Origin of the sequence: Anaerotignum sp. (genome assembly GCF_051877975.1) — a bacterium.
GTDB lineage: Bacteria > Bacillota > Clostridia > Lachnospirales > Anaerotignaceae > Anaerotignum_A.
In genome coordinates, this window is the sequence record NZ_JBJEJK010000025.1 from 1 (window position 1) to 57,671 (window position 57,671).

General features: G+C 47.4%; 54 protein-coding genes (1 of these 54 running past the window's edge). 39 read left to right on the top strand and 15 right to left on the bottom strand.

Annotated features, from left to right (window positions below; genetic code table 11):
- Nucleotides 1-181 precede the first annotated feature (181 nt).
- The 9 genes from ACI39P_RS04240 to add all read left to right on the top strand — a co-directional run bounded on the left by ACI39P_RS04240 (nt 182) and on the right by add (nt 11,765).
- Nucleotides 182-865: a polyphosphate polymerase domain-containing protein gene (locus ACI39P_RS04240; protein WP_439719455.1), complete on the top strand. Its 684-nt coding sequence runs from the start codon at nt 182-184 to the stop codon at nt 863-865.
- 18 nt (nt 866-883) lie between these two features.
- Entirely contained in the window at nt 884-1,558 is a 675-nt protein-coding gene (locus ACI39P_RS04245; RefSeq protein ID WP_439719456.1) for a DUF4956 domain-containing protein, read from the top strand.
- Nucleotides 1,559-1,575: 17 nt separating this feature from the next.
- On the top strand, nt 1,576-3,423 hold the full coding sequence (locus ACI39P_RS04250) for a CotH kinase family protein (protein ID WP_439719457.1): 1,848 nt from the start codon (nt 1,576-1,578) through the stop codon (nt 3,421-3,423).
- A gap of 55 nt (nt 3,424-3,478) precedes the next feature.
- Nucleotides 3,479-3,916, top strand: coding sequence for a zinc ribbon domain-containing protein (locus ACI39P_RS04255; protein WP_439719458.1), 438 nt, complete (start codon nt 3,479-3,481; stop codon nt 3,914-3,916).
- A gap of 125 nt (nt 3,917-4,041) precedes the next feature.
- Complete coding sequence (recD2, locus tag ACI39P_RS04260; protein ID WP_439719459.1) at nt 4,042-6,291, top strand: SF1B family DNA helicase RecD2; 2,250 nt, start codon at nt 4,042-4,044, stop codon at nt 6,289-6,291.
- Nucleotides 6,288-7,025, top strand: coding sequence for a double zinc ribbon domain-containing protein (locus ACI39P_RS04265; RefSeq protein ID WP_439719460.1), 738 nt, complete (start codon nt 6,288-6,290; stop codon nt 7,023-7,025). Before recD2 ends, ACI39P_RS04265 begins: the two co-directional genes overlap by 4 nt.
- Before the next feature lie 578 nt (nt 7,026-7,603).
- Nucleotides 7,604-8,758: a YkvI family membrane protein gene (locus ACI39P_RS04270; RefSeq protein WP_439719461.1), complete on the top strand. Its 1,155-nt coding sequence runs from the start codon at nt 7,604-7,606 to the stop codon at nt 8,756-8,758.
- Nucleotides 8,759-9,049: 291 nt separating this feature from the next.
- Nucleotides 9,050-10,534 (top strand): DUF1846 domain-containing protein, encoded by a 1,485-nt coding sequence (locus ACI39P_RS04275; protein ID WP_439719462.1) that lies wholly within the window; start codon nt 9,050-9,052, stop codon nt 10,532-10,534.
- A 214-nt stretch (nt 10,535-10,748) separates the two neighbouring features.
- The gene (add, locus tag ACI39P_RS04280) at nt 10,749-11,765 is read left to right on the top strand and encodes an adenosine deaminase (RefSeq protein ID WP_439719463.1); all 1,017 of its coding nucleotides are present in this window, start codon (nt 10,749-10,751) and stop codon (nt 11,763-11,765) included.
- Between the two features lie 38 nt (nt 11,766-11,803).
- Here add and ACI39P_RS04285 read toward each other — a convergent pair whose 3' ends face one another.
- On the bottom strand, nt 11,804-12,388 hold the full coding sequence (locus ACI39P_RS04285) for a manganese efflux pump (protein ID WP_439719464.1): 585 nt from the start codon (nt 12,386-12,388) through the stop codon (nt 11,804-11,806).
- A gap of 108 nt (nt 12,389-12,496) precedes the next feature.
- Here ACI39P_RS04285 and ACI39P_RS04290 point away from each other — a divergent pair, with 108 nt between their 5' ends.
- The 4 genes from ACI39P_RS04290 (at nt 12,497) to ACI39P_RS04305 (ending at nt 18,764) form a co-directional block, all read left to right on the top strand.
- Complete coding sequence (locus ACI39P_RS04290) at nt 12,497-15,139, top strand: calcium-translocating P-type ATPase, PMCA-type (RefSeq protein WP_439719465.1); 2,643 nt, start codon at nt 12,497-12,499, stop codon at nt 15,137-15,139.
- Nucleotides 15,140-15,244: 105 nt separating this feature from the next.
- Entirely contained in the window at nt 15,245-16,150 is a 906-nt protein-coding gene (locus ACI39P_RS04295) for a LysR substrate-binding domain-containing protein (protein WP_439719466.1), read from the top strand.
- Between the two features lie 75 nt (nt 16,151-16,225).
- Nucleotides 16,226-16,555 (top strand): metalloregulator ArsR/SmtB family transcription factor, encoded by a 330-nt coding sequence (locus ACI39P_RS04300; protein ID WP_439719518.1) that lies wholly within the window; start codon nt 16,226-16,228, stop codon nt 16,553-16,555.
- Nucleotides 16,556-16,649: 94 nt separating this feature from the next.
- A complete protein-coding gene (locus ACI39P_RS04305) occupies nt 16,650-18,764 on the top strand; it encodes a heavy metal translocating P-type ATPase (protein ID WP_439719467.1) in 2,115 nt (704 codons plus the stop codon).
- Between the two features lie 180 nt (nt 18,765-18,944).
- Here ACI39P_RS04305 and ACI39P_RS04310 read toward each other — a convergent pair whose 3' ends face one another.
- The 3 genes from ACI39P_RS04310 to ACI39P_RS04320 are packed head-to-tail and all read right to left on the bottom strand — an operon-like array spanning nt 18,945 to nt 20,724.
- Nucleotides 18,945-19,130 carry a DUF951 domain-containing protein gene (locus tag ACI39P_RS04310; RefSeq protein ID WP_439719468.1) on the bottom strand — a complete coding sequence of 62 codons (186 nt, stop codon included), beginning with the start codon at nt 19,128-19,130 and terminating at the stop codon, nt 18,945-18,947.
- Between the two features lie 4 nt (nt 19,131-19,134).
- Nucleotides 19,135-20,013, bottom strand: a complete 879-nt coding sequence (locus ACI39P_RS04315; RefSeq protein WP_439719469.1) for a mechanosensitive ion channel domain-containing protein — start codon at nt 20,011-20,013, stop codon at nt 19,135-19,137.
- A 6-nt stretch (nt 20,014-20,019) separates the two neighbouring features.
- Entirely contained in the window at nt 20,020-20,724 is a 705-nt protein-coding gene (locus tag ACI39P_RS04320; RefSeq protein WP_439719470.1) for a gamma-glutamyl-gamma-aminobutyrate hydrolase family protein, read from the bottom strand.
- A 221-nt stretch (nt 20,725-20,945) separates the two neighbouring features.
- Here ACI39P_RS04320 and ACI39P_RS04325 point away from each other — a divergent pair, with 221 nt between their 5' ends.
- Nucleotides 20,946-21,644, top strand: a complete 699-nt coding sequence (locus tag ACI39P_RS04325) for a 5'-methylthioadenosine/adenosylhomocysteine nucleosidase (RefSeq protein WP_439719471.1) — start codon at nt 20,946-20,948, stop codon at nt 21,642-21,644.
- 159 nt (nt 21,645-21,803) lie between these two features.
- Nucleotides 21,804-22,259, top strand: coding sequence for a hypothetical protein (locus tag ACI39P_RS04330; protein WP_439719472.1), 456 nt, complete (start codon nt 21,804-21,806; stop codon nt 22,257-22,259).
- Between the two features lie 254 nt (nt 22,260-22,513).
- On the opposite strand, the gene ACI39P_RS04335 is transcribed toward ACI39P_RS04330, so the two are convergent.
- Nucleotides 22,514-22,927 carry a YbgC/FadM family acyl-CoA thioesterase gene (locus tag ACI39P_RS04335; protein ID WP_439719473.1) on the bottom strand — a complete coding sequence of 138 codons (414 nt, stop codon included), beginning with the start codon at nt 22,925-22,927 and terminating at the stop codon, nt 22,514-22,516.
- Between the two features lie 91 nt (nt 22,928-23,018).
- On the opposite strand from ACI39P_RS04335, the gene ACI39P_RS04340 reads away from it, so the two are divergent.
- The 7 genes from ACI39P_RS04340 (at nt 23,019) to ACI39P_RS04370 (ending at nt 29,170) form a co-directional block, all read left to right on the top strand.
- Nucleotides 23,019-23,645: a hypothetical protein gene (locus ACI39P_RS04340; RefSeq protein WP_439719474.1), complete on the top strand. Its 627-nt coding sequence runs from the start codon at nt 23,019-23,021 to the stop codon at nt 23,643-23,645.
- 19 nt (nt 23,646-23,664) lie between these two features.
- On the top strand, nt 23,665-24,456 hold the full coding sequence (locus ACI39P_RS04345) for a Cof-type HAD-IIB family hydrolase (protein WP_439719475.1): 792 nt from the start codon (nt 23,665-23,667) through the stop codon (nt 24,454-24,456).
- Between the two features lie 21 nt (nt 24,457-24,477).
- Entirely contained in the window at nt 24,478-25,776 is a 1,299-nt protein-coding gene (mtaB, locus tag ACI39P_RS04350) for a tRNA (N(6)-L-threonylcarbamoyladenosine(37)-C(2))-methylthiotransferase MtaB (protein ID WP_439719476.1), read from the top strand.
- A 169-nt stretch (nt 25,777-25,945) separates the two neighbouring features.
- On the top strand, nt 25,946-26,206 hold the full coding sequence (locus tag ACI39P_RS04355) for an IreB family regulatory phosphoprotein (RefSeq protein WP_439719477.1): 261 nt from the start codon (nt 25,946-25,948) through the stop codon (nt 26,204-26,206).
- Between the two features lie 15 nt (nt 26,207-26,221).
- On the top strand, nt 26,222-26,647 hold the full coding sequence (ruvX, locus tag ACI39P_RS04360) for a Holliday junction resolvase RuvX (RefSeq protein ID WP_439719478.1): 426 nt from the start codon (nt 26,222-26,224) through the stop codon (nt 26,645-26,647).
- A 24-nt stretch (nt 26,648-26,671) separates the two neighbouring features.
- Nucleotides 26,672-26,974, top strand: coding sequence for a DUF1292 domain-containing protein (locus ACI39P_RS04365; protein ID WP_439719479.1), 303 nt, complete (start codon nt 26,672-26,674; stop codon nt 26,972-26,974).
- Nucleotides 26,975-27,514: 540 nt separating this feature from the next.
- A complete protein-coding gene (locus tag ACI39P_RS04370) occupies nt 27,515-29,170 on the top strand; it encodes an RNase J family beta-CASP ribonuclease (RefSeq protein ID WP_439719519.1) in 1,656 nt (551 codons plus the stop codon).
- 93 nt (nt 29,171-29,263) lie between these two features.
- On the opposite strand, the gene ACI39P_RS04375 is transcribed toward ACI39P_RS04370, so the two are convergent.
- On the bottom strand, nt 29,264-30,043 hold the full coding sequence (locus tag ACI39P_RS04375; RefSeq protein ID WP_439719480.1) for a PhzF family phenazine biosynthesis isomerase: 780 nt from the start codon (nt 30,041-30,043) through the stop codon (nt 29,264-29,266).
- A 209-nt stretch (nt 30,044-30,252) separates the two neighbouring features.
- Here ACI39P_RS04375 and ACI39P_RS04380 point away from each other — a divergent pair, with 209 nt between their 5' ends.
- From ACI39P_RS04380 to spoVT, 9 genes are all read left to right on the top strand, one after another.
- Nucleotides 30,253-31,410 (top strand): ribonuclease HII, encoded by a 1,158-nt coding sequence (locus ACI39P_RS04380; RefSeq protein ID WP_439719481.1) that lies wholly within the window; start codon nt 30,253-30,255, stop codon nt 31,408-31,410.
- Complete coding sequence (gene pgeF / locus ACI39P_RS04385; RefSeq protein ID WP_439719482.1) at nt 31,400-32,206, top strand: peptidoglycan editing factor PgeF; 807 nt, start codon at nt 31,400-31,402, stop codon at nt 32,204-32,206. The genes ACI39P_RS04380 and pgeF overlap by 11 nt, the downstream gene beginning before the upstream one ends.
- Nucleotides 32,207-32,218: 12 nt before the next feature.
- Entirely contained in the window at nt 32,219-32,473 is a 255-nt protein-coding gene (locus ACI39P_RS04390) for an SHOCT domain-containing protein (protein WP_439719483.1), read from the top strand.
- A 149-nt stretch (nt 32,474-32,622) separates the two neighbouring features.
- Entirely contained in the window at nt 32,623-33,948 is a 1,326-nt protein-coding gene (gene der / locus ACI39P_RS04395) for a ribosome biogenesis GTPase Der (RefSeq protein WP_439719484.1), read from the top strand.
- A gap of 1 nt (nt 33,949) precedes the next feature.
- Complete coding sequence (plsY, locus tag ACI39P_RS04400; protein ID WP_439719485.1) at nt 33,950-34,558, top strand: glycerol-3-phosphate 1-O-acyltransferase PlsY; 609 nt, start codon at nt 33,950-33,952, stop codon at nt 34,556-34,558.
- Nucleotides 34,559-34,575: 17 nt separating this feature from the next.
- Nucleotides 34,576-35,565: an NAD(P)H-dependent glycerol-3-phosphate dehydrogenase gene (locus ACI39P_RS04405; protein ID WP_439719486.1), complete on the top strand. Its 990-nt coding sequence runs from the start codon at nt 34,576-34,578 to the stop codon at nt 35,563-35,565.
- Between the two features lie 35 nt (nt 35,566-35,600).
- The gene (locus tag ACI39P_RS04410; protein WP_439719487.1) at nt 35,601-35,747 is read left to right on the top strand and encodes a hypothetical protein; all 147 of its coding nucleotides are present in this window, start codon (nt 35,601-35,603) and stop codon (nt 35,745-35,747) included.
- Between the two features lie 275 nt (nt 35,748-36,022).
- The gene (locus ACI39P_RS04415; RefSeq protein WP_439719488.1) at nt 36,023-36,904 is read left to right on the top strand and encodes a DegV family protein; all 882 of its coding nucleotides are present in this window, start codon (nt 36,023-36,025) and stop codon (nt 36,902-36,904) included.
- A 179-nt stretch (nt 36,905-37,083) separates the two neighbouring features.
- Nucleotides 37,084-37,629, top strand: coding sequence for a stage V sporulation protein T (gene spoVT / locus ACI39P_RS04420; protein WP_439719489.1), 546 nt, complete (start codon nt 37,084-37,086; stop codon nt 37,627-37,629).
- Nucleotides 37,630-37,665: 36 nt separating this feature from the next.
- Here spoVT and ACI39P_RS04425 read toward each other — a convergent pair whose 3' ends face one another.
- Entirely contained in the window at nt 37,666-38,559 is an 894-nt protein-coding gene (locus ACI39P_RS04425; RefSeq protein WP_439719490.1) for a CPBP family glutamic-type intramembrane protease, read from the bottom strand.
- Between the two features lie 67 nt (nt 38,560-38,626).
- Nucleotides 38,627-39,886: an AI-2E family transporter gene (locus ACI39P_RS04430; RefSeq protein ID WP_439719491.1), complete on the bottom strand. Its 1,260-nt coding sequence runs from the start codon at nt 39,884-39,886 to the stop codon at nt 38,627-38,629.
- A 281-nt stretch (nt 39,887-40,167) separates the two neighbouring features.
- Here ACI39P_RS04430 and ACI39P_RS04435 point away from each other — a divergent pair, with 281 nt between their 5' ends.
- From ACI39P_RS04435 to ACI39P_RS04450, 4 genes are all read left to right on the top strand, one after another.
- A complete protein-coding gene (locus tag ACI39P_RS04435) occupies nt 40,168-42,171 on the top strand; it encodes a DHH family phosphoesterase (RefSeq protein WP_439719492.1) in 2,004 nt (667 codons plus the stop codon).
- Nucleotides 42,168-42,614 (top strand): 50S ribosomal protein L9, encoded by a 447-nt coding sequence (rplI, locus tag ACI39P_RS04440; RefSeq protein ID WP_439719493.1) that lies wholly within the window; start codon nt 42,168-42,170, stop codon nt 42,612-42,614. The genes ACI39P_RS04435 and rplI overlap by 4 nt, the downstream gene beginning before the upstream one ends.
- Nucleotides 42,615-42,643: 29 nt before the next feature.
- Nucleotides 42,644-43,993, top strand: coding sequence for a replicative DNA helicase (dnaB, locus tag ACI39P_RS04445; protein WP_439719494.1), 1,350 nt, complete (start codon nt 42,644-42,646; stop codon nt 43,991-43,993).
- 144 nt (nt 43,994-44,137) lie between these two features.
- Nucleotides 44,138-44,815 carry a DUF2812 domain-containing protein gene (locus ACI39P_RS04450; protein ID WP_439719495.1) on the top strand — a complete coding sequence of 226 codons (678 nt, stop codon included), beginning with the start codon at nt 44,138-44,140 and terminating at the stop codon, nt 44,813-44,815.
- 130 nt (nt 44,816-44,945) lie between these two features.
- Here the strand turns inward: ACI39P_RS04450 and mscL are convergent, their stop codons facing one another.
- The 4 genes from mscL to ACI39P_RS04470 form a co-directional block, all read right to left on the bottom strand.
- Complete coding sequence (gene mscL, locus ACI39P_RS04455) at nt 44,946-45,401, bottom strand: large conductance mechanosensitive channel protein MscL (RefSeq protein ID WP_439719496.1); 456 nt, start codon at nt 45,399-45,401, stop codon at nt 44,946-44,948.
- A 146-nt stretch (nt 45,402-45,547) separates the two neighbouring features.
- A complete protein-coding gene (locus tag ACI39P_RS04460; RefSeq protein WP_439719497.1) occupies nt 45,548-47,479 on the bottom strand; it encodes an ABC transporter transmembrane domain-containing protein in 1,932 nt (643 codons plus the stop codon).
- The gene (locus ACI39P_RS04465; RefSeq protein WP_439719498.1) at nt 47,460-49,223 is read right to left on the bottom strand and encodes an ABC transporter transmembrane domain-containing protein; all 1,764 of its coding nucleotides are present in this window, start codon (nt 49,221-49,223) and stop codon (nt 47,460-47,462) included. The genes ACI39P_RS04460 and ACI39P_RS04465 overlap by 20 nt, the downstream gene beginning before the upstream one ends.
- Nucleotides 49,224-49,305: 82 nt before the next feature.
- The gene (locus ACI39P_RS04470; protein WP_439719499.1) at nt 49,306-49,728 is read right to left on the bottom strand and encodes a MarR family transcriptional regulator; all 423 of its coding nucleotides are present in this window, start codon (nt 49,726-49,728) and stop codon (nt 49,306-49,308) included.
- A gap of 426 nt (nt 49,729-50,154) precedes the next feature.
- On the opposite strand from ACI39P_RS04470, the gene mgtE reads away from it, so the two are divergent.
- Nucleotides 50,155-51,510 (top strand): magnesium transporter, encoded by a 1,356-nt coding sequence (gene mgtE, locus ACI39P_RS04475; protein ID WP_439719500.1) that lies wholly within the window; start codon nt 50,155-50,157, stop codon nt 51,508-51,510.
- Between the two features lie 80 nt (nt 51,511-51,590).
- Here mgtE and ACI39P_RS04480 read toward each other — a convergent pair whose 3' ends face one another.
- A complete protein-coding gene (locus ACI39P_RS04480; protein ID WP_439719501.1) occupies nt 51,591-52,121 on the bottom strand; it encodes a biotin transporter BioY in 531 nt (176 codons plus the stop codon).
- Nucleotides 52,122-52,288: 167 nt separating this feature from the next.
- Here ACI39P_RS04480 and ACI39P_RS04485 point away from each other — a divergent pair, with 167 nt between their 5' ends.
- Entirely contained in the window at nt 52,289-52,738 is a 450-nt protein-coding gene (locus tag ACI39P_RS04485; protein ID WP_439719502.1) for a hypothetical protein, read from the top strand.
- A gap of 131 nt (nt 52,739-52,869) precedes the next feature.
- Nucleotides 52,870-54,519 carry a S16 family serine protease gene (locus ACI39P_RS04490; RefSeq protein ID WP_439719503.1) on the top strand — a complete coding sequence of 550 codons (1,650 nt, stop codon included), beginning with the start codon at nt 52,870-52,872 and terminating at the stop codon, nt 54,517-54,519.
- Nucleotides 54,520-54,577: 58 nt separating this feature from the next.
- Here the strand turns inward: ACI39P_RS04490 and ACI39P_RS04495 are convergent, their stop codons facing one another.
- Nucleotides 54,578-54,970 carry a hypothetical protein gene (locus ACI39P_RS04495; RefSeq protein WP_439719504.1) on the bottom strand — a complete coding sequence of 131 codons (393 nt, stop codon included), beginning with the start codon at nt 54,968-54,970 and terminating at the stop codon, nt 54,578-54,580.
- Nucleotides 54,971-55,012: 42 nt separating this feature from the next.
- Entirely contained in the window at nt 55,013-55,519 is a 507-nt protein-coding gene (locus ACI39P_RS04500) for a hypothetical protein (RefSeq protein ID WP_439719505.1), read from the bottom strand.
- Nucleotides 55,520-55,695: 176 nt separating this feature from the next.
- On the opposite strand from ACI39P_RS04500, the gene lon reads away from it, so the two are divergent.
- A protein-coding gene (lon, locus tag ACI39P_RS04505) for an endopeptidase La (RefSeq protein ID WP_439719506.1) crosses the window boundary here: on the top strand, nt 55,696-57,671 show its 5' portion. It continues 364 nt past the right edge of the window; the window shows 1,976 of its 2,340 coding nt (coding positions 1-1,976); its start codon is at nt 55,696-55,698; the stop codon falls past the right edge of the window.

Below are 57,671 nucleotides of genomic sequence, written 5' to 3' on the forward strand. Positions count from 1 at the left end.
CATTATTTCTAATACTGAGATCCCGATTCGTCATCTTAACTTAATGACATTGGCCGAAAGGCTTCTTTTTTAATGCTTAAAAGATTTTAATCTGCTGTTTACACGGTTTTAACAAAAGACTAAATCCTCCCTAATTTCTATCACTTATACTAGCTTCGAAAGAAAGAGAGGTGGCGCTGTTATGGATGAAAAATGGCGGCGGGAGCTGAAATATACTGTGACTGAAGGAGAAAGCATTCTGACTGCAAACAGAATCTCTTCTTTTATGCACAGGGACAGCCATACAGAGGGCAGGAAGGAATATTTCATTCGTTCCCTGTATTTTGACAATCTATACGACAAGGTTTTGAAAGAAAAATTATCAGGCGTGGCGATACGGGAGAAATTCCGTATTCGTTATTATGATTTTGATCCAAATTTCATTCGCCTGGAAAAGAAAAGCAAACGATGCTCCACAGGGCATAAATATCAATGCCGGCTGACGGCGGAGGAAGTGGAAAAGATCATTCGAGGAGAGTATGAATGGATGGCAGAGGACGAGCGGCCATTGGTACGGGAACTATTCCTGAAATGGAAACTGGAACTGTATCGCCCGTCGGTCGTGGTGGATTACCGCAGAGAACCCTTTACCTATGGGCCGGGGAATGTGCGCATCACCTTTGACAGGGATATCCGTTCCTGTAAGGATGTGCGTGCGTTTTTCAAAAAGGATGTGCCTACTATTCCTGTTTTGGCAGATGGGAAATGTATCATGGAAGTGAAATACGATGATTTTCTCCCTGATGTGGTCAGCAGAACGATTTTAACAACGAAAAACAGAGAGCAGGCCTTTTCTAAATTTGCTGCCTGCCGGATCAATGGATAAAGAAAGGATGAATATTTTATGACATTTAACGACATTTTTAAGAGCAGTTTTTTAGAGGGATTCAGCAGCTTTTCTTTGTTGGATACGGTTCTTTCTCTGGGGGCAGCTATTCTCATCGGTCTGTTCATTTTTTATGTCTATCAGAAAACCTACAATGGCGTGCTGTATAGCCGCAGCTTCAATGTTTCCCTTGTTGCTATTTTATTGGTAACTACATTGGTCATCAACGGCGTTACCAGCAATGTAGTATTATCTCTGGGGATGGTTGGGGCTTTGTCCATCGTTCGTTTCCGTACAGCGGTGAAAGATCCTATGGATCTGGTGTTTCTTTTCTGGGCGATTGCGGAAGGCATCCTTTGCGGTGCAAGCCTGCTACCCTTGGCGCTTTTGGGCTGCCCGGTGCTGGGGATTTTCCTGTTGCTCTTCGCCAATCATCAGCAGAAGGATAACCCTTATCTGATCATTATCCGCCTGATGGATGGGAAACAGGAAGGCAGGATTGAAGAATTCTTGCAAAAAGAAGTGAAAAAAATGCAGCTGAAATCCAAAACAGTTAACGGCGGCGCCGGCACAGAATTGATTTACGAGATCCGCCCCCATGACAGTGACAGCGGCTTTGTGAACGTCATCAGCAAAATCGAAGGGGTGGAATCCGCAGTAATGGTAAGCTATGACGGCAATTATGCAGCATAAAGAAAGGAGGAACTCCTTTGGAAAAGCTGAAAGAATACAAAATGATATTTCTTTCGGGGATAGCCGTGCTGGTGTTCCTGGCGGCGTCTTATGTGATCGTAGGAAACGCTGAGCAGAAGGATAGTAAATACACCTATGCAGAACATCTCTTCCAAGATGATATGGTCAATGAGATCAATATCGAGATTGATGAAGTCGATTGGCAGGATATGCTGGAAAATCCGCTGGAGGAGGAATATCACCAGGCAAATGTGACCATCAATGGGGAGACTGTGGGCAATGTTGCTATCCGTACGAAGGGCAACAATACCCTGACTTCTGTATCCAATTCCGATTCTGACCGCTATAGCCTGAAAATCGATTTCGACTATTATGAAGACGGCGGCAATTATTACGGGCTGAAAAAGCTTTGCCTGAATAATAATTATGGGGACAGCAGTAATATGCGGGAATATATTTCCTATGAAATTTTAGAGGGAATGGGAATTCCCACCCCCGGCCATGCCTATAGCCATATCACTATCAATGGGGAAGAATGGGGGTTATTCCTGGCGGTGGAAGCCATTGATGAAGTCTTTCTTGCGACCCATTTTGAAGATGCTGCAGGAGACCTGTATAAACCTGATGGGGCAGGGGCGGATCTGGTATACCGTGGGGATGATATCTCTGTATATACTGGGCTGAATTTGAAAACCAACGAAGAAAGTTCCGACGGCAGTGCTATCCTTGCCTTGCTGAAAGCCTTGGACAGCGGCGAAGGGCTGGAAAATGTGCTGGATGTGGATGAAGTCCTGCGCTATTTGGCAGTGAATGTGGCTTTGGCAAACTACGACAGTTATCTAGGCGGGACAACGCATAATTATTATCTTTATGAGCAAAATGGCGTATTTTCTATTTTACCTTGGGATTATAATTATGCCTTCGGCATCTTTGGCGGCGGCACAGTAGATATCTATCAGCCTGCCAATGCCAGCATGGGCGGGGGCAGAGGCGCAAGAGGCGCGGCGGAAACCGCGGAAGAAAATACAAAGCCTGCGCCAAATGGAGAAATGCCAGCAGTTGGAGAAATGCCCACTGTTGGAGAAATGCCCGCCGCTGAAAATAAAGGGGTGGGCGGTATGAACAGCAGCGCGGAAAAACCTTTGGTGGATACCCTGCTGGAACAGGAAAGCTTCCTCTCCCTGTATGAAAGCTATCTGAAAGAAATCGCAGAAACTTACCTGACGGAGGCATACATGGGGTCCATGGTGACAGAGATTCACGATTTGATTGCGCCCTATGTGGAACAGGATGCCACAGCATTTTATACCTATGCCGAATTTGAACAGGCCTGTTCCGTGGATCCTGCGGATACATATTCTTTGGTTTATTATGCTGTAAATATGGCAGACAGCATTCAAAACCAACTGGCAGGCGGGGAACCTACCTTTGATACAAGCAGCCTGCAAGGCAGCAGGAATGGCGGAAAGGGCGGCGGTATGCCCGATTTTGGCGGTGAAATGCCTGAGCGGGAAACTGTGGCCGAAATGCCGGATTTCGGAAGGATGCCGGAACAGACAGAAGCAGAACAGACAGAAGCAAGGAAAGGCGCAGAGCAGTCTGCGGATACAGCGAAGCCTTCTGAACCAGCGGGACAGCCTGCAGAAACAGAGGAAACAAAGCAGACAGAACGTAATTTTGGCGGAAAGGGCGGAAATGGCCATGAAATGCCTGGGGGTATGGGCGGCGAAAGAGGCGCACAGCAGGTGGATTTGAAGGAATATCTGCCCACCATTGCAGTCTGCGGCGGCGTATTTGGGGTTGGGGCAATGGTTCTTGCCCTGTTCAAGCGGAAAAAAGAATTGAAACCGCCCAAAGGAAACTGACAGTTGCTTGCGGAAACAGACAGCATGGCCTATACTGAAAGCAGGAGGCGATGATATGGAAACGAAGGAAATTTTGTTGGAACTCAGGAAAAAATACAGCCTTTCTCAGCAGGAGATGGCGGAAAAATGTATGGTGACGAGGCAGGCGGTTTCCCGTTGGGAATGCGGCGAGACCATACCCAATACGGAGACATTGAAGCTTCTTTCCAAGGAATTTCATATTTCCATTAATACCCTTCTGGGCGCACCCCAGAATCTGATCTGCCAAAGCTGCGGCATGCCCTTGGCGGATGACAGCCTGATCAGCAAGGAGGCTGACGGTTCTTTTAACGAGAGCTATTGTAAGTGGTGCTATGCCGATGGCGATTTTGTCCACCCATGCACCATGGAGGAAATGATAGAAGAGTGTATTCCACATTTGGGCTGGGAGGATGAAAATGCCGCAAGGGCTTTCATGCAGAACCTGCTGCCCCAGCTGGAACGCTGGAAATAAAAACGACATATGCCGAAACGACCTTTTTATTGTAAAAATTGGGAACTGTTGTTCCCTTTTTTTATTTCCTGTGTTATACTCAAGAGAGAAAAAAGCCTGTAAAGCCTGTGAAAGGAGGGGAGGGCATGGAAGAACTGAAAATCGTTGGGGAAGTGGAGGATATCATCTATCAAAACAAGGATAATGGCTATACGGTCTTTTCTTTGACAACGGAGGAGGACGAGGTGACCTGTGTGGGCATCGTGCCGCAAATCCATAGCGGCGAAACCTTAGAAATCCGCGGCAATTGGACGATGCATCCCCTTTATGGCAGGCAGGTGCAGGTGCAATATTATGAAAAATCCATGCCGACCACCACTGCAGGCATGGAAAAATATCTTGCTTCCGGGCTGATCAAAGGCATTGGGGAAAAAACTGCCAAGCGTATTGTGGAACGGTTCGGGGAAGCGGCTTTCTATGTCATTGAGGAAAAGCCAGACCTGCTGACGGAAATCAAGGGCATCAGCTACGACAAAGCCCAGAAAATTTCTGAGGCTTTCTGTGAACAGCATGAGCTGCGCAGAGCCATGATGTTTTTGCAGGGCTTTGATATTTCTCCTGCCTATGCCATGCGTATTTATAAAAAGTATAAGGCACGCACCTTTGATATCGTGAAAAATAATCCTTATCGTCTGGCGGATGATGTGGCGGGCATCGGCTTTAAAATGGCGGATAAAATGGCGGCCAGTGCTGGCATTGCTGCCGATGACCCCAACCGTGTGAAAGCAGCAGTGAAATATGTTTTGAATCATGCGGCGGCCAATGGGGATTGCTATCTGCCCAAGCAGAAGCTTATTGATCAGTCTGTGGAGCTTTTGAACCTGCATCCCCTTGCGGTGGAAAATGCTATCCGGGAATTGCAGGTGGACAGCCAGATCTGGCAGGAAAAGCTGGATGGGGAGGACTGTGTCTATCTGAACTATTATTTTTATGCGGAGATGTCCGTAGCGAAGCGGTTGTTGGAGCTGGCGGCGGATTATGAGCCGGCGGATATGGAATATATTGCGAAAGAGATTGCCCGGGTGGAAAAGGAAACGGGCGTCATTCTGGCGGAAGAACAGCGGCTTGCGGTGCTGGAAGCCATGAGCAGCGGCGTTCTTATCATCACCGGCGGCCCCGGTACAGGGAAAACCACTACCATCAATACCATCCTGCGCATTTTGAAGCAGGAAGAGCAGGATGTGGTGCTGGCGGCCCCCACAGGCCGGGCGGCAAAGCGGATGACAGAGGCTACCGGCATGGAAGCTCAGACCATCCATCGTTTGCTGGGCATTAATTTCATTGGCGAGGATAACCGCCGGCAGACCTTTGATAAAAACGAGGATGACCCCATCGAAGCGGATGTTATCATCATCGATGAAAGCTCTATGGTGGATATTGCCTTGATGCAGGCCCTTTTGCGGGCGGTAGAAAGCGGTTCCCGTATTATTTTTGTGGGGGACGTGGATCAGCTGCCTTCTGTCGGGGCAGGGAATGTATTAAAGGATATGATCCGCAGCGAACGGCTGAAGGTGGTGCGGCTGCAGCATGTTTTCCGACAGGCCCAGGAAAGTGCCATTATCATGAATGCCCATCGTATCAATCAGGGGGAAGAGCCTGTTTTGAACGAAGAAGGGACGGATTTCTTTTTTATGCGCCGTGCCTATGCGGAGGATGTGGCGGCCACCATTCGGGAACTGGTAACGAAACGCCTGCCGAAATTCACAGGCTGTGATGGCCTGCAGGATATGCAGATTTTAACGCCCATGCGAAAGGGAACCCTTGGCGTGCAGAACCTGAATCAGGTCTTGCAGCAGACCTTGAATCCTCCGGCTTCTGATAAGCGGGAGGTGCAATTCCGCCAGACCACCTTCCGGGAGGGAGATAAGGTCATGCAGATCAAAAATAACTATAATATCGTTTGGCGGATGTTCAACAGCCTTGGCAAGCGGGAGGATGAAGGGCTTGGCGTTTATAATGGGGATGCGGGTATCATCCTTTCCATTGATACGAATGCAGAGCAGATGCGAGTCGCCTTTGATGACGGAAAAATCGTGGAATATGATTTCAGCCAGCTGGAGGAGCTGGAGCTGGCCTATGCCATCACTATCCATAAATCTCAGGGCAGCGAATATCCCGTGGTCATTCTGCCTGTATACAGCGGGCCGCCCATGCTGATGACGAGAAACCTCCTGTATACGGCGGTGACCCGTGCGAAACAGCTGGTGGTCATCGTTGGGCTGCGGGAAACTGTTTCTGCTATGATTCGCAATGATAAAGAGGTGGGCAGGTATACAGGACTTGCTCAGCGCATCCAAAATCTTTATGATTTCATCCACGGAGGTGAAATTGGATGAGAAATCGGATGAAAGAAAAACTGCTGGAATTGATTTTTCCGCCCCGCTGCGCCATTTGCGGGGAAGTCCTTGCGCTGAGGGAACGAAAGGAATTTTTCTGCGAGAAATGCGGGGGCCATATTCCCTTTATTCCGAAGGAAACCTGCCCCCATTGCGGCGGAAAAACAGATACGGCAGGTTTTTGTGATTTCTGTCGAAAGCCCTTCGCTTTTGAGACGGCCTGTGCTGCCTTTCCCTATGAAACAGTGCGTCAGGCTGTCCATCTGTTCAAATATGAAGGCGGAAAGCAGCTGGGGGAAGGGCTGGGTGCATTGATGGCAGAGTATCTGCTGCAATACCATGAGGAATTGCTGGTGAAAACGGATCTCATTTTATCTGTCCCGCTGCATCCCAAAAAGGAAAAACGTCGCGGCTTCAACCAGACCCATATCCTTTGTGAGAAGATTGCCGAAAAAACGGGATTGATGTTTCAAAAGGAGGGTTTGTGCAGAAAGAAAAATACCGTTGCCCAGAGCACGTTGCATACGCCGGAAGAAAGACGGCAAAATTTGAAGGATGCTTTTGCGGCAACGAAAGATTTCACAGATAAGCGTATCCTTTTGGTGGATGATATTTTTACCACAGGTACCACCTGCAATGAATGTGCCAAAGTCCTGTATCGTAGCGGTGCAAGAGAAGTGCATGTATTTTGCCTTTCTGCGGCGGGGCTGCAATTGGAGCAGAAATCGATTTGAAGAAATTTATGGCAGAGGAAATTCCTCTGCCATTTTCTACTTTTGTGAAAATCAACAGTAGATATATTGCATGTTGTATGCATAAAAACTGTATACATAACGATTTTTGTAAGTATATATTCAAAATATTTGAATTATTATTTAATTAAATTTGTATGTATTGGAAAAAATACAATAAAAAATCAAAATTTTTCATTAAAATTGAATAATAAAATGAGATAAAATTTCTGATTTTGAAATGATATGAAGATTATATGGGTATTTTTATTCAAAATCGGCATTGATATCATACAACAAAAGAGAGCTTCCCTGAAAAAATGATAGATTTTTACAGATAGGGTCTTTTTTTATGCAAAAAAATTAGAATGCTGGAGGATTGACTTTATGTCTGAAAACGAGTAAATTTTTACAAAAGTTCTTTTGTATGAAAACAAGTACAAACGCAAAGGAGCTTACAAGCAATTATATTTATACTATGTACTATGTAAAGGCTACGGCGGAAGGGCCGTAGAAAAACAAAAGAATTGCTACATCGTTTCTTTTACGGTGAGCAAACTTTACGAAAGAGGGGAATCTTTATGGAAAAGAAAAAAGGCTTTTTTGAAGGTGGCTTTGGTAAGTATATCCTGCCTGGTATCATCCTTCAGTCCGTAATGATCGGCGGCGGCTATGCCACTGGTCGTGAAATCGTAGAATACGGCGGCAAATATGGCGCACTAGGCTGGCTGTCCGGTCTGGGCACACTGCTGGGCTTCGCTGTCATTGCAGCGCTGTCCTATGAACTGATCCGCCTGACAAAGGCATACGATTTCAAATCTTTCATGCAGACCATCGGCGGTCCTCTGTGGATCGTATTCGATATTGTATATCTGCTGTTCATGGTCGTTATCATCGCCGTTATGGCATCTGCTACCGGTAATATCGTAGAGCAGACCTTAGGCCTCAATTACTGGGTCGGCGTTGTTGCTATCACGATTGTAGTAGCAATCCTGAACTTCTATGGCTCCAGATTGATCGAACGTTTTGAAACATTAGGCACCATCGCTCTGTATGTTGGTTATATCATCTTTGCGGTACTGGTTATCGGTACATTTGGTGATAATATCTCCACTGTATTTGCAAATCACGACACAAGCTATATGGAAGGCACTGTAACAGCAGGCGCAGCTCTTTGGAGTGGTATCCTGTACTGTGGTTATAACTTGGTTGTACTGCCTGCTTCCTTCTTTACAATTGAAAGACAGACCTGCAGAAAGGAATCTGTTGTTTCCGGTATCATCGGCGGTATTCTGGCAACAATCCCTTGGTTCCTGACATATTTCGCAGTAATGTGCTTCTACCCTAACCCCGATGTTCTGGGTGCATCCGTTCCTTGGCTGGCAATGATGCAGGGCACAGCAGGCCCCGTAGTTATCGCTATCTTCGGTGTTGTAATGGGCTGGACACTGATCGAAACTTCCACAGGTATCATTCATGCGGCAATCGAACGTGTAAACAATGGCCTGAAAGAAGCAAACAGACCTGAAATGACAAGCAAACAGCAGGCAATCCTGACAATCATCGTTCTGGTTGGTTCTATGGTTCTGTCTAAGGTTGGTATCATCGACCTGATTGCAACTGTTTACAACGCACTGTCTTATGTATTCTTGGCAATCTATGTACTGCCTCTGTTCACAGTTGGCGTTTACAAGATCTGCAAGCTGCGGAAAGCAGAATTGGCTGCAAAGAAATAAGACCTTTCAAAGCCTGCGAAAGCGGGCATGCCATAAAAACAAAATACACCTAAAAACATCCAGAAAAGAGCAAAGAGGTATCTGTGAAAACGGATACCTTTTTCTCTTTTTTGTACAAAGGAATGAGAAACGGCAAAATGAGAAATACTTTCTGTATCGTTATAGAAGGTATTTGCTATTTTGATGGAGAATGGAGTTTTTTTTGTCAAGTTTTGTTTGTAAATGGGATAAAAAACGAGTATAATCTTATGTTGTATAATTTTTAGAAGCTACATCGGGGAGAGTTACAGTATGTTACGTTTAGGATTTGATAATGAAAAATATCTGCAGATGCAGTCGAAGCGGATCAAAGAACGCATCAGCCAGTTTGGCGGCAAGCTGTATCTGGAATTTGGCGGGAAATTGTTCGATGATTACCATGCATCCCGCGTATTGCCTGGCTTTAAGCCTGACAGTAAAATCAATATGCTGGTACAGCTGAAGGAAGATGCGGAAATTGTCATCGTCATCAGCGCAGGCGATATTGAAAAAAATAAGGTCAGAGGTGATTTGGGCATCACTTATGATGCAGATGTGCTGCGTCTGATCGATGCTTTCCGTGGCTATGGCCTGTATGTCGGCAGCGTGGTGCTGACCCAGTTTAATGGGCAGGCCAGTGCAGTTGCTTATGAAAAGAAACTGGAAAGCCTTGGGATTCGGGTATATAAGCATTACCCCATTGAAGGCTATCCTGCCAATATCCCTCATATTGTCAGCGAAGAGGGCTTTGGCAAGAATGACTATATTGAAACCCAGCGTTCTTTGGTGGTTATTACGGCACCTGGCCCCGGCAGCGGCAAAATGGCTACCTGCCTTTCCCAGCTCTACCATGAAAACAAACGGGGGGTAAAGGCGGGTTATGCAAAATTTGAAACCTTCCCTATTTGGAATATCCCTCTGCGCCACCCGGTCAATCTGGCCTATGAAGCGGCTACTGCAGATCTGAACGATGTGAATATGATCGACCCCTTCCATCTGGAAGCCTATGGGGAGACCACCATCAACTATAATCGTGATGTGGAAGTCTTCCCTGTGCTGAATGCCATGTTTGAACAGATTTACGGCAAATCTCCCTATAAATCCCCTACGGATATGGGCGTCAATATGGTGGGCAACTGTATTTTCGATGATGAAGCCGTTTCCGCTGCAGCAAGAACAGAAATCGTGAGACGGTATTATAAAGCCCTTTGCGACCATAGAAAAGGCGGCCTGACAGATGATGTGATCTATAAACTGGAATTGTTGATGAAACAGGCAGGCATCAGTATCGAGGACAGAATCGTTGCTACAGCCGCAAATAAAAGAGCGGAGGAAACGGGTGACCCTGCGGCAGCCATTGAATTGCCCGATGGTACTATTGTGACCGGGAAAACAAGTGCCCTTTTGGGTGCATCTTCCGCAATGCTTTTGAATGCGTTGAAAACACTGGCAGGCATTGAAAAAAGCGTGAAGCTGATCGCGCCGGAAATTATCGAACCCATTCAGAAACTGAAGACCGGGCATTTGGGCAACCAGAATCCCCGCCTGCATACGGATGAAGTGCTGATTGCCCTGAGCATCTGCGCTGTGAATGATTCCCGGGCGGCATTGGCCCTGAAGCAGCTGGAAAAGCTGAAATGCTGTGAAGTACATTCTACGGTCATTCTGTCTTCCGTCGATGAAAATGTATTCAAAAAACTGGGTGTGAATCTGACCTGTGAACCCAAATACGAAACCAAAAAACTCTTCCACAGATAAAAAATATAAAAAGGAAAGCGTGCCAATCAGAGGAGTCCCGATCAGAAAACAAAATGTTTTCTGATTGCGAGACATCCTTGCAGTGGGGCTTAAGAAATCAATGCAATCCATAAAGGAGGTTTTCTTAAGCCGCCACTACATTTGGTACGCTTTTTTTGACAGAAAAGAAAACTTACGGTATGATTTTCTCAGAAAAAAGAAGGAGGAGATACCTATGAAATATACCTATCCCAAAATCGAACTGCACCTGCATTTAGATGGTTCCATCCGCCCGGAAACTGTTTGGGAACTATATCAGAAGGAGGGCTTGGTGGAGAATGGCATGGATTACGAAACCTTTACCAGAGAGGTCGCTGTGCTGGAGCCTTGTCAGGATGTAAACGACTGCCTGACGAAATTTGACCTGCCCCTGAAGATTATGCAGGATGCGGAATATATTACCCGCATTACAAAGGAATTGGTTTGTGATTTAGCGGAACAGGGCGTTGTTTATGGGGAAATCCGCTTTGCGCCCCAGCTTCATACCCAGAAGGGTCTGACCCAGAGAGAAGCCATTGAAGCAGTGCTGAAAGGCAAAGAAGAGGGGCTAAAGGAGCATCCTGAGATCGGCATTGGTATCATCCTCTGTTGTATGAGCATTGGCTTGGAAACGCTGAATAAAGAAGAAAATCTGGAAACAGTGCGTCTGGCAAAGGAATATCTGGGCAAAGGGGTCAATGCTATCGATTTGGCCGGGGCGGAGGGGATTGTGCCCCTGCGGAATTTCCACTATATTTTTGATCTGGCAAGGGAATTGGAGATTCCTTTTACCTGCCATGGGGGCGACAGCCAGGATTGCGAAACCGTAAGGGATGCCATGGATTTCGGTGCGGTGCGGATCGGCCATGGTCACGCTGTCTATGAATCCCCGGAATTGTGCCAGCGTGCCCTTCAAAAGGGGATTACCTTCGAGATTTGCCCTACCAGCAATATCCGCTGCCGCAGCAGAGAAAGCTACGCAGCCCATCCTGTCAAAAAGCTGCTGGATATGGGCATTCGTGTGACCATCAATACAGATAATATGACCATCTTCAATGTGACACTGGATGAAGAATATGATCATTGCTTGAACGATATGGGCTTCACAGAGGCGGATATCCTGAAAATGCTGGGCTATGCAGCGGAAGCGGCATTCCTGCCGGAGGAGGAAAAGGCAAAGCTGGTGGAAAAAATAAAAACATATCAGAAATAAGCACAGACCAAAAGGACACTCAGGCTTGAGTGTCCTTTTTATCTTCTGAAAAACTGCAGGAGGGCAAGGAAGATGAGAATGCTGCCGGAAAGAAGCGACCACAGGCTTTCCTTCGGCGCCGGGTGCAGCCGCAGTCTTTGCCCGCCCATTGCTCCCAAGGCGAGAAAGACCGTTTGGAACAGAGCGGCAAAAACCGGCAGCAGAACCACATCCATTCCGCCGGCGGCAGCACTTACCCCGATAGCAAAGGAATCCATGGAAAGGAGAAAGCCCAGCAGGAGTGCCTCTTTCGGTTCAATGGAGGAAGAAGCGTCTTTATCGCAAAGGGAAGGAGACTGCAGGGGCGAATCCTCCTTCTTCTTTTTTTGCCCCGTTCCTTGCAGACAAAGCCAGATGCCGAAGAAAAGCAGAAAACCTGTGGAAATTCCCTCTGCCAATGCTGCCGGGAAGCAGGCGGCAAACAGCTGTCCAATCCTTAAGAAAATCTCCATCATGAAAAAGGTTTCCCCTGTCAGGAGCAATAGGGAGGACGGAGAAAAGGTGATGCGCCTGAGCCCATAGGAAAGGCCGATGCCCAGGGCATCTACGCTGAGGGAAAGTGCCAAAAGCAGAGAAAAAACCATGGAGAAACACCTCCTGCTATCCATCCTATGCAGGTGGTCTTTTTTTGCGCTTGTCCGCATAGATTGAAAAAAAGACAAGCAGAAAAACAAAAGATGGAGCGTGAGGATATGGATTGGTGGAGCATGCAGCTTTCGGCAGTGATAAAGACCCTGCGGACGGAGGAAGCGAAGGGGCTTTCGGCAGGGGAGGCAGCCAAGCGGCTGGCAGCAGACGGGAAAAATAAACTGGAGCAGGGGGAAGGCCGGAAAGGCTTTTTACGGCAATTTTTGGCGCAGTTCAATGATTTTATGATATTGCTGCTCATCGGGGCAGCGGTAGTTTCCTTTGTCGTGTCTTATTGGAATGGGGAAGGGGATTTTGTGGATTCCGCCATCATCATTGCTATTGTGGTTTTGAATGCTTTTCTGGGGGTTCTGCAGGAAAGCAAGGCGGAAAAAGCTCTGGAAGCTTTGAAGGAACTTTCTGCTCCCAAGGCAAAGGTTCTGCGGGATGGAGAGGAAAAGGAGATTCCTGCGGAGGAAGTGGTACAGGGGGATATCCTGCTGCTTTCTGCCGGGGATTATATCTGTGCCGATGGCCGGATTCTGGAAAATCACGGCTTGAAAACGGAAGAAAGTGCCATCACCGGGGAATCCCTTGCCATTGAAAAGGAGGCAGGTGTTTTGCCGGAAAAGACCCAGTTGGGGGACAGAAAAAATATGGTGCTTTCCGGCAGCTATGTTTTGGCAGGGGCGGGAACGGCAGTGGTCACAGCCACGGGCATGAATACGGAAATCGGCCATATCGCCTCCCTTTTGGCGGAACAGGAGGAAAGCGAGACCCCATTGCAGAAAAAATTAGGGGAAACAGGAAAGCTGCTGGGCATCGGTGCCTTGGCCATCTGCGGCATCATTTTCGTCATGGGGCTGTTGCGGAAACAGGAACCCTTTCACATGTTTATGACTTCTGTCAGCCTTGCTGTGGCGGCCATTCCGGAAGGATTGCCTGCCATCGTGACCATTGTGCTTGCCATTGGGATGCAGCGGATGTCTAAAAAGAATACTATCATCCGCCGATTGCCTGCGGTGGAGACCTTGGGCGGGGCAGAAGTCATCTGTTCCGATAAAACAGGTACCCTGACCCAGAACCGGATGAAGGTGACCCAGCTTGCCGCTATCGGCAGGGATTTGGAAAAAAATGAGGAAAAACGACGGTTTATCCTGACTTTGTTTACCCTTTGCAACGACGCCAAGCGCAAGGGAACAAAAATTATTGGCGAGCCCACGGAAAAAGCCCTTGCGGAAGCGGCGGAGGAAGGAGGCGTATCTTTGAAAGCCCTTTGGCAGGAAATGCCAAGAATCGGCGGAATTCCCTTTTCTTCGGAACGAAAGCTAATGACAACGGTACACCCCAGCGGTGATAAGTGGATTTCTGTTACAAAAGGGGCACCGGATATCCTGTTTGAAAAATGCACCCGCTGTTTGGATGGGGCAGGACAGGCACCCTTTGATGGCAGAAGAAAGAGCGAAGCCCGCCTGAAAAATGGCGAGATGGCGGCAAATGCCCTGCGGGTGGTGGCGGTGGCCTTCCGGGAATGGGAAGAAGAGCCTCTGTTTTTTACACCGGAGAGCTTGGAACGGGATTTGGTTTTCGCAGGGATGGCAGGAATGATTGACCCGCCCCGGCCGGAAGCGGCAGAAGCCGTCCGCATTTGCAAAGGGGCCGGCATCCGCCCTGTGATGATTACGGGGGATCATGCTTTGACAGCCCAGGCCATTGCAGGGAAATTAGGCATTTATGAAAATGGAGACCGAGTCATTACTGGGCAGGAATTGATGCAGATGGATGATGTCCAGCTGGAACAGGCGGCGGAGCATTGTACCGTTTTTGCCCGGGTTTCCCCGGAACATAAAGTTCGTATCGTGAAGGCTTTCCAGAAGGATGGACGGGTAGTCGCCATGACGGGGGATGGTGTCAATGATGCCCCGGCCCTGAAAGCGGCAGATATCGGCTGTGCCATGGGGAAAAACGGCACAGAAGTGGCAAAAGGCGCGGCGGATATGGTATTGATGGATGATAATTTTGCTACCATTGTAGAAGCGGTGCGGGAAGGCCGCAGCATTTATGATAATATCCGCAAGGCAGTACATTTTCTGCTTTCCAGCAATATCGGCGAAATCATCACCATTTTTGTTGCTATGTGTTTCGGCTGGGCAACGCCCCTTCTGCCCATTCAGCTTCTTTGGGTGAATCTGGTGACGGATTCCTTGCCTGCCATCGCTTTGGGGGTAGACCCTGCCGATGAGGATATTATGGAGCGGCCGCCCCGGCGGGAAGCCTCTTTATTCAGCGACGGCATGGGCAGTCGGATTGCCCTGGAGGGCATGATGATCGGGATGCTGGCCCTTTTGGCCTTTGGCATCGGGCATATTTATTTCGATGGGGAAAAAACTTACATCACCGGGCGGACCATGGCCTTTGCGGTGCTTTCTCTTTCCCAGCTGGTGCATGCGTTTAATATGCGGACGGAGCATTCCCTGTTTCATATTTCCATTGGCAGCAATCCCATGCTTCTGGGAGCCTTTTTCATCGGCTGTATTTTGCAGGCAGGCGTTATCATGGTGGAACCCTTGGCGGCGGTGTTTAAGGTTTGCCCGTTGGATAAGTTGGAATGGCTGATTGTGGCGGCGCTGTCCCTGGTACCTTTGCCTGTGGTGGAGTTGGAAAAATGGAAAGACCGCCGACAGAAAAGAGAGATGGAGAAAAAATAAAAGAATTTTGAAAAAAATTCAGCTATCATTTTTTCTTATCGTTCTTGCGGACTCTCTTTGTTTTCTGTATAATAGAAGAAAACAAAAGAAAAGGATGGCACTTACATGAAAGTTGATGTTTCTTTGGATCTTTATCGTATTTTTTGTGCCGTTGTCCGCACGGGCAATATGTCCGCGGCGGCAAGGGAATTATATATTTCACAGCCTGCGGTCAGCATGTCTATCCGCCAGCTGGAAGACCGTATGGGCAGCCCCCTTTTGGTGCGCACCGCCAAGGGTGTCTATCCCACCGCTGAGGGAAAGCTTCTGTATACTTATCTGGAGCAGGCTTTGGGGCTGATTCAGGCGGCAGAAGAAAAATATTATCAGATGGTCCATATGGAAATGGGCGAGCTGAAGATTGGCGCCAGTGATACGGTCATTGCCAATTTCCTGTTGCATTATCTGGAGCAATATCATAAGCTCTATCCTGATATCAATATCAAGGTCACCAATAAGACTACGTATGAATCTTTGCGTCTTTTGCGCAATGGCAGCGTAGACGTCTGTTTCATCAATCTGCCCATTGCGGAGGATGAAGACCTGGAAGTAACACCTTGTATCGAAATTCATGATGTGCTGGTAGGCGGGGAGAGATATCGTATGTTGGCAGAAATGGGGATGCAGGTGAAGGAACTGCCCCAATACCCCCTGTTGCTGCTGGAAGATCTCAGCAATTCCCGCCGCTATATCGATCGTTATGCGGAAGAAAACGGTGTTGTGCTGAATCCTATTCTGGAATTGGGCAGCAGTGATCTTCTGGTCAGCTTTGCGGAAATCAACCTGGGGCTGACTTATGTTATCAAAGAATTTACCCAGAAGGATCTGGAAAGCAAACGCCTGTATGAAATTCCCGTGGATCCCCCTGTACCCAAGCGTAGTATCGGCATGGTGCGGCTGAAAAATGTAGCTATGCCCCATGCCCTGAAAGGGTTCATCGAATTGATAAATTTTCCCGATAAGGAAGATTGACAGGAACCATACAACATGTTAATATATGAGCAGATATTCAAATGAGAAAGGAAGTACAGCATGCAGAAAGACCTGATGCAGGAAGAATTTGATATGGAAAAAGAGCTGCAAAAGGAGTTTATTCAGGAGCTGGCAGAATTTTTCAAGATATTTGGCGACGGCACCCGTATCTGCATCCTGCAGATTTTGCTGGAAGGCGAGCGGAATGTGGGCGAATTGGCAGAAGCCTTGGAAATGAGCCAATCTGCCGTTTCTCATCAGCTGCGTGTCCTGCGGCAGAACGACCTTGTGAAATATCGCAAGGAAGGCAAGACGGTGTTCTATTCTCTGGATGATGAACATGTCCGCATGGTTCTGGAGCAGGGGATGACGCATATCCGTCACAAACGTGGATATCATGAATAAGAACCTATTAGGCTGTATCTAAAAATTACAGCCTAAATTTTGAGTCAATACATGAATGATTATTCATGTGAACAAATAAAAAGAGGTGAACCAAATGTCTGAAATGAAGGTGTACTTGAAGGGGCTGACTTGTGCCCATTGTGCGGGAAAGATAGAGGATGTTCTTTCCAAACTGGAGGAAACAGAGGAAGTTTCTATTAACCTCGTGCGGCAGGAAATGATGTTGGAACTGAAAAAGGGCGTTTCTCCGGGGAAAATGCGGGAGACCATCGAAAAAACAGTCCATACTTTTGAGCCGGATGTGGAAGTTGCATTTCCAGAAGAAGGGATAAATGCCGCATCTAAGGCAAAAGAAGCATGCGCAGAGGGCTGCAGCTGCGGACAGGAACACCAGCAAGAGGGAGAAGAAGGCTTTGGCAAGAAATTCTTCCTGCGGTTTGGCTTAGGTTTGGTGTTGTTTTTTGGAGCTGTTTTCTGGAAAGAGAGCAGTGCTGGTGTGCCGTTGTTTTTGGCGGCTTATCTGGTGTTTGGCTATGATGTGCTGCTGCGGGCAGGAAAGAACATCATCCGTGGGCAGGTTTTTGATGAAAACTTCCTGATGTCCCTTTCTACCATTGGTGCCCTTGCCATTGGCGAAATGGCGGAAGCCGTTTTCGTTATGTTGTTCTATCAGGTGGGGGAAGCCTTTCAGGATTACGCTGTGGCTCGTTCCAGAAAATCCATTACGGCATTGCTGGATATCCGTCCTGATTTCGCCCGTTTGACAACAGAGGGGGAAACGAAGGAAGTCCCTCCTGAGACGGTACAGATTGGAGATTCTATCCTGGTAAAGGCTGGGGAACGGATCCCTTTGGATGGTATTATCGAAGAAGGCCACGCCATGCTGGATACGGCGGCTTTGACAGGGGAATCCCTCCCCAGAAATGCGGCAGTAGGCGATCGTGTCCTCAGCGGCTGTATCAATATGGATGGTACGCTGCGGATTCGTGTGGAAAAGCCCTTCGGGGAATCCACAGTGATGAAGATTTTGGAAATGGTGCAAAATGCCGCCGGAAAGAAATCTAGAACGGAACGCTTTATCACCCGTTTTGCCAGAATCTATACGCCTGTGGTGGTTTTGCTGGCGGTTTTGGTAGCGGTATTGCCCCCTGTGTTGGGCATGGGTGCGTTTTCCCTCTGGTTTGGGCGGGCATTGGTATTTTTAGTTGTATCCTGCCCCTGTGCATTGGTATTGTCTGTTCCTTTGAGCTATTTTGCCGGCATTGGTGCCGCATCCAAGCGGGGGATCCTGATCAAAGGAGGCGGAGATTTGGATACCCTTTGCCATTTGGAAACGGTAGTTTTCGATAAGACCGGCACCCTGACGAAGGGAAAATTTTCTGTCACAGAAGTGCAGGGGGATGTGCTGCGTTTGGCAGCCATTGGCGAAGCTATGAGCAATCACCCCATCGCACAGGCAATTGCAAATGCCTATGAAGGGGAGCTGCCGGAGGCGGAAAATTACCAGGAACTGGGCGGTTATGGCATTTCCTATGAACTGGAAGGGGAAACTGTCCTTTTGGGCAACAGCCGCCTGATGGAACGGGAACAGATCCCTTATGAAAAAGCCAATGGCGTTGGCACTGTGGTTTATGTGGCCAAAGGCGGAAAGTTTTTCGGGCATATCCTTGTGGCGGATACCCTGAAGGAGAACATTGCGGAATCTTTGGGGGCTTTGCGGAAGCAGGGCGTAAAGAAGATGGTCATGCTGACGGGCGATCGAAAAGAGACTGCGGAAGCCGTGGCAAAAGAACTGCAGCTGGATGGGGTCTACAGCGAATTGCTGCCGGAAAATAAAGTGGAATGGATGGAAAAACTGAAAGGCAGTGACGAAAGCAAGACAGCTTTTGTAGGCGATGGCATCAACGATGCGCCTGTTTTAGCGGGAGCAGATCTGGGCGTTGCCATGGGCGGCATCGGTTCCGATGCGGCTATCGAAGCAGCGGATGTGGTGCTGATGGATGATGATATCGGCAAGCTGGCGGTGGGTATCAAAATTGCCAGAAATACCCGAAAGATTGTCAACCAGAATATTGTCTTTGCGCTGGGCTTCAAAATTATGGTGCTGGTTCTGTCTATTCCTGGCATTGCCACCATGTGGATGGCGGTATTTGCCGATGTAGGCGTATGTGTATTGGCGATTCTGAATTCCATGCGAAAGAAGGATTGATTCTTGGCACGCAGTTCTGATTTCCCTCAACCCTCAATCGCTACGAACTGCATTTGAGGCAGAAAAAATGATAGATTGGCAAAGAAAAACGGCACCTGTATTGGTGCCGTTTTTGTATAAAAGTTTTTGATCTAATTTTTTTCAAAAAGTTGGCAGGATTCAGGGCAGTGCCCTGAGAATTTATTCATCCTTCGGGATGATTTTTTTTACGTTTTTTTCGAATTTCACTCTGGGCAGCATGACCATGTGCCCGCAGCCGCAGCATTTGATACGAAAATCGATGCCTGTTCTTAAAATTTCCCACTGGGAGGAGCCGCAGGGGTGACTTTTTTTCATTTGTACGATATCTCCAACAGAAAAATCCATAGGTTTATGCCTCCTTTACAATATGCACTACCCGCTGAGGGAAAGGAATGTCAATGCCTTCTGCATCCAGCCTGTTCTTGATGCGGCGGCGCAGTTCCGCTTCCACAGCAAGGTTTGTTTTCACTTTACACTTTGCAACGATTTTGATGGTTACTGCGGAATCATCCAGACCGATGACGCCTGCCACTGTGGGGGGTTCCAGCAGATCAGGCATATCTGTGGTTTTTGCCATCTCATCCTTCAGCACTTCCATAGCGTGGTCGATACTTTCTCCGTAGGCGATGCCCACCGTTACAACGGCATTGATGAATTCCCGACACATATTTGTTACTGTGCCTACGGAACCATTGGGGATGATATGCACACAGCCCATAGGATCCCGCAGTTTGGTGGAGCGCAGGGTCACGCTTTCCACGGTGCCGGTGATGCCCTGGATGGTGACAATATCGCCCACGGCATAATGGTCTTCAAAGAGTATAAAGAAGCCCTCCATCATATCTGTGACAACGCTCTGGGCGCCTAAGCCGATGGCAACAGAGCCGGCAGAAGCAACAACCACCAGAGAACTGTCCGGAACGCCCAGTTGTTTCAGGACGGAAAAGATACCGATAAAATAGATCACATATTTCAATACGCTGCTGGTGATGGAATTCAGGGTCTTTGCTTTTCGTTCAGACATGGCAAGGCGTTGCTTGTTTGTCTGGTTCTGAAAGAATTTTTTTGCAATGGCACTGGAAACTTTAATGAGGATCCAGCAAAGCAGAAGTGTGCCGATGATCTGCAAAAGCTTGATGCCTGCGGTTATGAGGCCGTTCCAGGCAACGGGGCTGAACAGCTGGCTGATTCCTTCGCTGATCGCGTTATTGTTGGTGATAGTATCCATGTTCAATTACCTCCTGTTTTGTCTATAGGTGGCTGCGGCTTTTAGAAAAGCAGTGAACAGCAGCCCCATTTCTTCTGTTTTCATGGCTTCGGGATGCCACTGTACGCCAACAGCAAACAGGCAGTTCTTTTCTTCAATAGCTTCGATGAGACCATCGGCACTGCGGGCCGAAACGATGAAGCCTTCCCCCAAAGTGGAACAGGATTGATGATGCAGGGAATTGACCACAGTGCGTTTGTTTTCCCAAAGGTCTGTCAAAAGGGTATCATTTTCCACAAAGATGCTGTGGGTACCGTAGGAACGGGGCGCCTGCTGGATATGCTTCAAAGTGGTGCCGGCCTGCACGCCGATATCCTGATAGATGCCGCCGCCTTTGACGATATTCATCACCTGCATGCCCCGGCAGATGCCCAGCATGGGCAGGTCTTTTTCCAGTGCTTCGTGGCAGATCCGCATTTCATAAACATCCCGCAGGGGGTTGATTTCGCCGCTCTGGTGCAGGGGTTCTTCCCCGAAGAGCAGCGGGTCGATATCGCCGCCGCCGGTCAGCAAAAGCCCATCCAGAAAATCGGGCAGTTCCTGATGGGGCAGCAGCACAATGGGGCAGCCCCCTGCCTTTTCGATGGCCAGCACATAATCCTCGTGGAGGGAGTATTCTTTTTTTTCATAAGAATAGTTCGGCGCAATGCCGATAACAGGTTTTATATTCATGGGTAACACCTCTAAATTTATTTTCTTTATCAGTATACAAAAGTTACTGTTTTTTTGCAACGAAACCGTAAAAACTTAAGGATCCGTTTGAAAAAAGGGGTGACTTGCAGGACATAGAGGGATTGTGTTATAATCAATGTGTATGAGCCGGAAACAAATGGCTGATGGAGGCGGATATTGCAAAATGCTGCCTGAAAAAAGAACAGGAGATGATATCGGGTATGAAGACGATCGGCATCATTGGCGCCATGGCGGAAGAAATTGCGTATTTGAAAGAGAAGATAGAGATCGTAACGACAAAAAGCGTGATTGGCTTACAGTTTTTCGTGGGGAAATATTACGGCAACAGCATTGTGCTGGTCATCAGCGGGATTGGTAAGGTCAATGCCGCAGTTTGCACACAGGTTCTGATCGACCATTTTGGTGTAGATTATATTATCAATACAGGTGTAGCTGGTGCGGTGAACAATGCACTGCATATTGGGGATATTCTGATTTCTACAGATGCGGTACAGCATGATATGGATGTTTCCGCTCTGGGTGACCCCGTTGGTACAATCCCCCGTCTGGCGGAAAGCTATTTTAAGGCTGATGAAATGATGGTACGGCTGGCACAGGAAGCAGCGGCAGAAACAGCCGATGACTATCAGATTATGCTGGGCAGGGTTGCCAGCGGCGATCAGTTCATCGGCACGAAGGAAGGTAAGGAACGTATTCAAAAATATGTGCAGGGTGACTGCGCGGAAATGGAAGGCGCGGCCATTGCCCATGCCTGCTGGCTGAACCGGATTCCCTTTGTGGTTATCCGTGCCATCAGTGACAGCGCCGATGAAGAAGCGAATATGTCCTATGAGCAGTTCGTCCAGCTGGCGGCAAAGCGCAGCAGCAATTTGGTGGAAAAGATGTTGGAAAAGATGTAAAAAATTGCCTAAAAATTCGTGATGAAATTCTCTGTTCCATGTGAGGGATTGCTCTTGTAAAGGCAATTTTCTTACTGTATAATGCAATCAGAATAAAGAATGATTTGCACGCAAAATATTTATTGGCATAAAAGTAGTGGGAAAAAGGAGGCTTTTCAAATGACAGCAAAGACTCATGGGTATATTACAAAGGAAATTGAACTGGAACAGATCTATCAGTTCATTCTGAAATATTTCGACCCGGAAGCAAAGGTAAACCGTTATGAAAACCGTTTTGGCGAAAGCAATGAAATGGCAGTTTACTTCACCTATAAGGGGGAAGAAAGACGTCTGTTCACGATGGTTTATAAGAGCCGTAAATTCTCCAAAAACGGGGAAAAGAACAGAATGGTTTTCCTGGATTTGGACTATTGGGGTCACAGCGTAGAGATCATGCGTTCTATCCTGTCTTATTTCAGCGGCTGGCTGGATGAAAATGACTGTGATAAGGAAGAAGCATATTTCATCGAAGAACAGCCCGAGGGTGTAACACCGAATATCATCAAGATCACAAGAAAAGAGCTGAACAGAAGACTGGGCGGCATGGTGGTTATCATCGACGACGAGGAGGAATAAGCGGCGGAGCCGCTAACTTGAAATCAGGATTTCAAGTTATGAAATAGAAGAGTAAACAGATATGTGCCTGCAAGCAGGCGACATCCTGTTTCCCTGGGCGGAAATGAATTCGATGCACCGCAAAGATGGATGCGGTCGGCGAAGCAGACTTTGCGAAGCAAAGTGCTGAACATCCTGCGGATTCCAGTCGGGAAACTCTTTGTTTCCCGAACCTTTCAGCATAAAAAAGCCATATCCTTTGGATATGGCTTTCTTTATGCCTTTTCTGCCAAATCAGTCAAAAGCTGATGCAGCGCCGGCTGTTCTTTTTGCAGGCGGATGATTTTTCCTTCCCCATTCAGAAAACAATGCTCGGAATAAGCTTCACAGGCCAGTGCGCCGTCTTGTTTTCGCATTTCATATTTCAGCTTCAGCTTTATGCCCTTAAATTCTGCTACAGAAATGGTGATGTCGATAAGATCCGCAAAGGTGGTGCTGGCTTTATATTTGCATTCCACCGCTGTGACAGGGGAGAAGATACCGGCTTCCTCCATTTTATCATAGGGCCAGCCATATTCCGCCAAAAAATCGGTGCGGGCTTCTTCCATCCAGCGGATGTAGTTGGAATGGTGGGTGATGCCCATTTTATCTGTTTCATAATACTGTACTTTATGCTGATAGGGTTTCATAAAAAGGGACTCCTTTCGGAAAAATATCTTGTACTGATGATAGCACAGGCGGAGATATTTTTCAAATTTCCTGAAAGGAAGGAGAAAAAGTATGGATTCTTGCCATAGGGATTCTTTTTATGTTATACTAAAAGATAATTCCAATGCAGAAGGGACGGTGGAGGATATGACAGAAGAAAAAGAGATTCGTACCATGATTGATGAAGATATTGCCCATGTGGAAACCGTCTGGGAAGCATCCTCCTATGACAGCGAAGCCATGGAGGGCCTGTTTCAACTGCTTTTGGAGCATTATGCGGAAAAGATCGACGGCTTCACCAAGGGGCTTCGGGTCATCCAGCCTTATGAGGATACGGCTGATATGGCCAAAATTTATCGGGAAAATGTGCAGATTTTGCTGGAGCGGATGAAGGGCTTTCGGGAAAACCATTACAGCAATGAAGGCTTAATGGAATATTATATTTCCAAAGAACATCAGGAATTGGATTTTGAAGCGGATTTTACCTCCGTTCGTTTGGATATCGGCATGATGGAATGCCTTTCCCGCAGCGAACGAGAGGATATCATGAATCATCTGAATGCCATGGAAAATATTTGTGCCCAGGTGATAACAAGAAAAGAAAAATGGGAAGCACTAAGAGAGCATTTGGTTTGGCTTTCCGGGAAAGATGTAACTGTGGCAATGAAACTGCTGCCATTATTTTTCCGCATTAACTAAGAATGCATAGGTGATAAAGATGATTAAGCTGATCGTGTCGGATATGGACGGCACACTGGTGAATGATGAAAAGAAGATTGATGAGGATATCTATAAAATCCTGCCGAAGCTGAAGGAAGCAGGTACCCGCTTTGTGGTTGCCAGCGGCAGGCAGTATCCCAGCCTGCGGGAGGATTTTAAGGAACATGTGAAGGATGTCGTCATTATTTCGGAAAACGGCGCTTTTATTATGGATAACGGAAAAGAACTGTACGCCCAGTGCATGACCCGGGGGCAGGTGGCAGCTTCTTTGGATGCGGCTTTTGCCATCGAAGGGCTGGAGCCTATCGTTTGCGCCAAGCATGTGAGTTATACCAGAAGCCCGGAGATGAAAGTTTTTCTGGAATCGCCTCTGTTCAATTACAAAATGGCTCTGGCGGAGGATTTATATCAGATCGACGATGATATTATCAAAATTTCCATTATCATCACCAATGATGGGGATACGGTGGAAAAATTTCGGGAAATGCGTGCCATTTTGGATGAAAGAATCAATCTGGTGACCTCCGGAGAGGGCTGTATGGATACCGGTATTTATGGCGTCAATAAAGGCACTGCCGTGGAAGCACTGCAGGAAATGTGGAACATCACCCCGGAAGAAACCATGGTATTCGGAGATCAGTATAACGATATCGAAATGTTTGAAAAAGCCTACTATAGCTTTGCCATGCAGGGCGCTGTGGAGGGCGTGAAGAAAAAAGCCCGTTTTCAGGCGGGCAGCAATAACGAGGGCGGCGTGGTGAAGGCAATTCGCCAAATCACGGGAATTTAAGCCCCGGAGGAGAGAAGAATGATGAAAAAAGCAGCAAGTTTTGCACTGGGCTGTAAAGTAAATCAATATGAAAGTGAAGCCATTGCGGAGTTGTTCGCGGAAAAAGGCTATGAGATTGTCGGCATCGATGAAGAAGCCGATGTATATGTCATCAATACCTGTACGGTAACCAATTTCGGGGATAAAAAATCCCGTCAGTTGATCCGCAAGGTAAAGCGGCAGAATGAAAATGCCATTGTGGCTGTGGTGGGCTGCTATGCCCAGACTGCCCCTCAGGAGCTGATGAAAGTGGAAGGGGTCAATCTGGTCATCGGCACCAAGGATAGAGCCCAGATCGTGGAGATGGTGGAGCAATATGATAAAAGTCATGGGGTAGAAAACCATGTTTCTGATATCATGAAGGAACGGGTGTTTGAACCCTTGTCTATCCAGAAGCTGGCCAACCGCACCAGAGCATACCTGAAGATTCAGGATGGATGCAGCCAATATTGTTCTTACTGCATTATCCCTTACGCCAGAGGACCCATCCGCAGCAGAGAGCCCCAGGAGGTTCTGGCGGAAGTAAAACGTCTGGCGGAGAATGGCTTCAAGGAAGTGGTGCTGACGGGTATTCATGTGGCTAGCTATGGCAAGGACAGGCGAGATACTTCCCTGCTGGAAATTTTGCGGCAGGTCCATGAGGTGGAAGGCATCGAACGTATCCGGTTCAGTTCCATCGAACCGAATGTGGTGACGGAGGAATTTGCCCGGGCCATGGCAGAGTTGCCGAAGGTCTGCGATCATTTCCATCTTTCCCTCCAGAGTGGCTGTGATAAGACTCTGAAGGAAATGAACCGGAAATATGATACGGAAAAATACCGTCAGGCGGCGGCAACCCTGCGGAAGTATCTGCCCCATGTGGCCTTGACGACAGATATCATCGTTGGCTTCCCCGGGGAAACGGAAGAAGATTTTCAGGCAAGCTATGATTTTGCCAAGGAAATCGGCTTTGCCAAAATCCATGTGTTTCCCTATTCCCCCAAAAGAGGCACCCCTGCGGCGGCAAGAAAAGACCAGCTGCCCAATGCGGTGAAATCAGAACGCAGCCATAAGCTCATTGCATTGAGCGATAAGATGGCGGCGGATTTCCTGCAGGAATATGTGGGGCAGGATGTGGAAGTGCTGTACGAAAGAATGGTGGAGGATGACGTATATGAAGGCCATACCACCAACTATATCAAGGTGCGCGGCAAAAGCGGAAAGAATCTGACAAACCAAATCCGCAGGACACATATCACAAAGGCGGAGGGTGAAGAGCTTTTTGGTGAAGCGGATGAATAAACCCATCAAATTGTAATAATTATGTAAGGAGAATATAGTTGCAATCGGTTGGGGTTTCAGGTATCATAAACATAAGTATTTTTTGGAAGAAGCAGGATCCTTACCCTGTTAAAGATATAAGTTGTTTTATTTGGGGTGCGGCAAAACCGCAGAACGGAGAGTGAGAAGCATGGGCAATATTCATGAGACACAATATTTCGGCAGACTGGAAAAAGAACCTGAAAACGAAGCAAAAAGAATCCTGGTGGCTGTCAGCAGTGCGCTGCGGGAAAAAGGCTATAATCCCGTCAACCAGATTGTCGGCTATATCCTTTCCGGTGATCCTACTTATATCACAAGTTATCAGAATGCACGTGTCCTCATCCGCAAGCTGGAGAGAGATGAGCTGCTGGAAGAACTGGTAAAAGATTATTTAGACCGTAACGAGTAAGAAAGAGGAAGCATATTGCGTATTTTAGGCTTAGACTTTGGAGATAAGACCATCGGTGTAGCAGTCAGCGATCCCTTCGGCTGGACAGCCCAAGGCGTAGAGATCATCCGCAGAGATAACCCTGCAGAATTCAAAAAAAGTATGCGCAGACTGGCGGAACTGGTGGAACAGTATCAGGCAGAAGTCATTGTTTTGGGCTACCCGAAGAATCTGGACGGTTCGGAAGGGGAAAGATGCGTCAAGACAAAGGATTTCTGTGAGCGGATCAAAAAACGCTTCCCGAAGGTGGAAGTCATCCTTTGGGATGAAAGATTCAGCACCATTGCAGCAGAACGTTCTCTGCGGGAAGTGGGGCTGAATCACGACAAGAGAAAGAGCGTTATCGATAAGATGGCAGCAGTCCATATCCTGCAGGGATATCTGGACAGCAAGACAAAGTAATTTGGATATAAAGGAGCTAGAATCATGGCTGATATTTATGATGAAGTAAACGAAATGGAATTTGAGACCGTTACTATGACAGATGAAAACGGTGAAGAAATCGAATTTTCCATTATTGATAATGTAGCCTGCGGCGGCGACCGCTATCTGTTGGTAGTGGAAACAGAATTGATGGATGATGATGAAACAGACGCTATCATCTTGAAGGAAGTTTCTATCAATACAGATGATGTAACCTATGAGTTGGTAGAAGATGATGCGGAATTTGACCGTGTGGCAGATCTGTTCGCACAGAAGGGCGAAGATTATACCGTAGAGATCGACTGATCTTTGGATTGTATTTGAATGGACTAGGGCGGCATATTTCTTGAGATTTTCGTTTTCAGAAGTATGCCTTATTCCCTTTTCATCATAAAATGAGCGGAAAAAAGAAAAAAGCATACAAAAGAAAAACAGCAGCACTCATATCGTTTCAGAAAAAACGGGGCGGAATGTTTTTTCGGCGGGTGAGAATCGACTGCTTTTTTTCAGTGCGCTCTTTTGAGAAAAGAGAAATTTTATGCGGTTTAAAGAAAACTTTTTTACGCCATACTATAAAGACGACAAAGTAAGAGAAACGAAGAAAAGGAGGTGTGTTTTTTGGCAGAGAAAAAGATCGTGAAGGAGACGAACGCAAAGAGCTCCAAAGCGAAAAATACGAAGGTAAAGCCTGCGATAAAGGCTGATACTGTGAAGGCAGCGGTGAAAACGGCGGCGAAAACAGCAGCCAAAACGGCGGCAAAAACAGCCGAAAAAACAGCGGCAAAACCTGCCGCAAAAACGGCTGCAAAGCTCCGTGCCAGAAGCAAAACCAAGGCAAAACCCAAGATGAACCTGAAGGTCATTGCTTTGGGCGGCCTGGAAGAGATCGGCAAGAATATGACAGTGCTGGAATATGGCGATGATATTATCATCATCGACTGCGGGCTGGCCTTCCCTGAGGATGATATGCTGGGGATCGACCTGGTCATCCCCGACGTAACCTATTTGACAAAAAACATCGACAAAATCAGAGGCATCGTGCTGACCCATGGTCACGAGGATCATATCGGCGCACTGCCTTATATTCTGAAACAGCTGAATGTGCCTGTATTCGGCACTCTGCTGACATTAGGACTGCTGGAAAATAAGCTGAGAGAGCATAAAATGCTGGATTCCACCATAAGACATACGGTGGTGCCCGGGGAAAAGGTGAAGCTGGGGCAGATGGTAGTGGAATTTATCCATACCAACCATTCCATTGCCGATGCAGTGGCATTGGCGATTCACACCCCCGTTGGTGTAGTGGTACACACCGGCGACTTTAAGGTGGATTATACGCCCATTGATGGAGATATCATCGATCTGCAGCGTTTTGCGGAACTGGGGAAGGAAGGCGTCCTGCTGCTGATGAGCGACAGTACCAATGCGGAAAGAAAAGGCTTCACCATGTCTGAAAAAAATGTGGGTAAGGTATTTGAGAAAATCTTTGAGGAGACGCCTAAGAACCGTATCATGGTGGCTACCTTCTCTTCTAATATCCATCGGATCCAGCAGGTCATCAACGCAGCCTATATGTATGGCAGAAAGGTTGCCATCATCGGCCGCAGTATGGTCAATGCCGTGAAAACGGCTTCGGAACTGGATTACCTTTGGGTACCCCCCAGAACTTTGATCGATATTACAGAAACAAAGAATTACAGAGATGATCAGTTGGTCATCATCACCACTGGCAGCCAGGGGGAAACCATGTCTGCCCTATCCAGAATCGCTTCCGGTGAGCATAAGCAGATCAGCGTGAAGCCGGATGATAAAATCATCATCAGCGCATCTGCCATTCCCGGCAATGAAAAGAATGTGTTCCGTGTGGTAAATGAATTGCTGAAAAAAGGCGCCAAGGTAGTTTACGGCGATATCGAGGATATTCATGTTTCCGGTCATGCCCGCCAGGAAGAACTGAAGCTGATGTTGGCATTGACAAAGCCCAAATTCTTCATGCCTGTCCATGGCGAATTTATGCATCTTTCCTGCCACAGGGATCTGGCGATTTCCATGGGCATGGATAAGAATGATATCTTCGTAATGAAGCTGGGCGAAGTGTTAGAAGTCAATAAAAACGAGGCTAAGGTCACAGGTACTGTGCCGGTAGGTCAGATCATGGTAGATGGTCTGGGCGTTGGCGATGTGGGCAATATCGTTCTGCGGGACAGAAAGCATTTGTCTCAGGATGGCCTGATGGTGGTAGTGGTTTCCATGGACAGAGAAATGGGAACCATCGTTTCCGGCCCCGATATCATTTCCAGAGGCTTTGTATATGTACGTGAGGCGGAAAACCTGATGGATGAAGCCCGGGCTGTGGTGTTGGAAGCCCTCTTGAAATGCGAAGAAAAGAACATCACAAGCTGGAATTATATCAAGGGTGTCATCAAGGATACACTGAAAAATTATATCTGGCAGAAAACAAAGAGAAGTCCTATGATTCTTCCCATTATCATGGAAGTCTGAGAGTTTCAGATGCAAATAGGAGAACCCCCTGAGAAATCAGGGGGTTCTTTTTGCATTTTTCTGTTGCCAAAAGGAATAAAAACAATCAGGAATTTATTCTTCTACATACAGTTCTGCGATGGAATACAGCACTGCAGAGCCGGCCAGAGTCACCCGATCACCATTCATCCGGCAATGGAGTGTACCGCCCCGTTTGGAAGCCTGCCGAGCGATAATTTCCGGTTTTTCCAATTTTTTTGCCCAGAAGGGTACGATGTGGCAGTGACCGCTGCCGCAGACAGGGTCTTCTGTAATAGCCAGCTTGGAGCAGAAGGAACGGGAAACGGAATCATATTTTGTTCCTTTCGCTGTCACATGCTGCAGCAGCCCATCCAATTCTGTGATCCTGCTATGGTCGGGAGCCATATTGATTACGTCTGCTTCCTTTTCAAACACACAAAGCAGATCGCGGCCCAGCCATGCTTCTATGGGTCTCACTCCCAGAATTTCTTCCATGGCATTGGTAACAGGTACTTCTTTTAGTTCATAAGCAGGGAAATCCATTTCCAGCAGATCGCCTTTGCGCACAACGGTCAGAGGGCCGCTCATGGTGTTAAAAGTGATAGATTCTGCTTCTTTTTCGAAGAATGTGAACAGTACGTATGCTGTACCTAAAGTGGCATGACCGCACAGGTCGATCTCGCCGCCGGGGGTGAACCAACGCAGATGATAATTTTCCCCTTCTTTGACTGTAAAAGCGGTTTCGGACAGGTTGTTTTCGATGGCGATTTTTTGCATCAGTTCATCGGAAGGATATTTGTCCAGCACACAAACGGCTGCGGGGTTGCCTTCAAAGGGTTTTTCTGCGAATGCGTCAACGTGGTAACATTTCATTGTAAAGGACCTCCTTTTTCTTTGTTTTTCTCTTGATATAAGGATAGCACAAAGAGAAGCTGTGTACAATTAAAAAAGCATGTGTAAAAACCATTTTATTTGGAAGGCTTGTATCGCAGGGGGAACGGAAGACAGCCTGCGGCTTTCGTTGCAAGAACAGAAAAAATATAGTATGATACGAGGGAAGAATATTAGAAAAGAGGGAGAATATGCAGTCGATCAATGAGATCAAAGAAATTTTGAGCAGCTGCCCTATGGAAGCACTGCCAGAACAGCTCAAACAATTTGAAGCAGACAGTCGAAAGGGTGTCCAGAATCTGCTGACCTCTTTTCGGAGAAAATATGATAAGCATTTGCAGGAGCTGGAACGCCTGGACGAAATATTGACCTATGAAAGAGGATGCTGGGAGGCGGGCTATGAGCTGGTTGCCGGCATCGATGAAGTGGGCAGAGGGCCGCTGGCGGGGCCTGTGGTAGCGGCGGCGGTGATTTTGCCCAAGGAATGTAAGATTGAAGGGGTCAATGATTCCAAAAAGCTTTCCGCAAAAAAGAGAGAAGCACTTTATGATATTATTTTGGAAAAAGCGGTTTCCTATGGCATCGGCATTGTTTCCAATGAGCGCATCGATGAAATCAATATTTTACAGGCAACGTACGAAGCCATGCGGGAGGCACTTTCTCAGCTGAGCCCAAAGGCGGACTATATCCTTGCCGATGCGGTAACTATCCCCAGAATCTCCACACCCCAGCGGGGCATTATCAAGGGGGATGCCAAAAGTATGTCCATAGGGGCGGCGAGCATCGTTGCCAAGGTCTATCGTGACCGCCTGATGGAGGCCTTTGAGGAGGTCTACCCTGGGTATGGATTTGCTTCAAACAAGGGCTACGGCTCGGCGGAGCATATCGAAGGCATCAAAAAGATGGGGATCACCCCCATCCACCGCAAGACCTTTGTAAAAAATTTTCTCCCCCAAGATGGCGATACTGCTGTCGATAAGGGGAACCGGGGAGAGGTTTTGGCGGCGAAACAGATGGAAAAGATGGGGTATGAAATTCTGGAACGAAATTTCCATGCTTTGCAGGGGGAAATCGATATTATTGCCAAAAAGGATACCTATATCATTTTTACAGAAGTAAAATACAGAAAAAACGAAGCCATGGGCAGCCCTGCGGAGGCGGTGAATCATTGGAAACAGCAGAATATCATTCGGGCGGCCAAGGCTTATATAGCAGAAAATTGCTTGGAGCAGATGGGCTATGACTTCCGTTTCGATGTGGCGGAGGTTTTGACCAGCGAGGGAAAAACGTATTTCCGCTATACAGAAGATGCCTTTCAGCGAAAACAAGGAGAAAACGATGAAGATTGAGAAAAAAGGAAATTTGGAATATATAACATTTGATAATCTGACGGAAACGGGCATGGTGCGGCATTGTTTTACCACCCGCCATGGCGGCGTCAGCACGGAGTATTGGGCAACCATGAATATGGGCTTATCCCGGGGGGAAGCCAAAGAGGCTGTATGGGAAAATTATCGTATCCTTGGGGAGGCTGTGGGTTTTTCCGTGGATAACTTTGTGACATCCCAGCAGACCCATACCACCAATGTGCGCCGGGTAACGGCGGAGGACAAGGGCAAGGGCGTTTGGACAGACCGAGGTTATACTGACGTGGATGGTTTGATTACCAACGAGAAGAATATCCCTCTGGTGATTTTTGGGGCGGATTGTGTGCCGGTGTTTTTGCTGGATAAAAAGAACAAAGCCATCGGCATGGCTCACTGCGGCTGGATGGGTACAGGCAAACGCATGGCGGAAAAGACATTGCAGGCGATGATGGAAGCCTTTGGCACAGAACCAGCCGATGTGACTGCCGCCATTGGCCCTTCCATTGGAAAATGCTGTTTTCAGGTGGATGCCCCTGTGGTGAATCTGTTTAAGGAAAATATCCCTTGGGCGGAGGATATTATTTTTGACGACCCTGCCGAAGAGGGGAAATTTAAAATGGACTTATGGGAAACCAACCGCCGCCTGCTGGCAGAAATGGGCGTGAAGGATATTGAAATTTCCGGGCTTTGCACCAAATGTGATCAGGTACGTTTCTATTCTCACCGTGGCATGGGGGAAAAGCGGGGCGTTATGGCTGGGATTATGGAACTGATTTGAGAAGGTGGAGAAATGATAGACAGAGCACTGAAGGTTGTGAAAAAAGTGATGGGTACCGTAAAACATGTCAGCATTTCGGAAGTGACAAAAGTGGCTGATGGTGTTAAGGCGGTGGGCGGTATGGTGGACATGCTCCATCCTTCCAAGGAAAAAAGCCTTGCGGAAGTGACAGAGGATCTGAAACGGCTGAAAGAACTGAAGGATCTGGGTATCCTGACAGAAGAGGAATTTGAAGAAAAGAAACAAAAATACATGGAAATGCTATAAGGGAAATGGCGGTAGAAGAGGGGGTGCAAAAATTCTTGGCACTTCCTTTCTTTTTGTGGTATACTAAACAGAATGGAAAATTGGGTTTTTATGCCCATCTGAGAAAAGAGAGAAAAAATAACTGCAAAGCAGGTTGGAGGTATAAAACTATGAGCAAACCTATCGTAGCTGTGGTAGGCCGCCCAAATGTAGGGAAATCCACACTGTTCAACAGACTGGCAGGAGAAAGAATTTCTATCGTGCAGGATACGCCCGGGGTAACCCGCGACCGTATCTATGCTGACGTGGAATGGCTGGACCGCAAATTTACATTGATCGATACCGGCGGTATGGAAATCGGTTCCGAAGAAGTGATCCAGAAGCAGATCGTGCAGCAGGCACAGATCGCCATTGAAACAGCGGATGTGATCCTGTTCGTCACAGACGTAAAAACAGGGGTAACTGATGATGATGTGAAGGTGGCTAATATGCTGCGCCGCACAAAGAAGCCTGTGGTGCTGTGCGTGAATAAAGTGGACAGCGTAAAACGGGATACGCTGGCAATCTATGAATTTTATGAACTGGGCATTGGCGATCCCCTGCCCGTTTCCGCAGGACAGGCCCTGGGGCTGGGGGATATGCTGGATCAGGTCATTTCCTATTTCCCGGATAAGGATGCCGCGGAGGAAGAGGATGATGCCATCAAGGTTGCCATCATCGGCAAGCCCAATGTAGGGAAATCCTCTCTCATCAATAAGATTTTGGGAGAAGATAGACTGATTGTCAGCAACATTGCCGGCACCACAAGAGATGCTGTGGATACCCCTATTGAAATCGATGGGCAGAAATATGTATTCATTGATACGGCAGGCATGCGCCGCAAAAGCAAGATCAAAGAAGAAATTGAACGCTTCAGTATTATCCGGGCCGTTGCGGCGGTGGAACGCTGTGATGTTGCCATTCTGGTGATTGATGCCAATGAAGGGATCACCGATCAGGATACAAAGATTGCCGGGATTGCCCATGAAAGGGGCAAAGCGGCTATCATTGCTGTCAATAAATGGGATGCCATCGAAAAGAATGATAAGACCATGAATCAGTATCTGAAGGATATTGGCATGGAATTGAAATATATGGATTACGCGCCCCGTGTGTTCATATCCGCTATGACAGGGCAGCGGATCAACCGTATGCTGGAAATGATCCAGACGGTACACCAGAATCATGCTCTGCGCATCAGCACCGGCGTTCTGAATGAAGTGCTGATCGAAGCAACAGCTATGCAGCAGCCCCCTGCGGATAAAGGGCGTCAGCTGCGGCTGTATTATATGACACAGGTGTCTGTAAAACCCCCTACTTTTGTGATCTTTGTCAATGAAAGAGAATTGTTCCATTTCTCTTACCGCAGGTATATCGAAAATCAGCTGCGGGAAGCCTTTGGCTTCGTTGGTACACCAATCCATTTCATTGTAAGAGAAAAAGGGGAAAAAGATTGATATGTTTCGATTGATTTGTTTATGTATCGGCTATTTTGTGGGCTGTATCGAAACAGCCTATGTAGTCGGGAGAATCTGGAAGGTAGATTTGCGCCAGCATGGCAGCGGCAACCTGGGTACTACCAATGCGCTGCGGGTTTTGGGAAAAAAGGCGGGCGCAGTGGTATTCTTTGGTGATATTATGAAATCTGTCGTTGCGTTTTTGATTTGCCGCACCATATTCAAGGATGAGGGAAATCTGGCGGGCGTTTACGGCAGTGTAGGCGCTGTTCTGGGTCATAATTATCCTTTTTATTTGAAATTCAAAGGCGGCAAAGGGATTGCAGTTATGATCGGTATGACGGCGGCTATGGCATTCAGCATAGATTTCCGTCTGGCTATTCCCAATGCCATTGTTGGTTTTGGGCTAGCCTTTGCTACAGGCTATGTTTCTGTGGGCTCTCTGTTGTTTGCGCTGACTTTGCCCATCAGCTGCTATTTGCTGGGCTATGATCATGAGATCGTCCTGCTGACAGCCTGCGTTGGCGTAATGGCGTTTTGGCGGCACAGAGGGAATATCAAGAAATTGATGAATGGGACGGAAAATAAATTTGGTTCCAAGAAGAAGTGAGACTGGAGGTCATAGATATGAAGAAAGTAACGGTCATTGGCTCCGGCAGCTGGGGGACAGCCCTTGCGGTGATGCTGGCGGAAAATGGACACGAAGTCATGATCTGGTCCAGAAGACAGGATGCGGTGGAAGAGCTGCTCCAGGAAAGAAAAAATAAAAAATATCTGCCCGGCGTAGATATCCCTGAAAGTATTCAGGCAACAACGGATCGTAAAGAAGCGGTGAAGGGGGCGGAAATCATCATTCTGGCTGTGCCGTCCCGGGCTGTGAGCGATACCGTGAGGGAATTTGCGCCCTATCTGAAGACATGGCAGATTTTAGTAAATGTGGCGAAAGGCTTGGAACCGGGTACATTGCTGCGCCTTTCGGAGGTCATTCAGAGGGAAGCACCCCAGTGTCAGGTTTGCGTGCTTTCCGGCCCCAGCCATGCGGAAGAAGTGGCACGAGAAGTGCCTACGGCCTGCCTGATTGCCTGTGAAAATGAGGCAGTGGCCAAGCTGGTGCAGCAGGAATTTGCCAACCCTCGGTTCCGTCTGTATACCAATACAGATATGATCGGCGTAGAAATCGGGGCGGCGCTGAAAAACGTTATGGCGCTGGCTGCGGGGATGTCTGATGGCCTGGGCTTTGGGGATAATACCAAAGCGGCTCTTATGACAAGAGGCATGGCGGAAATGAAGCGCCTGGGGATGGCTATGGGGGGCAAGGCAGATACCTTTGCCGGTCTTTCCGGCATCGGTGACCTGATCGTTACCTGTACCAGTATGCATTCCAGAAACCGCAAAGCCGGTATCCTGTTAGGGCAGGGGAAGAGCCTGCAGGAGACCCTGGACGAGGTAAAAATGGTCGTGGAAGGTGTGAATACCGTGCAGGCAGCATGCCAGCTGGCAGAAAAATATGACGTTTCCATGCCAATCACAGAAATCATGAGCGAAGTACTCTTTGGAGATAAAAATGTGGAGGATGCAGTGTTGGAGCTGATGACCAGAGATTACAAGGCGGAATGATTCAAATTTGATGGGAATCAAATAAAAGGAATGAGATGATTTTTGGGCGTCTTTATGGCAGCGTAAGTTATACCGGCGCAAGCCCCACAAAGGCAGGACTTTACTTTGGCGCAACTAAGAATGTTCTGTGGGCAGTTGCCAGTGATACGATCAGCCATAACAAGAATCCATTCGATATCTGATATGACTTGAATCAGGAAGCAAAGCTGAAGCTGACTTCCGATACAGCCTATTACTATCAGTTCTATGTAGTTCTGAATGGTGTGATGTAGTTCAGTAATATTGCTTCTTTTAATACAAAATAAAATTTTTATGAAACAGGGGATAGAATATTCTATGCCTTGTTTTTTCGGAAAATTCACAAAAAATGCTATTTACAAACCGCTTGCATCCCTCTATAATGTGGGCATAAAACTGTCTGATACAAAAATCTGTATGAGGCTTTAGGAGGGCATATATGGAAAACTTTGTGCTGAGCTGCTGTTCTACAGCAGATCTATCCAAGGAACACTTCATCCACAGAAAGGTGGAATATATCTGTTTCCATTATGAGCTGGATGGGAAGCCGTATCGGGATGATCTGGGGGAGACCATGTCTTTCGATGCATTTTATCAGGCCATGGCAAAGGGGGCGGATACGAAAACGTCTCAAATCAACGCCGTAGAATTTGAGGAATATTTTGAAGGCTTTTTGCAGCAGGGGAAAGATATTCTGCATGTGAGCCTTTCTTCCGGCATTTCCGGTGTACTCAATTCCGCAAATCTGGCAAAGGATATCCTGCAGGAAAAATATCCCGACAGAAAAATTTATATTGTGGATTCCCTGTCTGCTTCTTCCGGCTATGGTTTATTGATGGATGCACTGGCAGACCTGCGGGATGCGGGCAAGACCATTGATGAGGTATATGAATGGGCAGAAGCAAATAAGCTGAAGCTCCAGAGCTGGTTTTTTTCTACGGATCTGACCTTTTTCATCAAAGGCGGCAGGGTTACAAAAACAGCAGGCTTTGTGGGCACGGTGCTGAATATCTGTCCTTTGCTATGCGTAGACAGGGAAGGCAAGCTGGTTCCCCGCCAAAAGGTCAGAACGAAAAAGATGGTCATGGAGGCCATTGTGAAAAAGATGGAGGAACTGGCGGAGGATGGCACGGCATATCAGGGCAAATGCTATATTTCCCATTCTGCCTGCAAAGAGGACGCGGAAGCGGTGGCGAAGCGGGTGGAAGCCCGATTCCCGAACCTGGATGGGAAAGTGCTCATCAATAACATTGGCACGACCATTGGCAGCCACACAGGCCCCGGCACTGTGGCGCTGTTCTTCTGGGGAAAAGAAAGATAAGAAGAGCAAAGTCCCGAACGCAATGTTCGGGACTTTCATGTATTCGTTTTCCTTTGATTTTTTTGAAGGCTTTTTCAAACTGCCAGATTTTCACATGGGAAAGGACGGTGTATATTTCAATTCTTCCTGTAAATACTACTTTTACAATAAATCTAAAAATTTGGCAGGAGGAATATACAATGAAGGCAACAGGCATTGTCAGAAGAATAGATGACCTCGGACGTGTGGTCATTCCGAAAGAAATCCGAAGAACGCTCCGCATCCGGGAAGGGGACCCTCTGGAAATCTTTACCGACAGGGAAGGGGAAATCATCTTAAAAAAATATTCCCCCATTGGGGAATTGGGTGCATTTGCCAAGGAATATGCGGAATCCCTGGCGCAGACAGCGGGGCATATCACCTGCATTGTGGATAAAGATCAGATCATTGCCGTATCCGGCGGGGGCAAAAAGGAATTTTTTGAAAAGCATATCAGCCCTGAAATGGAAAACTGTATCAACAAGCGTACAGCGCTGATCGCAGAACGGAACGATTCCAATTTCGTTCCTGTGTTGGAGGATGACTCTGCGGAAACCTATAATCATCAGCTGATCGTTCCGATCATTGCGGAAGGAGACGCTATGGGGGCAATCATTTTCCTTTCCAAGGATCAGAAAATGGGCGAGGTGGAAGGAAAGCTGGCGCAGACAGCGGCAGGGTTTTTAGGCAAACAGATGGAACAATAAAGAAGGTGTCGACTTTGTCGACACCTTTTTATCCTGTTATGGGGTCAGATAGGGCAAAAGGCCGAATATGACATATATGGCAAGAATGATAATCAGAGAAGGAGAGAGGAACCGTTCCCGATAAGGTTTTTCATTTTCATCGAAAAGAGGCAGTTCCTCTTTGGGCGGGTTGATCCGCAGGAACAGATACAGCAGCAGAGCCAGCCAGGGAATGGAAAGGAGAGCCATCAACAGCAAGGCCAACAAGATGGCAGTCTCGCTCATTTCTGCCGCCGCTGCAGTTTCCGTAGCTGTTTCAGAGAAAATGCTGAAGATGGTAGTAGCATTGACAACCATGTGGGGCAGGATGGATGCAAAAAGAGAATCTGTTCGTTCCACCAGAAAACAGAAGAGGAATCCTACCACAAAGGCATAAGGAAACTGTTGGGGATTCAGATGCAGCAGACCAAAGAGTAAAGCACTGGCAAAGGCTGCCTTCCATTTTCCTAAGAAGGCATAGCCGGAAAGCAGGATGCCCCGGGAAAAAATTTCTTCCAGAAGGGCGGGAAAGACCGCAACAGAAAGCAGAGAAAGCAGAAAGCCGGAGCTTTGTATGCCGCTGACGGATTGCTCTACAGGATTGGGAAAAAAAAGCGCTGCTGCGTAAGAAAGCAGGCTCATCAAGGGCTGGATGGAAATCCCGAAAGAGAGGATGATGAGTGCATTCTTCCAGCCCAGGGGATTCAGACGCAGAACCTGTTTCGGATTTTTTTTCGTAAAGAGAAAATACAGCGTCAGCGGGGGCAGGAAACAGAGCAGCTGCGCCAGCAGCATATAGGAACTGTCGGAAAGGTTTGCCGTTGCCGGGAGGAAGGCCAAGGCAAAGGATACCCCGATGAAGTAAATGAAAAACAGCATGGCAAAAAAATTGGTTCTTCTTGTTTCAGTCATGAAGAGGCCTCCGTTCGTAATAAAAAGTAGAAAATCTCAAGTCTGCAAACGACTTGAGATTTTTTTGTCAGGAAATCTCATCTTTTTTTTCCGTATCTATATTTTCTGTATCAGAAATTTCGGAAAGATGCATTGGATCATTGACAGGGTATTTTTTTTCATATCTGCGGTTGATATATTCCCCCCCGAAGGTTTTGATCGTTGCGAAGATGGGCACGCCGATGAACATCCCCAAAGGCCCCATCACTGCGCCGCCCACCAAAACAGCAAGGATGATCCAAAGGGGGCTCAGATCAAGAGAATTGCTCAGAATCTTGGGGCCAAGGAAGTTGCCGTCAAACTGCTGCAGGATCAGGATGAAGATACCGACCCAAATGGCCAGAACAGGATCGATCAGCAGAGTGATGCAGAGGGCAGGGATAGCACCGATAAAAGGACCGAAATAAGGGATCATATTGGTCACACCGATAATCAGGCTCAGGATCAGCGGGAAGGGAGCCTGCATAAAGGTCAGCCCGATAAAGGCCAGAATCCCGATGATCAAGGAATCAATGGCCTTCCCAACGATGAAATCCTGAAAAATATGGTGCACACAGTTGGCATTGCTGAAAAAACGTTCTGCTTTTTCTTTGGTGGAAAAAGCATACAGACCTTTTCGGAATTTTTTTCCAAAGCGTTCTTTATCATAAAGCATATAAAACGAGATAAAGATAGCCATGATGAACTGGAATGTTACCCGGCCGAATTCATAAATATTGCCCGCAATGGTCTCAATGACTTCCGGTGCATGTTCTGATGCATTCTGCAGGGGTTTCAGGATGCGGTTGATGACATTGTTGACATCTTCACTGTCGATAAAAGTGATCTGGTCGAAGAGATTCTGAATACGCATATTCATCGTCTGGGAATATGTGGTGATATTCGTTGCAAAGGAAATAATGGAATCCTTTATTTCGGGAACCAGATAGATGATGATCCAGATCGTTCCGCCGATGATGATGGTATAATTGATAAGAATGGCAAGAGTACGGGTCTGTTTTTGATGCTGTTCAAAATATTTCCCGTTTTTTTTCAAGACTCTTTCAAAAAAGTTCATGAAAGGATTCATGACATAGGCAATGGCAAAGCCCATCAGAAAAGGCGCAGCCAAGGCTTTCAAATAGCTGGACATGGTAGCGATGCTGCTGCCGATGCCAGTCAGATTGCCGATGATCTTTTCAAATAAAATGAGCGCGGCAGCGACCAGAAAGAGATAGACGCTGATTTTTGCCAGCAGCTTATCCTGATCGTTTCTATTGCTGCGTCTAAAAATATCAAACTTTCTCATTTTGACACCTCGAATCAAATGTAGGATGCCTATAAAATGGACATCATATTTATGATACTATGAAATTGCAGGGAATGCTATAGGATTCCTGTTAAAATTTTTAATTTCCAGAAAGAAACATGTTAAAAAATGTCATATTTTGCAGTTTTTGAAGGAAGGCGGGAGAAGGCAATTTATTGTTGAGTCGTCTCTTTTTTTATGTTATACTGTGTAATTAGCAAAGAAGGTTCAAAAATATAAAATGAAAGAAACAGGAGCTTTGCTTTGATGGAGGTCTTTTTATGGACGATAGGAGCGATAATCGCAACGATAATAACGATAAGAAGAAAAAAGGGGAAAGTAATATGGTAGGCGCAGCGGCGGTGGTGCTGTGTATCTGTATTTGCTTTATCATCGATACCAGATTGGGCATCGGTGCCATTGCAGGAGCCGTGGCGGGCTTTTTTGCCTGGTCTCTTTTGGGAGACGGCGGCGCCGGGGCAGATGAAGAAGAGGAAGACAGAGTTACTTTTCTGGATACAGCTGTGCTGCAGCGGAATTTCCCCATTCCCCAGCATATGCCGATTCCCTATGCGGTGCTGGATATCCGCGGGCATATCCTGATGGTCAACGAGACCTTTGCAAAGGAGTTCCCCGATATGAAAAAGGTTGTACCTGTGGTGGAACAGATGAAAAAAACAGGTACAGGAAAACACAGCAGGGTGGAAGTAGAAGGAAAGTTCTATGATGCCATGCTGAACCAATGTGAAGTTGTGGAGGAAAACGGTGCCGTAGGCGCAGTGCTGAACCTGACCATGGTGGATATTTCCAGGCAATATGAGCTGGAACAGCAGCTGGACAGCAGTGAAACAGTGATTGGCCTGCTTTTCTTGGATAACTATGAAGATGTTGTGGATTCTTTGGCGGAGGACAGACAGCCCCTGCTTTCCGCAGTGGTGGACAGAAAGCTGACCCAGTTTGCCATAGATGCCAATGGCGTCATGAAAAAGCTGGAAAAGGACAGATATATTTTTCTGCTTTCCAAGGGCGATTTGGAAGCTTTGAAGGAAAAGAAATTTGATATCATGAATACCATTCGCGAGATCAGCGTAGGGGAGCATATTCCCGTGACCATGAGCATGGGGATTGGCGTTGGCGGCGGCTCTCTGGAAGATGCCATGCAGAGCGCAAAGGCGGCACTGGATTTGGCATTGGGCCGCGGCGGCGATCAGATTTTGATCAAGGAAGGGGAAAAATATCTGTTCTATGGCGCCAAGGCCGGCGAAATGGGCAGAAATTCCCGTATCCGTGCCCGTGTAAAGGCGGATGCTCTTTGGGAATTGATGGGCGAAGCATCCAGTATCTTTGTCATGGGGCATCGGAACGCTGACTTGGATAGCTTGGGTTCCTGTATGGGGATCTGTGCGATTGCAAGAGCCATGGGGAAAAAATGCTCTATCATGATGAATGATATTAGTGTCGGTATCAAGCATCTGTATGCGAATATGGCGGAAAATGGGCATTATGAAACAGCCCTTATCAAAGACGCGGAAGCGTTGAAGATGATGGATGAGAAGAGCCTTGTCATCGTGGTGGATACCCATCGCAGCAGTATCGTGGAAAGTCCCCAGGTTTTGGCGGCGGCAAAGAAGATCGTGATATTCGATCATCATAGAAAGAGTACAGACTTTATCGACCAGGCGGTGCTTATTTACCATGAACCTTACGCATCTTCTACCGCTGAGCTGATTACGGAAATGATTCAGCACATTGGCAAGAAGATCAAATTAAAATCCATTGAAGCAGATGCCCTTTTGGCAGGTATTACTGTGGATACGAAGAATTTCGCAGTGAAAACAGGGGCCATTACTTTTGAAACGGCAGGCTTCCTGCGCCGCAATGGTGCAGACAGCATCCGTGTCAGAATGCTGTTTCAGAATGATATGGATTCTTATAAAGCAAAGGCGACGGCAATTCGTGACGCGGAATTGTTCCATGACTGCATGGCCATTTCCGTCTGTCCCTCCGATGTGGAAAATTCCATGCTGACAGCAGCGCAGGCGGCTGATGATCTGATGAATGTGATTGGCATCAAGGCTTCCTTTGTTTGCAGCAAGGTGGGGGATACGATCTATGTCAGCGCCCGCAGCTTTGGGGATATCAATGTACAGAGAATTATGGAAAAATTGGGCGGCGGCGGTCATTTCACCGTTTCCGGGGCGCAGCTGAAGGGCTGCACCACAGAGGAGGCAAAGGAACAGATCCGCAATGCCATTGAGGAATATTTGAAGGAGGAAACCGTATGAAACTGATTTTATTACAGGATGTGAAGAGTGTCGGCAAAAAAGGGGATTTGATCAATGCCAGCGAAGGGTATGCAAAGAACTTCCTGCTGCCCAAAAAGCTGGCAGTGGAAGCAACAAAATCCAACTTGAACGACTATGAACTGAAACAGAAAGCAGACGCAAAGCGCAAACAGGAAGAACTGGAAAAAGCCCAGGAAACTGCAAAAGCCCTGGAAGATAAAGTTGTTATCGTTAAAGTAAAAACAGGCGGCAATGGAAAATTGTTCGGTTCTGTAACAAATAAAGAAGTTGCGGAAGCCATTGTAGAACAGACTAAGCTGGATATCGATAAAAAGAAAGTATCCATTGGCGATCCCATCAAAATGGTAGGCGAACGGACAGCTGTGGTGAAACTGCACCCCAAGGTGACCGCAGAAGTGAAAATCAAAATCGTAGAAGCGTAAAATTGCTTTTTTGACCCCGGGAGGAAAATATGGAACAACAGGAAAAACAAAATGAATATACCCGTGGTGTGCCGCCCCATGATGAAACGGCGGAACAGGCGGTCCTCAGTTCCATGTTTTTGGACAGAGAGGCAGCCTCTATAGCGCTGGAAGTGCTGACGGGGGAAGATTTTTATCGCCCCGACCACCGTATGGTCTTTGAAGCGGCGGAGGAGCTCTATCGTTCTGGTGCGCCTATCGATATCATTACTGTAAAGAATAAACTGGAAGAAAAAGGGCAGTTCGAGCAGATTGGCGGCCTGCCTTTTCTTGCCAATATTTCCGCGGCAGTGGGCAGCTCAGTCAATGTGCGCCATTATGCCGCTATTGTAGAAGAAAAATCTGTCCTGCGCCGTCTGATCCGTACGGCGGGGAACATTTCCCAGATGAGCTATGAAGGGAAAGAGTACGTCAATGTCATTATGGATACGGCAGAAAAGGGCATTTTTGATATCATGCAGAAACGCCATTCCGAGCAGTTCCATCATATCAGGGATATTGCTGTAAGCTCCATCGAAAAGATTGAGGATATCTATCGTTCCAAAGGGAAGCTGACCGGTGTGCCTACAGGGTTTGTGGATTTCGATGCCAAAACGGCAGGTCTGCAGAAATCCGACTTGATTTTGCTGGCGGCCCGTCCCTCCATGGGGAAAACGGCTTTTGCGCTGAATATCGTGCAAAATGCTGCCATCCGTGCCAATGTGCCAACAGCGGTATTTTCTCTGGAAATGAGCCGGGAACAGCTGGTCAACCGTATGCTTTGTTCAGAAGCCATGCTGGATGCCCAAAAGCTGCGTACTGGTGAATTGGAGGATAACGACTGGACGGAGTTGATCCGTGCCATGGGGCCTTTGTCTCAGGCGCCTATCTATATCGATGATACCCCCGGCGTGACGCCTATGGAGGTGCGTTCCAAATGCCGCCGGCTGAAGGTGGAAAAAGGGCTGGGGCTGATCGTCATCGACTATTTGCAGCTGATGAGCGGCAATGGCAGAACCGATTCCCGTCAGCAGGAAATTTCCGAAATTTCCCGTTCCCTGAAAGCCATTGCCAGAGAAATGGAAGCACCTGTGATCGCCCTGAGCCAGCTGAGCCGTGCCTGCGAACAGCGTGCAGACCATCGCCCCATGCTTTCCGACCTGCGTGAATCCGGTGCCATCGAGCAGGATGCCGATGTGGTGGCTTTCCTGTATCGGGATGAATATTATTTCCCTGATACGGAAAAAAAGAATCAGGCGGAACTGATTATTGCAAAACAGAGAAATGGCCCGACGGGTACCGTCGATTTGACTTGGATGGGTCAGTATACAAAGTTTGGAAACTTCCTGAAGAAATTTTAAGAAAACATAGCCTCAAGCCTTTTGGTTTGGGGCTTTTTGTTTGGGTTGACCATAATTGTTTACGAAATTCTTACGATTTTCTGCCGGAAATTGCGGCGGAAAATATACCATGATATGATGAAAAAAGGGAAAGGGGGCATAGAGATGAGAGAAAAGCGGATCAGAAAATGGAAAACTGCTGCATCGGGAAGGCTGGGGACTGTATATCTCCTCCGGGAAATGGCAGAGCAGGGAATGATTTTGGAAGATATGAACCACCTGATGTATATCTTTCGGGAGGGAGAATCCCAGTATCTGCACTATCGAATAGAGACAAGGGAAGAGGTATTGACGGAGGAAAAAAGGATGGTTTATGCGGCAGAAGGCTGGCAGGAGGTCTGCCATTATGAGCTGGAATATGTTTTTGTGAAGGAAAGAGACCCTTTTGCGGAGGAGCCAGAGGTGGACCGGCAGGAACTGATAGAAGAAATCGACGTTCAGATCGAACAGGAGAAGAAAAATGACCGGCTGAGCCGAAGAATGGTTTTGGGGGTAGTTTTCTTCGGTTGGCTGATTGCTTTGTTGATACTTGGCACCCCTGTATTGGCTGGGGAAATGGCATTGCGTTTTCTTTTGCAATTGGCACCGTCTTTGTTGCTGGCATTTTTGGGAGGCTTTTGGAGTATTCGCCGCCTGCAGCAGAAAAAGGAACGCATACAGGAGGGAGATATTCCGGAAGAATATACTGATTGGAGAGCGGCACGAAAGCAGGGGTTTTTCTCTCTGTTGTGGGGGCTAGTTATTTTAGGACTGTATTTTTACTGCAATGTGAAATTAAGATGAAAAAAAGAGAGAATAAGTCTCTCTTTTTTTACGTTCTAAATCGGATATTCTTTCGCAGAAAGGAATGCTTTCGGAAATGGGGACAAGGAGAAGGATTCCCCTTGTTGGAGGTTGGCAAGCCCCGGAAGGGTTAGCCTTCCAACTGAGAAGTACAGTGGGGACATCTGGTTGCATCAATGGCAATTTCAGATTTGCAGAAAGGGCAAACCTTTGTGGTAGGTGCTTCTTCGGGTTCCGGGGCCGCAGGTCTTTTCAATTTCATCAGCATTTTCAGCGCACAGAAAATTACGATTGCTACGATCAGAAAATCCAGCACCTGTGTGATAAAGGAGCCGTAAGCAATGGTCGCTGTGGCTGCCTGCGCTTCTTCCAGAGTTGCGTATGTATTGCCATCCAGAGGCAGGAACATCTGGGTGAAATCCGTACCGCCGGTAATCTTGCCGATGACGGGCATGATCAGGTCGTTTACAAAGGATGTGACGATTTTGCCGAAAGCACCGCCGATGATAACGCCGACTGCCATATCAACTACATTGCCTTTGATGGCAAATTCTTTAAATTCTTTGATAGTATCTTTCAATGCCATGGGAATCCCTCCTCAATGATTATAACCAATTCGCAGCATAAGATAGCTTGTTTGCCCCTCATTATAGCAAAAAAAGACAGCCCTTCCAATAGAAAGTGAAAATTTTCTTTCAAATTGGTAAAGGCTGTCGAATAAGTGGGATAGATTTATTCCAGTTCAAAGGCGCCGGTATAAAGCTGATAATACGTGCCTTTTTCGGCAATCAGTCTGTCGTGGTCGCCTCGTTCGATGATACGGCCATGCTCCAATACCATGATAACGTCAGAATTTTGTACGGTAGAAAGACGATGGGCAATGACAAATACAGTACGCCCTTTCATTAGCCGATCCATACCGCTCTGTACCAAAGCTTCTGTGCGGGTATCGATGGAGGAGGTGGCTTCGTCCAAAATCATAACGGGAGGATCGGAAACGGCGGCGCGGGCGATGGAGATCAGCTGCCGCTGCCCCTGGGAAAGGCCGCTGCCATCTCCCTGCAGTACTGTATCATAGCCATGGGGCAGCATGCGGATAAAGCCATCGGCATTTGCCAGCTTTGCTGCAGCGATACAGGCTTCATCGGTGGCGTTGGGGTTGCCGTAGCGCAGGTTTTCCATTACGGTTCCGGTAAAGAGGTTGACATCCTGCAAAACGATACCCAGGGAACGGCGCAGGTCAATTTTGCAGATGCTGCGGATAGGGATGCCATCGTAATAAATTTTCCCATCGGTAATATCGTAGAAGCGGTTGATGAGGTTGGTGATGGTGGTTTTGCCTGCCCCTGTGGCGCCAACGAAGGCCACTTTCTGCCCTGGTTCTGCATAAAGGTTGATATCGTGGAGAACAGGCTTTTCGGGCGTATAGCCGAAATCAACATGTTCAAACACTACATGCCCCTGCAGCTTAGTGTATGTGAAGGAACCGTCTGCATTGGGCTGTTTCCAGGCCCAGATACCAGTGCGTTCTGCGGTTTCTGTCAATGTGCCGTTTTCTTCTCTTGCGTTGACCAGCGTAACGTTGCCTTCATCGATTTCCGGTTCTTCATCCATGAAAGCAAAGATGCGGGAAGCCCCTGCCAATGCGGTAACGATGGAGTTGAACTGGTTGGAGATCTGGGAAATGGGGTTGCTGAAGTTTTTGGATAAGGTCAGGAAGGATGTGATAATCCCCAAAGTCATGGAGTTTACGCCCTGCAGGCTGAAGTTGGTCATCCCTCTGACCGCCATATAAGCGCCGATCAGAGCAATGATGACATATTGTACATTGCCCAGGGCGTTCATCAGCGGCATCATGGAGTTGGCATGGCCATTGGCACTGGATGCGCTCTTTTTCCAAGCTTCGTTTTTCTCCTGCAGTTCTGTTTTACATTTTTCTTCATGGCAAAATACTTTGACAACTTTCTGCCCGTTTACCATTTCTTCCACATAGCTGTTCAAATCTGCCAGGGTACGCTGCTGCTCCAGGAAGAAAAAGCCGATTTTGCTCATAGTGAAGCCGGCAATTTTCAGGCAGAGATACATCGTTACCACAGCGGCGACGGTCAGGGGAATGCTCAGGTAGAGCATGCAGATAAACACGGCAGCGATGGTAAACACGGAAGAGATCAGCTGAGGGGTGGACTGAGCGATCATCTGGCGCAGGGTATCGGTATCGTTGGTATACAGGCTCATGGTATCGCCATGGGTATGGGTATCGAAATAACGAATAGGCAAAAACTGCATTTTTGCAAACATTTCATCCCGGATCTGCTTCAGGGTGCCTTGGGCGATGGTCACCATCAGGCGATTATACAGCAGGGCAGAGACAACACCGATAAGATAGACAGCCGCCAGTGTGATAAGAGCATGGAGCAGCCCGGTGAAAACAGGATGATCTGTTGCCAGCAGAGGCACGATATAATCATCGATCAGGATCTGCAGGAACAGAGAGGATGCTGCACTGGCAATGGCACTGAGCAGGATACAGAACACGACTACAAACAGAGAGGCTTTATATTTCCCTGTGTAGGAAAAGATGCGTTTCAGTGCTTGTATAGGGGGCATGCCTTTGGGCATATCCTGGGGAGGGGTTGGGGGCATTTTATTTGGTTTCTTTGGCATCTTCGTTTCCTCCTTTCTGCTGAGATTCATATACTTCACGATAGATGGCGTTGGTTTTTAATAAATCATCATGTTTGCCGATGGCGGAAACCTTCCCGTCATCCAGAACGACGATCTGGTCGGCATGCTGGATAGAGCTGATACGCTGTGCAATGATGATTTTAGTGGTTTCTGGGATATATTCGGCAAAAGCCTTCTGGATTTCTGCGTCCGTTCTGGTATCTACGGCACTGGTAGAGTCATCCAGAATGAGGACTTTGGGCTTTTTCAGCAATGCACGGGCAATGCAAAGGCGCTGCTTCTGACCGCCGGAAACATTACTGCCCCCTTGTTCGATATGGGTATCATATCCATCGGGGAAGGAACGAATGAATTCATCGGCGCAGGCCAGTTTGCAGGCATGTTCCATTTCTTCGTCGGAAGCGGCTTCGTTGCCCCAACGCAGGTTCTCCTTGATGGAGCCGGAAAACAGTTCATTTTTCTGTAGCACCATGGCAACGGCATCCCGCAGAGTATCCAGATCATATTTTCGGACATCGACGCCGCCTACCAGCAGGGCTCCTCCTGTTACATCATATAAACGGGGGATCAGCTGTACTAGGCTGGATTTGGAAGAACCGGTGGCACCCAGGATGCCGATGGTCTCGCCGGATTTGAAATGCAGATTGATATGATCCAGAACTTGCTTATCTGCTTTGGAAGCATAAGCAAAGCTGACATCCTGAAAATCGATATCCCCGTTTTTGACTGCCATAACAGGCTCTTTCGGATTGAAGATATCTGTTTTTTCCTGCAGGAGTTCCGCAACACGGCCGGCGGAGGAGACAGCGATGGTGATCATGGCGAATACCATGGAAAGCATCATCAGGCTCATCAGAATCTGCATGGCATAGGTGATAAGGGCGGTCAGCTCGCCAGTGGTCAGCCCCAGCGCTGGGTCATTGCCGCTGGCAACGATGGCCTTGGCGCCGATCCAGGAAATCAGGAGCATCGTGGCATACAGAAAGAATTGCAGGATAGGGGTATTCCATGCCAGCAGGCGTTCCCCTTTGGCAAAATCCTGAAAAATGCGCTGGGAAATCCCGTTGAATTTTTTGATTTCATAATTTTCCTGATGAAAGGATTTTACCACGCGGATGCCGCGGACATTTTCCTGTACCACGTTGTTCAAGGTATCATAGGTTTTGAACACCCTTTTGAAAATAGGATGCACTTTTGCAACAATGATCCCCAAAAGCAAGGCCATGATGGGGATGATTATGAGGAAAATAAAAGAAATCTCTTTGTTGATACGGAAGGATACGATGACACAGAACAGCAGCATCACAGGGCCGCGGATTGCCATGCGGATCAGCATCTGATAGGCATTCTGGATATTGGTGATATCTGTGGTCAGGCGGGTCACGATAGAAGCCGTGGAAAATTTATCGATATTGGAAAAAGAGAAGGTTTGCACGTTATCGTACATATCCTGTCTCAGGTTGGCACAAAAACCAACGGCTGCCTTTGCGCCGCAATGGGCGGAAAGGACGCCTGTCATCAGCTGCATTGCTGCAAACAGCAACAGAAAGATGCCATATTTCCAGATGGCAGGCAGATTCCCTTTTTCTATGCCGTAATCGATCAGATTTGTCATGCATAGGGGAATGATGATTTCAAAGACCACTTCCAAAATGGAAAGGATAATGGTGAGGCAAGAGCCTTTTTTATGTTCCCGCAGGCTCTTTGCAAGGGTTTGGATCATAACTTTTCTCTCCTTTATGATGAAATTATGTAGCTGGCTACATTTTTGGCGAAAGAATAAGCTGGAAAGACCAGCTTATATTTCATTTCAGGTTTTTATAAATGACAGACAGGGCATGCAACAGAGCATTGATTTCTTCTGCGGAAAGGGAGGCCAGCATTTCCTGTTCCTGTTGTTCGATGAGGGAAATCATTTCATTCCCCAGGGAAACAGCTTGCTCCGTCAGTCGGACGATTTTGTTTCGTTTATCCCGTGGATCCATCCAGCAGGTTACATGCCCATTTTGTTCCATACGGGAAACGATGCCCACTACAGTGGGGTGGGAGACTTCCAAAAAGGTTTCGATTTCCTTTTGGGTGGCTTCGCCGCCTGCTTCTGTCAGATAGATCAGGACACGGCTTTGGGCCAGCGTCAGATGATGACGTTTCAAATCAGCATCTGCGTGTACTTTGATTTTTTCATGGATCGTTTTGATATAATAACCGACCCCTTTTGTGGTACCCATAAAAATGCCCCTCCTTAATCTGTAGCATACTACATATTTTATTCAGGAATACATCTTTTGTCAAGAGGAAATCTTTCTGCATGAGTTCTCCATGATTTTACGGGAAAAATACTCTTTTTTTACAAAAAGGGTGTTGACGCAAAAATTTTGTAGGAATATACTGAAAGCGTTAGGTGAAAAATCATTCAGGAAAAGCGGAGGTGAAATGGAATGGACGGTAGTCATACGAAAGAGGGTATCCCTTTAGAATCTGAGGGTTATCGACGATCTGAAAAAAATATTACCGTGCATTTCAGTCAGCTTCTTTTTCTGCAAGAGGAGGCCTGACTCTGGTTTTTATGCCCTTTTTTGCATAAATGCACGGTATGTAGGAAGAATTTCCGAAAAGCATACGGTGCTTTTTTATTTGGAATTGGGGTGAAAAACATGGATGAAGAAATGACAATTTTATTCGACAATTACACCGCTCTGATGGAGAGCGGACAATATCTTCAGTTAAAACAGGAATTGAACGAAGAACAGCCTGCCAATATTGCGGAATATTTTGAGGAGCTGACGGCGGAAAAACAGTTGTTTATTTTCCGTCTGCTTTCTAAGGATGTGGCGGCAGAGGTATTCTCTTATATGGATAATGATACCCAGGAGCATATCGTGCAGTCTATTACAGACCGAGAAGTGCGGAATATCGTAGATGAAATGTTTCTGGATGATACAGTGGACTTTCTGGAGGAAGCTCCTGCAAACCTGGTGAAAAAGGTGCTGCGCAACACGGACGCAGAGACCAGACAGCTCATCAATCGCTTTTTGAATTATCCGGAAAACTCCGCCGGCAGCCTGATGACCATTGAATTTGTGCGCCTGCGTGCCAATATGACGGTATCCTTTGCCCTTTCTGAAATCAAAAAGGTAGGGATGGATAAGGAAACCATTTACACCTGCTATGTCATTGATGCCCAGCGGAAGCTGATCGGGGTTGTGCCCTTGCGGACGCTCATCTGCGCCGATGACGAAAGCACCATTGGCGACCTGATGCAGGATGATGTCGTTTCCGTACACACTTTGGATGACCAGGAAGAGGTTGCCAATATCTTCAAGAAATATAACTGGATGGCACTGCCGGTAACGGATAAGGAAGGGCGCCTGGTCGGCATCATCACCGTCGATGATATCGTGGACGTTATCGAACAGGAAACCACGGAAGATATGGAACTGATGAATGCTGTCCTGCCTTCCGATGATGAATATTTGAAAATGGGCGTGCTGGCACTGGCGAAGAATAGAATTCCGTGGCTTTGCGTGCTGATGATTTCCGGCACCTTGAGTGCCTTTGTCATTGGCATGTATCAGGATCTGCTGGATTCTGTGGTGATGCTTTCCAGCTTTATGACGATTATTACCGGCACAGGCGGCAATGCCGGTTCACAGGCTTCGGCGATGATCATTCGCGGTTTGGCTTTGGGGGATATCCAGATGCGGGATACCTTTAAGGTCGTATTCAAGGAACTGCGGGTAGGGATCATCTGTGGGGCGGTTCTGGCAACCGTTAACATGGTGCGGATGACCTTTTTTGATAAAGCGACTCCCTTTAATGTCGACTTGACAGTTTCCCTTAGCATGGGGGTTGCGGTTATCCTGGCAAAGACCTTGGGCTGTATTTTGCCTATTCTGGCTAAGGCAGTCAGACTGGACCCGGCTATGATGGCAGGTCCGCTGATTTCGACTGTTGTAGATGCCATTGCCTTGGTAGTATATTTCAGCATTGCAACAGCGCTGGTTTTGTGATACAGGAAAGAGAATAGAAGAAAAAGAAGGCTGACTGGAGTCTGTTTACAGAACCCGGTCAGCCTTTTTCTATGATTTGCTTATGCCTTCTTTAGATATTGCTGCAGCTTTCTGCCCAGCCAGCAGGCGAAGAGCATTTTTACCGTATCCAGGGGCAGGAATACCAGGGCACCGGCGGGAAGGGTTGCCAGAAAAGGCGCATTGGTCACCTTTGCTAGCCAGAAGGTGCCGATGCAATAGGTGATACAGGTGGCTAGGAACATGCCGCCAATTTGGGGCAGAGCCTTAGAAAAGCGATGGACAAAGGTGGAGCCGATGCCTGCCAGAAAAAGATAGCCTACCAGATAGCCGCCGCCGGGGGCCGCAAAGCGGCTGATGCCTGCCATATAACCGGAAAAGACGGGCAGCCCAATGGCACCTAATAAAAGATACAGCCCTACGGCGGCCAGTGCCTGCCTGGGTTCCAGCACATAAGCGATCAGATAGATGGCAAAGGTGGCCAGGGTCAGGGCGATGGAGCTGACGGGAATGGGAATGCTGATAGGGGCCAGAATGCAGAGGATAGCCGCCATCAGAGCGATATAAACAATATTTTTGGTATTTGTTCGCATGGGAGTTCCTCCTTTCTTTTTTCATTGGTGATAGGAGCATTGTAAACGGAGAAAGTCTGATTGTCAACCGTAAAATTTTAAAAGTTTACGATAGAAAAAGAAAGACAAAAGCCAAGGAATATGATATGCTATTTTTCAGAGAGGAAAAAATGGAAAGGAGAAGTATTATGGTGAGAACCTGCAAAAAATGCGGCGGCCCAGTGGGCAGGTCAGATTTATACTGTATCCACTGCGGGATGCCTTTGGAGAAAGAACCTCCGCAGGAGGAAAGATATGAAGAAAAGGAACAGAATTTGGCAGAGCCCCTGAGCATGGGAGCTTATCTGCTCATTGGGCTGATTTTATGTATCCCGATTGTGAATCTGATCGTGCCGATTTTCTGGATCTTCAACAGAGAGGAAAATCCCAATCGCCGGAATCTGGCAAAAGCATGGCTGATTTTTGCGGCGGCGGGAATCGTATTGGCGGGGGTTTTCTTCTTCGGACTGTTCCAGTTGATCCGGATGGATTCCCCTGTGCCCTATGAGTATCATCATTTTGAATATACTATCCCGGGGGAGCATATCCCGGAAGGACAGATTTTGGAGGAAATCCCCATCATTCTGGATGAGATTTGAGAAAAAGAAAGCAAATAAAAAAAGAGAGGCTGAAATTTTTACCCTGTTCAGTCTCTCTTTTTCTTTTTGCAAGGATAATTCACCCATTTCCAGAGATACTATTCCCAAGAATGGAAAAAGGAGATGGGAGTTTGGAATGGAATCTATTGGCATGGGCCCAGCTGTTGTTTTTTGCCCTGGGTGCATGGTATTTTTTTAAAAGCAGTCGAAAAAAAGGCGCCGGAGAGGGATTGAAATGTGAGGATAACATCATCGAGATGGATAAATTGATGGAAATGTGGGAGACTGGGCTGACAGAGCCCTTATCGGAGCAGACACGCCCCAAAAAACTGGAGGAGATCATTGGGCAGGAGAAGGCCATTAAAGCCCTGAGAGCGGCTCTCTGCGGCCCAAATCCCCAGCATATTCTTATTTATGGCCCGCCGGGGGTAGGAAAAACGGCGGCGGCCCGGTTGATTTTGGAGGAAGCAAAACAGAAAAAAGAATCTCCCTTCGGGGAAAAGGCGAAATTTGTGGAAATCGATGCGACAACGCTGCAATTTGATGAACGGAATATCGCTGACCCCCTGATGGGTTCTGTCCATGACCCCATCTATCAGGGGGCAGGTTCTTTTGGGCAGGCAGGCATCCCCAGACCTCGCCCCGGGGCAGTCTGCGAAGCCCATGGGGGCGTTCTTTTCATCGATGAGATTGGGGAACTGCACCCTATACAGATGAATAAACTACTGAAGGTATTGGAGGACAGAGTGGCTCGTTTTCAGAGCAGCTATTATAGCCGCAGCAATAGAAATATTCCCCCCTATATCCACCAGATCTTTCAGAAGGGGATTCCGGCGGATTTCCGCCTCATTGGGGCAACCACCCGCAGCCCCAGTGAAATTCCCGATGCCCTCCGTTCCCGTTGTACGGAAATCTTCTTTGAACGACTGGACAGAACTTCTGTGGAGAAAATTGCGGAAAACAGCCTCCAGCGGGCAGGGTTGGACTATGAGGATGGGCTTTGCGGAAAGATCGCGGTCTATGCCAGAGGGGGTAGGGATACAGTGAATCTGGTGCAGTCCCTCACTTCTTTGGCATGGATGGAAGGCAATCGTACCATCACGGCGGCGGATTTGGAATGGGTGGTGGAAGCAGGAAAATATCAGCCTGTTTATCAGCGGAAAATTCCCGAAAAGCCCATGGTGGGCGTAGTCAACGGCTTAGGCGTAGAATCGAGGGGCGGTGGGATGCTCCTTTCCGTTGAAGCCATCGTACAGAAGGGAAAGGGCGGCCTGACGGTGACAGGTATCATGGAAGAGGAAGAATTTAAAAATCGGCAGGGCTCTGCCAAGCGGAAAAGCAATGCCCGTTCTGCGGCGGAGAATGTGCTGACGCTGATGGAACAGTTTGGGTTTTCCAAAGAGGAATACAGTGTTCATTTGAATTTTCCCGGCGGCATCCCTGTGGATGGGCCTTCGGCAGGGACAGCTATGTTTCTGGCGGTCTATTCTGCCTTTACAGAAGCCCCTGTGCCCAATGATATTGCCCTGACAGGGGAGGTCAGCCTCCATGGGCAGGTGCTGCCCGTGGGCGGTGTGGAGGAAAAGCTGGAGGCGGCAAAGGAAGCAGGGGCGACCCGTGCCTTCATTCCCCGGGAAAATTGGAAGGATGCCTATGGAAAGCTGGAGATCGAAGTCATCCCCGTGGGGGATGTGCGGGAATTGCTGAATGAGATTTTCCTTTCGGAGGGGACAGCTCTTTCCGAGGGAATGGAGTTTTTGAAGGAAAAAGAAATTGGATGAAAAAAGCTCCGCCCTTTGGGCGGAGCATAGTTTTTCATCAGGTGGATAAATTAGAAATTTACTCTTGTGTAACACGATGCCACACATCGTTATCGTCTTTTTTCAAAATTTCTTCATAACAGTTTGTGTTTCGATAAATGGCAATTATTGTAGTGTCTTTGTCTAACGGTAAGGTGAAAACACTTTTTGCACCTATGCTTCCGTTAAGACCACCAAAAGCAGAGTAGCAATCAATATAAAGTTTTCCGCCTTCTTGCTGGTAAATAGAAACCTCTCTGATATATCCCATAGAGGATGACACACCAATATTCATTGTGATTTCGCTTCCATCTTCTGAAACTGAGAAATCATTGATATATGCAGAAGTATTTTTCATAAAACCTGTGCCAATAAAATATGTCAGGAGCAAAACCAGTATAATCAATAACACTATAAAGGCTCTCTTTTTCATCCCTTGCACCTCCAAAAATTCCAGTTTATTATGCAGTTTCTTTTACTGCGTCCGTTCTGCCATCCATTCTCCGTAGGCTGTTTCGGTGGCGATATAGTTGCCGTCGTCCGTTCCCCAGACGATTTCTGTCATGTCTTTGTTTAGAACATTTATGCCGTAGTTGCCATTTGTGTCGAGAAATTGCAGACCCGTATGGTCAGGGTTTTTATCGAGATAGCGAATACTTGGAAATATGCCATATCTATCTTCAGACCAATGGATATGAGCGATGGCATACTCGGTCATCGTTTCCGGCAGACAGGATACAGCAAATCTGCCTTCGTAGGTATCCCGTTGGAAGAAATAGTTCCGGAAGGTACCTTCCACTTCAATCGTTACGTCCTCCAGTTTTTCTTCCCCTTCGTAAAGCCCTGCTTGGATGGTATGATTCATCTCTACATCATAGCCTAGGTTGACGACATAGATTCCCCAGAGAAGATAGAGTACAAATGCGAAGAAAAGAATCTTTATGATGCTCTCTAAAACCCGCTTTGCATTGATATTTTCCACAAGAATTTCACCCCTTTTGCTTAGTGTATCAAAGAATTTTCCATTCGACAATATTTGACCCTGCTCCAAATTTATTGTATACTATTTAGTCAAGGTGAAGAAGTATGCCTATTTGGCTTTTTTGCTGAAGAAAAAAGAAATTTTGTTGATAAAACTTGATATATTGAGGTGAAACTATGGAGAAGAAACAACCGATCATCGTGCCGATGATCGCTTTGCGCGGCCTGACGGTATTCCCCGGCATGGCCATCAGCTTCCCCGCCGGCAGACAGAAATCTCTGGATGCCCTGCAGGCGGCGGAGGAAAACGGGAAGGAAATCTTTTTGGTGACCCAAAAAGACCCTGCTACACCAGACCCTGGCAGAAACGATTTATATGATATTGGCGTTCTGGCGGAGGTGAAGCAGGTGCTGAAGCTGCCCGGCAACCTGACCCATGTCATCGTGGAAGGGAAATGCCGCGGCAGACTGAGCAATATTCATGTCAGAAATTGCGATTATGGGGAAATTACTACGATTGCCCAGGATTTTGAGGAGGAACCCAGCGGATATGTGCAGGCAGTGATGCGGATTGCTGTGGAGCAGTATGATGAATATATCAAACTGGCACCCAATACCGCAGCTATGGATCTGATGGGAAATGTGGTTGCTGCAACGAAGCCCGGCCAGCTGGCGGATATCATGGCGGCAGGCATGGAACTGGCTTTCAATAAAAAACAGGAATTGCTGGAAATCCTGAATCCTTTTGAACGCTTGCAGGCGGTGATTTCCATGATGCAGCAGGAGCGTCAGGTGCTGGATATCAAAAAGGAAATCGAGAATAAAACAAAACAAAATATCGACCAGAATCAGAGAGAATATTACCTGCGGGAAGAAATGAAGGTCATTCAGGAGGAATTGGGCGATAAGGATGGCGTTGGGGCCGATGCGGCAAAATACCGCCAGCAGCTGGAGGAAAAGAATCCCCCTGATTATGTACGGGAGACCATCGAAAAAGAAATCGACCGCATGCTGAAAATTCCTGTAACTTCCCCGGAATCCAACGTTTCCAGAACCTACATCGAAACGCTGCTTTCCCTGCCTTGGACAGAAACCACAGAGGAAACCTTTGATCTGCCCGAAGCGGAGAAGATTCTGGAAGAAGATCATTATGGGCTGAAAAAGGTGAAGGAACGTATTTTGGAATATTTGGCTGTCCGGAAAAATGCCCCGGAAGAAAGCGCTACGATTCTTTGCCTGGTGGGGCCTCCCGGTGTGGGGAAAACCTCCATTGCCCGTTCTGTGGCAAAGGCGCTGAACCGCAAATATGTGCGGATGTCCTTAGGCGGTGTGAAGGATGAAGCGGAGATTCGTGGACATAGAAAAACCTATATTGGCGCTATGCCCGGTCGTATCATCAATGCGATGAAGCAGGTGGGTACCATCAATCCCTTGATGCTGCTGGATGAAGTGGACAAGCTGGGGGTTTCTCATAATGGTGACCCTGCGGCGGCTTTGCTGGAGGTGCTGGATGGCGAGCAGAATCATACCTTCCGGGACCATTTTATCGAGCTTCCCTATGACCTTTCTAAAGTGCTGTTCATGTGTACGGCAAATAGCCTGGATACCATCCCCGGCCCCCTGAGAGACCGTATGGAGATCATTGAACTGAGCAGCTATACCGCCCAGGAAAAGCTTCATATCGCAGAGGAACATCTGGTGAGCAAACAGAGAAAACGCCACGGCCTGACAGCAAAACAGCTGAAGATCAAGACCGATGCCATTGAGGATATCATTGACGGATATACCAGAGAGGCCGGTGTGCGCCAGTTGGAACGCACCATTGGCGAGATTTGCCGTAAGACGGTAAAATCCATTTTGGCGGGAGAAAGAAAATCCCTGACGGTGACAAGGAATAATCTGGAAGAAATTCTGGGAACAAAGAAATTTATGCCCGAAACGATTTATAAAGAACCGCAGATAGGGATTGTCCGCGGTTTGGCATGGACCAGTGTGGGCGGCACGACCCTTTCCATAGAGGTTAATGTGATGCCTGGCGACGGTAAATTTAAGCTGACAGGGAATCTGGGAAAGGTAATGCAGGAATCTGCAGAAGCTGCTATCAGCTTTATCCGTTCCAAGAGTGCTGATTTCAAACTGGATCCTGAGTTCTA

Coding starts and splice junctions, on each gene's coding strand:
- ACI39P_RS04240 (WP_439719455.1), top strand. CDS start 182: ATGGATGAAAAATGGCGGCGGGAGCTGAAATATACTGTGACTGAAGGA.
- ACI39P_RS04245 (WP_439719456.1), top strand. CDS start 884: ATGACATTTAACGACATTTTTAAGAGCAGTTTTTTAGAGGGATTCAGC.
- ACI39P_RS04255 (WP_439719458.1), top strand. CDS start 3,479: ATGGAAACGAAGGAAATTTTGTTGGAACTCAGGAAAAAATACAGCCTT.
- recD2 (WP_439719459.1), top strand. CDS start 4,042: ATGGAAGAACTGAAAATCGTTGGGGAAGTGGAGGATATCATCTATCAA.
- ACI39P_RS04265 (WP_439719460.1), top strand. CDS start 6,288: ATGAGAAATCGGATGAAAGAAAAACTGCTGGAATTGATTTTTCCGCCC.
- ACI39P_RS04270 (WP_439719461.1), top strand. CDS start 7,604: ATGGAAAAGAAAAAAGGCTTTTTTGAAGGTGGCTTTGGTAAGTATATC.
- ACI39P_RS04275 (WP_439719462.1), top strand. CDS start 9,050: ATGTTACGTTTAGGATTTGATAATGAAAAATATCTGCAGATGCAGTCG.
- add (WP_439719463.1), top strand. CDS start 10,749: ATGAAATATACCTATCCCAAAATCGAACTGCACCTGCATTTAGATGGT.
- ACI39P_RS04285 (WP_439719464.1), bottom strand. CDS start 12,388: ATGGTTTTTTCTCTGCTTTTGGCACTTTCCCTCAGCGTAGATGCCCTG.
- ACI39P_RS04290 (WP_439719465.1), top strand. CDS start 12,497: ATGGATTGGTGGAGCATGCAGCTTTCGGCAGTGATAAAGACCCTGCGG.
- ACI39P_RS04295 (WP_439719466.1), top strand. CDS start 15,245: ATGAAAGTTGATGTTTCTTTGGATCTTTATCGTATTTTTTGTGCCGTT.
- ACI39P_RS04300 (WP_439719518.1), top strand. CDS start 16,226: ATGCAGGAAGAATTTGATATGGAAAAAGAGCTGCAAAAGGAGTTTATT.
- ACI39P_RS04305 (WP_439719467.1), top strand. CDS start 16,650: ATGTCTGAAATGAAGGTGTACTTGAAGGGGCTGACTTGTGCCCATTGT.
- ACI39P_RS04310 (WP_439719468.1), bottom strand. CDS start 19,130: ATGGATTTTTCTGTTGGAGATATCGTACAAATGAAAAAAAGTCACCCC.
- ACI39P_RS04315 (WP_439719469.1), bottom strand. CDS start 20,013: ATGGATACTATCACCAACAATAACGCGATCAGCGAAGGAATCAGCCAG.
- ACI39P_RS04320 (WP_439719470.1), bottom strand. CDS start 20,724: ATGAATATAAAACCTGTTATCGGCATTGCGCCGAACTATTCTTATGAA.
- ACI39P_RS04325 (WP_439719471.1), top strand. CDS start 20,946: ATGAAGACGATCGGCATCATTGGCGCCATGGCGGAAGAAATTGCGTAT.
- ACI39P_RS04330 (WP_439719472.1), top strand. CDS start 21,804: ATGACAGCAAAGACTCATGGGTATATTACAAAGGAAATTGAACTGGAA.
- ACI39P_RS04335 (WP_439719473.1), bottom strand. CDS start 22,927: ATGAAACCCTATCAGCATAAAGTACAGTATTATGAAACAGATAAAATG.
- ACI39P_RS04340 (WP_439719474.1), top strand. CDS start 23,019: ATGGATTCTTGCCATAGGGATTCTTTTTATGTTATACTAAAAGATAAT.
- ACI39P_RS04345 (WP_439719475.1), top strand. CDS start 23,665: ATGATTAAGCTGATCGTGTCGGATATGGACGGCACACTGGTGAATGAT.
- mtaB (WP_439719476.1), top strand. CDS start 24,478: ATGAAAAAAGCAGCAAGTTTTGCACTGGGCTGTAAAGTAAATCAATAT.
- ACI39P_RS04355 (WP_439719477.1), top strand. CDS start 25,946: ATGGGCAATATTCATGAGACACAATATTTCGGCAGACTGGAAAAAGAA.
- ACI39P_RS04365 (WP_439719479.1), top strand. CDS start 26,672: ATGGCTGATATTTATGATGAAGTAAACGAAATGGAATTTGAGACCGTT.
- ACI39P_RS04370 (WP_439719519.1), top strand. CDS start 27,515: ATGAACCTGAAGGTCATTGCTTTGGGCGGCCTGGAAGAGATCGGCAAG.
- ACI39P_RS04375 (WP_439719480.1), bottom strand. CDS start 30,043: ATGAAATGTTACCACGTTGACGCATTCGCAGAAAAACCCTTTGAAGGC.
- ACI39P_RS04380 (WP_439719481.1), top strand. CDS start 30,253: ATGCAGTCGATCAATGAGATCAAAGAAATTTTGAGCAGCTGCCCTATG.
- pgeF (WP_439719482.1), top strand. CDS start 31,400: ATGAAGATTGAGAAAAAAGGAAATTTGGAATATATAACATTTGATAAT.
- ACI39P_RS04390 (WP_439719483.1), top strand. CDS start 32,219: ATGATAGACAGAGCACTGAAGGTTGTGAAAAAAGTGATGGGTACCGTA.
- der (WP_439719484.1), top strand. CDS start 32,623: ATGAGCAAACCTATCGTAGCTGTGGTAGGCCGCCCAAATGTAGGGAAA.
- plsY (WP_439719485.1), top strand. CDS start 33,950: ATGTTTCGATTGATTTGTTTATGTATCGGCTATTTTGTGGGCTGTATC.
- ACI39P_RS04405 (WP_439719486.1), top strand. CDS start 34,576: ATGAAGAAAGTAACGGTCATTGGCTCCGGCAGCTGGGGGACAGCCCTT.
- ACI39P_RS04410 (WP_439719487.1), top strand. CDS start 35,601: ATGATTTTTGGGCGTCTTTATGGCAGCGTAAGTTATACCGGCGCAAGC.
- ACI39P_RS04415 (WP_439719488.1), top strand. CDS start 36,023: ATGGAAAACTTTGTGCTGAGCTGCTGTTCTACAGCAGATCTATCCAAG.
- spoVT (WP_439719489.1), top strand. CDS start 37,084: ATGAAGGCAACAGGCATTGTCAGAAGAATAGATGACCTCGGACGTGTG.
- ACI39P_RS04425 (WP_439719490.1), bottom strand. CDS start 38,559: ATGACTGAAACAAGAAGAACCAATTTTTTTGCCATGCTGTTTTTCATT.
- ACI39P_RS04430 (WP_439719491.1), bottom strand. CDS start 39,886: ATGAGAAAGTTTGATATTTTTAGACGCAGCAATAGAAACGATCAGGAT.
- ACI39P_RS04435 (WP_439719492.1), top strand. CDS start 40,168: ATGGACGATAGGAGCGATAATCGCAACGATAATAACGATAAGAAGAAA.
- rplI (WP_439719493.1), top strand. CDS start 42,168: ATGAAACTGATTTTATTACAGGATGTGAAGAGTGTCGGCAAAAAAGGG.
- dnaB (WP_439719494.1), top strand. CDS start 42,644: ATGGAACAACAGGAAAAACAAAATGAATATACCCGTGGTGTGCCGCCC.
- ACI39P_RS04450 (WP_439719495.1), top strand. CDS start 44,138: ATGAGAGAAAAGCGGATCAGAAAATGGAAAACTGCTGCATCGGGAAGG.
- mscL (WP_439719496.1), bottom strand. CDS start 45,401: ATGGCATTGAAAGATACTATCAAAGAATTTAAAGAATTTGCCATCAAA.
- ACI39P_RS04460 (WP_439719497.1), bottom strand. CDS start 47,479: ATGCCAAAGAAACCAAATAAAATGCCCCCAACCCCTCCCCAGGATATG.
- ACI39P_RS04465 (WP_439719498.1), bottom strand. CDS start 49,223: ATGATCCAAACCCTTGCAAAGAGCCTGCGGGAACATAAAAAAGGCTCT.
- ACI39P_RS04470 (WP_439719499.1), bottom strand. CDS start 49,728: ATGGGTACCACAAAAGGGGTCGGTTATTATATCAAAACGATCCATGAA.
- mgtE (WP_439719500.1), top strand. CDS start 50,155: ATGGATGAAGAAATGACAATTTTATTCGACAATTACACCGCTCTGATG.
- ACI39P_RS04480 (WP_439719501.1), bottom strand. CDS start 52,121: ATGCGAACAAATACCAAAAATATTGTTTATATCGCTCTGATGGCGGCT.
- ACI39P_RS04485 (WP_439719502.1), top strand. CDS start 52,289: ATGGTGAGAACCTGCAAAAAATGCGGCGGCCCAGTGGGCAGGTCAGAT.
- ACI39P_RS04495 (WP_439719504.1), bottom strand. CDS start 54,970: ATGAAAAAGAGAGCCTTTATAGTGTTATTGATTATACTGGTTTTGCTC.